Here is a 57,671-nt window from a genome sequence, read left to right as displayed (position 1 = left end):
CGGGTGCCCAGGTTGCGCATGCTCAGGGCGTCGATCCCCTCCTCGTCCAGCAGCCGGACGGCCGTGGAGACGATCTGCTCCGGGCTCAGCGCGGGCTGTTCCCGCTTGCGGCGTTGGGAGCGGGTCCACACCGACGGAATGGGCTGCTTCTTGTCGACCGGCATGCGTGCGGCCTCCTCTCTCTGCGGCTCAGGATATCTCGCGCTCCGCACGCCGTACGCACTTGCGAACGACGTTCGGCTTACCGTACGGTGTTCGGAGAAGCTGCGGACCGTTCATCGCCGTTCATCACAACGAGGGAGACGTCATGTCGAAAAGCCTGAGCCACGAGGTGTCCGAGCTCGTGAACCGGGAAGTGACACGAGCCGTAGGCCAGGCCGACCGGGCGGTCGCGAGGGCGATGCGCCGCGAACTGAGCCTGGAGGGCTCGGCGTTCACGCGGGATGGTCTGCGCAGGTTGCGCGACACCCTGGCCGGGCCGGTGGACTCCGGCGCGATTCCCGGCTTTGTCGCCCTGGTCGACCGGCGCGGGCAGACCCATGTCGAGACGATGGGGACACTGCACACGGGCGGCGCCGAGCCGATGCGCCGGGACACGATCTTCCGGATGGCCTCGTCGACCAAGCCGGTCACCGCGGCGGCCGTCATGACCCTCGTGGACGACTGCCGACTGCGCCTGGACGACCCGGTCGTCCCCTGGCTGCCCGAGCTCGCCGACCGACAGGTACTCAAGCGGATCGACAGCCCGCTGGACGATACCGTGCCGGCCCGCCGCGCGATCACTGTGCGGGATCTGCTGACCTTCACGTTCGGGTTCGGGGCGGTCGTGGCAGCACCGGACACTTACCCTATCCAGGTCGCGATGCGCGAGTCGGGGCTCTACAACGACGGCGCCTTCCCGTCCGGCGAGCCCGATGAATGGATGCGCCGCCTCGGCGCGCTTCCCCTGATGTACCAGCCCGGAGAGCGATGGCTGTACAACGCGGGGGCCGATGTGCTCGGCATACTCGCCGCCAGGGTTACAGGACAGTCGTTCGGGTCGTATCTGCAGGAGCGCATCTTCGCGCCGCTCGGGATGACGGACTCCGGATTCTGGGTACCGCAGGAGAAGATCCACCGACTGCCGACCAGTTACGCCCACGACCCGGAGACCGGCGCCCTCGCGGTGTACGACGAGGCGGCCGGCGGCCGGTTCAGCAAGCCACAAGCCTTCGAAGTCGGCGGCAGCGGCCTCGTCTCGACCGCCGACGACTACCGTGCGTTCTGTCGGATGCTCCTCAACAAGGGCATGGGGGACGGGGTGCGTGTCCTGTCCCGGCAGTCGGTTGAGCTGATGACCGCCGACCAGCTGACGCCGGAACAGAAGGTCGAGAAGGACCAGTTCCCCGAGCTTTTCGGGAACCACGGCGGTTTCGGCTTCGGAATGGGCGTACGCACTCGCCGACTGGGCTTCGCCGGTGTCGGCCAGTTCGGCTGGGACGGCGGATTGGGCGTATCGGTGCAGATGGACCCGGCCGAGGACCTCACCTTGATCCTGCTGACCCAGACGGCGATGGACACCCCGGATTCACCGCACCTGGTGAACGACTTCCAGACATTGGCTTACCAGGCGATCAACGACTGCTCGGGCCAGAGCCTTGGCGAATGAGATCGTTCCATCCTGAATGCTCAGTTCATGGGGCTGGAGTGGGTTGCGACCGGGATGCTCGTACCAGCCGGAACTGTGTCCCCTTGCTGGTGATCGTCCCTCAACGTTCAACCTCGGTGTCGGTCAGCACGAGCAGGGCGCGGAGGAGCCCGGCGGGACGAGGTTCCGCCGCGCCCCTCCGATTGGCGATCACGTAGGAGGACACTCAGAACGACGGCCCCACGCCGGGTTGAACAAATCAGCCCACCACGGTTCCGTGCGGCTGTGGTGGCGGCCTGCACGGCACGACGCGAACTTTCACCTTCCTGGTGCTGCTGGTGATGCGACGCGCCGACGAGACCGGTCGTTCGAGTGGAACGACGCCGAAGAACGGTTTCATCACGAACATGTCCGCTACGTTGAAGGCCAGGTCAGTGGCCGTGGAGCGGCACTCCCGGCCGGAAAATGCCGGGGGAGGCGTCCGCCGTGCACCGGGCGTACTGGTGACCTCAGGATGTCCGGCTGGGGGTGGCCCATGGGAGCGCCGTGCAGAGCCCACCGCGGGCCGCATGCCAGTCGTGGGTGACGTACCTGCCGGAGCGGACCCGAGTCGGCACTCGTGGCCCTCTACCGGGTCAACCTCCGGTTCACGAGGAAGGCAGCACTCCCAAGGTCACCGGCGAGTGGACCATCGAGGAAACCGCTCGGACGACCTTCCGCCGCTGGATCGGGCTGTACAGCGGCGGAACAGCCCCCATCCGCGTTGGGCGGAAGAGAAGGATGGCAGCACCGCCCTCCTGGACGCTTGGCCGGCGATCAGGTGATCAGGCGTATTTGAGAGCGGTGTGCGCCCCGACACGGTCGGGGCCTTCCGGCGTGGCCCAGAACGCGTGGGTGGTCACGATCTCGGCGAGCTCGCGGAGCCGCTCTTGCAGGCGTTGCACCTCGGCGGCTTCCTCGGGCGGCTCCTCGCCCGCAGGAGGCAGGAGGGATCGGGCGGCATCTCGGGCAGCTACGTGCTCGAGGCGGATATCGAGGACGTCTTCCGCCAGTACCTCCAGCTCTGCGACGTCCGGCCGGACGTCGCGCGCCGCCCGCCCGCGCCGTGGTCCAGCAGCTCCGGGAGCGCAACTTCATCCTCGCCCGATACGGCGGGGGTGCCTGGGGCTTCGTGCGCCGCACGTTCCTGGAGTACTGGGCCGGCTGCTGCCACGGTAACCACGCTGCTGGATCTCGCGGAACAGCCGTCCGCTGTCTGTGCGGCCTTCCTGCCAGCGCATGTTGAGGTACTCGGTCCAAGGCTGAAGTGTGTTCTGCTTCTGCTTCTGCTGTGGCGATCGCAACAGGTCCTCGACGGCGCTTGCGTGGGCGTACTTGCGACCGTTTTGCTGTCCATCTTCAGGGTCTTCGAGACGACGTGGATGGCGACACCTTGTCGTACATCTCGCGCATGGTCTTGAAGTTGCGCCACGTTTCTGCCGCCCGCTTGCCCCCGTAACCGGAGGCCCTGTGGGCAACTCCACCACCGTGTCCCAACACTACTGAGATCGTCCTTGTCGTCGGTGGGCTGGGCCCTCCGGACCCGTTGTTGCCCGTCACCGCCTGGCGTGCGATCGCGCGGTCGTCGGCGGCGTGCCCCAGCTGTCCGGGCAATCCGGCAGCGAACGCCTTCCAGTCGCCGTGCCGTGCATGAGCCGAGCCAGCGCGCGGCCGACGCCCTGGGATGCCTGGGGTGTCCCCGCCACCATGCACATCGCATCACGAGCCAGGTGATTTCCGGCCCTCTTGACCGGATCACTTCCTTGACGGCTATTTGCGCGGTTGGGCTTAATGAGGTTTTCTCAACGGGGGTTATTTCCATTGGTTGTTGAGGGTGAGGGCGGCTTGGGCGATGGCGCCGATGCGGCTGGGGCTGAGGGTAACGTGCTGTAGGGCCCGCCAGCGTTGCTTGAGTTCAGCGGCGGTGCGTTCGCCCAGTGCTCGGATGCCGCGGAGGAGTTGGTTGTAGGTGCGGTTGTTGACATGCAGAGCTTTCTCGGAGCGGCCGCAGGGCCGCTTGATGGGGGTGTGCACTCCGATGCCGGCGCCTTGGTAGCCCTTGTCGGCCAGGGTCGGCAGGCCTTCGGCGGCCGCCTTGTAGAGCGCGGGTAGCACGTGGTGTCGAGTGGCGGTGATGTCTGGAACGGAGCCGGGCTCGACGTCGGAAACCCACAGCGGGGTACCGTCGGGGGCAGAGAGGAACTGGATATTCCCACCGAAGGCCTTGTGCTTGGCTGAGTACCACCAGTCCGTCCCCGTCTCCCGCGCCCCGGCGAGCCGGTCACACTCGATCAGTGTGCCGTCCAGGACCACATGGCTCGTCCCCTCGCGCCGGCACTGCTGGAGGACTTCGTGCAGGTCAGGGGCCTGCCCCGCGAGAACGTCGATGCCTTCATGAAGGTAGCGGTAGCCGGTGGCTTGCGAGATCCCAGCATCCACCGCGGCGCAGTGCACACACCTCTTCTCCCGGAACCAGCGCAGTATCAACACCGCCTGGCGGAACGGGCCCAGTGCCCGCGATCCCTTCGGCGTGCCGATCGCACGGCGGTGCGCGGCCAACAGCCGGGACAAGTACTCCACCACCGGGCGTGGCACGTCGAGCATGGCAGAATAGCGAACCATCGTGAAGCCTCTGGGATTCAGGAACGTGATCTTGGCAGACCCGTTCCTACCAGGGGCTTCACGTCTTCACCAGCCCGGACCGCACCCCTTTCGCTGAGAACACCTCAATCATTGATCGCTTCGCTGGCCGGTGGGGGATCGGCCCAGGTCAGGAGCCTCAAGTCCATGAACCATGCCGCGCCGTCCAGTGCGGCCAAGGAGCCCTTTTTGTCCGGTGAGCAGCACTTTCTCAAGGTCTACAGCGACCGTGCCTACGTCCACACCGCCACCGTGCGCCATCAGGGCACCACGGTGGCCCTGGCCATGGACGACCAGCGGCGGATCGTCTACACGGTCCTCGATCTGACTTGGCACGACGAGGCCAAGGGCGAACTCGACGCCGCCTACTGGTCGGAGAACCCGCGCCCGCTCCGCTTCCCGTCCGAGATCACGGATGCCGGCTTCGCGGCCATCGGCTCCACAGCGCTGCCGGTCGTCAAGAACGGCGGCAGGGCCGAGGCCGCCCCGGGCGAGCGGCTGGACGAGGGTGAGGTGGACCCCTTCCTGTCCACCACCGCGCGGCTCAGCGCCCTCGCTCCGTTCCACGCGCTCTCCGACGGCACGCACATCGTGCTGCTGCGCCAGTCCGTCACCGCCGACCACGCCGATGCCGTGCATCAGCTCGCCGGCGGCGGCTCCTCCGGTGCCCCGGAGCGGACGGACTACGTCACCGACCGCGCGGGCGCCAAGGTCCCGCTGGCCGCCGACACCCTGCTCTGCGATCGATTCCTGCTGGTCGGCGGGGAGTTGAAGCCCGTACTGGAGGCGCGATACCGACGCAGCCGACACAAGGACCGCCCGGATTCGGCCAAGGACAGCCTGGGCACCACGGACATGGAGGGCAGGCCCTTCCGCGAGCCGACGCAAGCGCTGTCGTTCGTCCGGCACCTCTCCGGCGGGCGCTTCACCGCGCTGCTCATCCCCACCGCCGTGCACGGGCAGCAGCGTTGGCAGCTCTTCGCGCACAACGACGCCACGGGGCGGATCGACTCGTTCAACATCGAGCAGGGCCGCGACGGGCTGTTCAACCTCCAGGGCACCCAGATCTGGACCAGCCCCGACCCTGCGCACCGCGACTCCGTCTACGAACGATCGCCCGGTACCTGCCCGTTCACCGGCCAGCCGCTCATACCCGTGGTGAGCACGGACGGACATGCGGAGACGGCCCTGCGGTTCGAGGGCGGCGAAGCCCACGTGCACGTCGCCGACGGACCCGAGCTCGCGGGCCGCGACTTCACCGTGGAGCTCTGGGCGCGGCGCACGGCGACGGGAGGGAACCAGTTCCTCCTCGCCCACGGTTCCGAGGACGGCGCCCGTGACCAGTCCCTCCATCTCGGCTTCCGGGACAACAACTGCTTCACCTTCTCCTTCTGCTACGACGACCTCAACACCGAGCAGCAGTACTCCGACACCGACTGGCACCACTGGGCCTGCGTCTACGAGCAGGCCACCCGCCGTCAGGTGGTCTACCGCGACGGCGAGGAGGTCGGCAGCCGTACGGCGGACGGCGACTACGCCGGCGTCGGCCCGCTGTTGCTCGGCCGCGCCCTGGACTGGAGCGTCCGGGCCGAGCTGGACGAGGTACGCGTCTGGGACCGCGCCCGCACCGCCGAGGAGCTCCGGCGCGACAAGGGCGTCCGCCTGATCGGCAATGACCCGGGCCTGGTGGCCTACTACCGCTTCGACGAGGGCTCCGGCACCCGTCTGCACGACCAGACCGATCACGCCCGGCACGGCGAACTCCGGGGCGGGCCACAGTGGGTGACGTCCGAGGCCCCCATCGGCGACCACCCCGGAGTGCGCCGCGACAGCTTCGTCGTCACCGGCCGCCCCGCCGTCTCCGGGCTGTCGGCCGTCCTCTACCACCAGCAGGAGGAGGTGACCGTCGGCTACGACAAGCAGGCCAAGCCGGCCAAGCGCCAGGCCAGGGTGCTGCTGTCGTACGCCACCTCCGGGCCGGACCCGAAGACCGGTACCGAGACGGACGAGGCGTACCTGGCCACCGTCGACTTCGGCGTCGGCCGGGACGGGCGGCTGGCCCAAGTGCCCGACGAACTGGCCCTGCCTGTACTGACGGCGCCGGAGGCCAGCACGGACGTCGACGCGATCAGCGAGCTGGACACCCGCATCCGGGAAGCGGTCCGGGACATCGCCGCCAAGGAGGCCGAGGCCACCGACCTCACCCGGCGGACCGCCGACGTCCCGGAGCTGGAGCGCCTCCGCGGGATCTTCTACAACCGCTCGCGGGACATCATCGGCTGGACGTTCCGGCTGCGCTTCCAGCACCCACGGGACGGCCAACCGCAGTACCTCGCCGTGCGCGGCGACGGCGACGGGAACGACCCGCCGCTGATCCGGACCGCCGACAAGGATGCGAAGTCCGCGCTGTGGTCCATCGACATGCCCCCGGGGTCGTCGTGGAACGGCTCCATGCTCTACCACCTGCGCAATGTCCACACCGGAAAGGACATGAACGTCGCGGGGGAGAGCCGGGACGACGACGCCCCCCTCATCGTCTACCCGCGGCAGCCGGGCACCTGGAACACCCTCTTCGGCATCTACGACGAGGCCGGCACCGGCATCTACGGCCCGCCCGACGGCTGCGTCACCCTGGTCAACCGGTACAGCGAGAAGACGGTCTGCGCGCCCGACCGGCTCGGCGACCGCGTCGTGCAGTACGACTCCGCGGCGGTGGCCGCCACCGGTGAAGGGCTGATCGCCCTGGAGTACGTCGCCCTCCGCCAGGACGCGCACCCTGACATCCCCGACGCCGGCAAACGCGTCGAGGCGCTCGACGTGCAGCTTGCCGAACTCCGGCCCCAGCGCGAGCTGCTCGCCACGCGACAGCGTGAAATCACCGTACTCCAGGCGGAATTGACGGCCGCGCGCGAGGATCTGGCCCGGCTGACGGGCGGCCTCAAGGGCGCCGACGACATCGTGCTGCCCGTTCCGCAGCTCTCCCTCGACCGCACCGGGCTGAGCTGCTCCGGCGCCCTGCTGGCCTTCGCCCGCTCGGCCGACCGGCCGTATCTGCTGGACAGCGCCACCGGAAGCGTCGTGCTGTACTTCCGGGGCACCAACGGGCAGTTCTTCGGCACCTACTACGACACCCTGGTCGCCCGGGCCTCCCGCGCGCTGACCGCGGACGACGGTACGGCGGTCGCCTTCACGGCCCGCGACGCGGGCACCGACCTGGCCGAGGTGCGGATCACGGTCATGGACGTCGGCGACCCGGGACTGTGCGAGCTGACCGTCTTCCGGGGCGAGGAAGCCGTGGAGACCTGGCCTCGACTGCCCCGCCGGGCCACCGACTTCGCCGCGATCGTCAACGGAGCCGCGGGCCGTACCTACGACTACGGGCAGGTCAGCAGCTCCCGGCCCGGCGTTCCGCTCTCGGCCGGCTCCCGACTGGTCCTCGTCGACCCGGGCAAGGCAGCGGAGGTGTCCCTGGGCGAGGCGAGCGGGCTGGTGACCGGTCATGGCGGCCGCTGGCGCGCCGACAAACCGGGCCGTGCGTACTCCTTCGACGGGCAGGCCAACCATGTGTCCCTGCCCGAGGACCAGCTGGACCGGGCCGCCGTGACCCACGACCTCACCCTGGAGTCCTGGGTCAACCCCGAGCAGGTCTCGGGCCCGGCCCGGATCGTCCATGCCCACACCGGCGACGTCCCGTACTCCCTCGCGCTGTACGCGCCGCCCGCCGCGGCCACTCCCGCGCTGGCTTTCGACGGCAAGAGCGGCGTGGCCATCACCGAGAACGCCGTCAATCTCGCCGACAAGGAGGGTTATTCACGTAGGCCTCACCAGCCTCTTGTGTAGAAGGTGAGGGCGGTGACGGTCTTGACGATGTCGGGGAAGCGGGTGAGGGGGCCGCGGTAGCGGGTGGCGAGAATCTTCCAGTTCTTCAGGTGCGCGATGGCCCGTTCGACTGCGGCTCGGAGCGTGTTGACGGAGCGGTTGGCTCTCTTGTCTCCGGCGGATCGTTCCTGGCCGGGCGGCTTGCGCCTGGGGGTGAACAGTCGGGAGCCGGCGTAGCCCAGGTCGCCTATGCCCTCGCGTTCGGCGAAGGCCTCGGGGAAGTGGGACTGGCGCCAGGCGTGCATGTCGTGCCGGCTGCCGGGCACCGGCGCGGAGACCGCGAGCAGGTCGCCGGCGAGAGTGGCGGCGGTCTGCAGGTTGAAGCCGGTGTCGCGGTGCTTGCCGGAGAACATCGTGGTGCCCTCGCTGGACCAGTCCCACGTCGTGACCAAGGTGCCATCCACGAGTACGATCCGGCCGGCAGAGGCCTCGGTGGGATCGGGAACGTGCGTGGCCAGGACCTTCTCCACCATCGGCAGCAGGGCCGTCCATCGCCTGGAGACGGTGGCCTGGGAGATCCCGAACAACTCGGCGGCCACCTCCTGGACTGGGTTCTGCCGCAGCAGGAACAGCACCAACACCACCGACTTGTACAGGCCCAGCGCCCACATCCGCCCCGGCATCACCGGTGGGTCCGGATCCTGCACGAGCTCTTGGTGAACTCGTGCGACCAGCCCGTCAAGTTGCTCGGTGTCCAGTCCTGTCGTAATGTTCCAGCTCAACGGCCCTGCCACGGTGGTTAACTGACGTCGTCGCAAACGTCACGCTACCGAGCAGGGCCGTCCTCGTGATCAAGAACGATGGTTGAAACCCCCGTGAATAGGCCTCAAGGACTTCACCGTGGAGTTCTGGGCGAGGCAACCGAACGGTGACGAGTACGCGAACCGCCCGCAGTACCTCATCGGCCACGGAACCTCGCACGCCAGCGAGCGGGGCGCCCTGCACATCGGCTTCCGCCAGTCCAGCGTCCTCACCTTCGCGTTCTACGGCGACGACCTCGACACCAACTACGGCTACCGGGACTCCGACTGGCACCACTGGGCCTGTGTCTACAACACGGCGACCCGGGAGCAGGTGATCTACCGCGACGGCGTCGAGGAGGCCCGACGCGTCGCATCGGGCCACTACCGCGGCGACGGGTTCTTCAGCTTCGGCAGCTCCTTCGCGGGCTGGGTACCCGACTACGCAGACGTGGAGATGGACGAGGTCCGGCTGTGGACCACCGCCCGCACCGCGACCGAGGTCCGGGAGTACAAGAACCGGCGGATCACCGGCAACGAACCGGGCCTGGCGGGCTACTGGCCGTACGCCGAACCGGCCCCCCAGGTGGCCGGCAAGCCAGGCGTCCACGACCGCTCCGGGAACGGACGGCACGTCTACCTCAGGGGCGGCGTCACCACCACGGCCGCGCCCGCCACGCTGACGGTTGCCGAGGAGACCGGCTACCGCGTCGCCGCCCGCGTCGGCAGCAGCCTGGTCGCCACCTGCGACACCTTCCCCCCGCACGAGTGGTCCCACCTCGCCGCGACCTACGAGCAGTCGTGGGCCGTCGAGCTCACCGACGGCGCCTACCTGGAGGTCCCCGACAACGACGCGCTCGACATCGCCGACGACCTCACCGTCGAGGTCTTCTGCCGCGTCGACGCCCTCGGCACCACCCAGGGCCTGCTCTCCAAGGGCCGCACCGCCGACGGCTCCGGCGGCAGCGTCCCCTACCGGCTGCTCGTCCTCCCCGACGGGAAGCTGGAGTTCGGCTTCGAGGAACCCGACGGCAAGCTCGTCCGGTACATCTCCACCGAGGCCCTCACCGCCGGTGACTTCCACCGGATCGCCGTCGTCCGCAAGGGCGGCCGGTCGATGCAGGAGCGCAAGGGCGCCAAGGAGATCACCACGGCAGGTGCTGACGGGAAGCCCGTCACCCAGGCCGTGGAGCTGGTGGAGGCCGTCGACGTCCAGGAGTGGCAGGAGATCCGCTTCTTCGTCGACGGGCGCGAGGCCGGCACCGCCCGCTACGAGGGACCGGGCCCGAAGGGCAACGCCGGCACCCTCGACATCGGCCGGGCCCGGGACGGCCTGGCGACGCACGCGGTCACCGGCGTCGTCTCCGAGGTGCGGCCCTGGGGCACGGCACGCGACGCGGCACAGCTCGGCGTGCCGGTGTCCGCACGCGACCGCGGGCTGGCCGCGCACTGGCGGTTCGAGGAGAACACCGGCAACACCGCAGCGGACGCCACCGGTTCGCACCAGGCGCGGCTACGCGGCGCCCGCTGGACCCGCAACCCCGACCCGCGCGGCAGCGCCCTCCGCCTCTACCGCAACGGCGTGTCCGTGGCCTGCGACCCGTTCGCAGCGGCGGACGTCGCGGACTTCGGCGACACCCAACTCTCCCTCGGCGCCCGGCGTAAGGACGGCGCGGCCGGCCAGGCGTTCCACGGCGTGCTGGAGGAGGTGCGGATCTGGCGCACCGCCCGCACCCAGGAGCAGCTCCTCGACAACCTCTTCACCCGACTCAAGGGCGAGAAGGAGGACCTGATCGCCTACTGGTCGTTCGACCGAGCCTCCACCGACGACACCGCCGGGCTCGTACGGGACGAGGGGCTGCGCGGCAACGACCTGCGGCTGGGTGAGGGTTCCGCCCGTCCCACCCCCGTGCTGTCGACCGCCCCCGTCTCCAGCGACACCGCGCAGGTCCGCTCCGCGCTGGCCGCGATGCGAACCCCGTTCCACGAGTCGATCTCCGGGGCGCCGGCCGTGGCCGAGTACGCGGACATGCAGTACACCGCCAAGGGCGAGGCGTTCGGCGTCCTCAAGCGCGCCTACGGCTTCCTCCGCGACGGGCGCTGGCACCTGGTCACCGGCTACAAGGTCGGCGACCTGGTCAGCGAGTGGGTCAGCCAGGTGCAGTTCGACCCGCAGCTGACCGGCTATGTGGAGGGCGCACCGCCGCTGCCGTCGGAGAACCTCACGGCCAACACCGTCGACCCGGACCGCGCCACCTACGACGGCACCTCCTGGGTGGAACTCACCCAGGCCGAAGAGGTCGTGCACTCGCTGTCGTCGGCGAAGGAGCGCAGTGTCGACGCGGCCTTCGGCTTCGCGCTGTCGAACGAGATCGACGTCGACATGTGGATGATCACCGCGCCGCTCGGCTTCGGCGTCGCCAAGTCCATGGCGAAGGCCAAGGTCTCGGTCGGCGTCCGCGGCAGCCTGGAGTTCTCCAACAGCTGGGCCGAGGAGACCGCCGTCTCCCAGGGCGAGACCACCACCCGGGCCACCAAGGTCGAGCTCGCCGGCAGCTGGGAGGACCCGAGCAAACCCCTCAACACCTCGCTCGGCCGCCGCTACGTGCCCGCCAACATGGGCTTCGCCCTCGTCCAGTCCCAGACCGCGGACGTCTTCGCACTACGGCTGGCGCACAGCGGCGCCCTGGTCGCCTACCGCATCCAGCCCAACCCCGACATTCCCAAGGACTGGAACGTCATCCCGTTCCCCCTCAACCCCCGCTACACCAAGCAGGGCACCCTCGACGGCGCGGTCGGCTACAACGAGCGCGGCAAGGTCCTCGACCCGGACTACGCCGACGCCCGCGACCGCGGCGAGTACAGCTATTACAAGCCCCGCGAGGCATACGCCATCAAGCGGCGCATCCAACGCGAACAGCAACGGCTGCGCAGCTACTACGAGTCCGTCTCCACCGAGACCCACTCACCCGACCCCGCCGCCGAACGCGCCGGCCGCGTCCTGGGCAACGCCATCGGCACCGACACCAGCCCCCGGCCGGAACCGCGACGCGGAGGGCAACACGACCGGCGACGGCTTCTCCCGCCGCGACCTGGTCAACACCTACGTCTGGACGGCGGACGGCGGCTTCTTCGCCGAGACCACCGAGACCACCGACGCCGTCACCGAGACCACCGCCGGCTCGTACTCGCTCTCCGGCTCCGTCGGCACCTCGGTCGGAACCGCCTTCGACATCATGGGCGTCGGCATCAACGCCCAGCTCGACGCGTCCATCGGCGGCGGCATGACCGTCACCCGGCACGCGGCAAGGAGGCCACCCGCTCCTTCGGCCTCAACGTCCAGTGCGCACCCTCGGGCAACCTCCAGCCGCACGGCCCTGGCCGCCCACCTGCCACAGCTCAGCCCGCACGCGGACGCGGTGATCAGCTTCCTGGCCCAGTACTACGGAGTACAGGACTGACAGTGGAAGCCGACAGCGGACCGATACGGAACGGAGACCTGCCGAAGATCAACTGACGTACCCGACCGACACATGTGCGGTCCCGGGCCGGCCGGCGAGATCGCCCGGCCGGCCCAGGACCGGCGGTCATCGGGCCCGGGGAACCCTTGGCGACCTTTGGTCCGGTTCAATGACCTTAAGGATGCTCAAGAGGGCGAATTTCCCATCTGGGATGCTTGACCCCATGGACATCCTGGTCATCGACGACGACCCGCAGATCGGCAGTGCCCTGCGGGAGGGACTGCGCGGTGAGGGCTATGCGGTCGAGCACGTCACCGACGGCCTGACCGGCCTGCAGCTGGCCCAGCAGCACCCGTACCAGGTGATCATTCTCGATGTGATGCTGCCGGGAGTCCACGGCTACCGGATCTGCGCGGAACTGCGCAAGAGCGGCGTGGCCACGCCCGTCCTCATGCTCACCGCCAAGGACGGCGAGTACGACGAGGCCGATGGGCTCGACACCGGCGCAGACGACTACCTGACCAAACCCTTCGCCTTCGTCGTGCTGCTCGCCCGGCTGCGTGCGCTGATCCGGCGCCGCGGCGAGGCCGGTGCCGCGGAGGGGCCGATGCGCACCGGCGATCTCTGGCTGGACACTGGCACGCTGCGTTGCGGTCGCGGTGAGCAGGAGATCGCCCTGACCGCGCGCGAGCTCACGGTGCTCGCCTGCCTGGCGCGCGGCCGCGGCCAGGTGGTCGCCAAGCAGGACATCCTCGACGAGGTGTGGGACCACGCCTACGACGGCGGCACCTCGATCATCGAGGTCTACATCAGCACCCTGCGCCGCAAGATCGACGCGCCCTTCGGACGGCGCAGCATCCAGACCGTGCGCGGCGCCGGGTACCGCCTGGTCCATGACGCCCCCGCGCGTGGCTGGGCTCGCCAAGAGCGTTCTGGCCTCCGCAGTTGGTGGTTGCAAGGCACCGGCACTCTCATCCCTACGTCATGCGCGCGCCCGAGTGGAGCATCCTGGTCACGACCGGAAAATGGGAAGATCCTTCGGGGCTGCTGGTTCGAGGGTGACGGCATCGACCAGGTCACGCTTGGCATCTCCCGCTCCCACAGCCTCATCTGCACGGTGCACCCGCCGTCCCCGTACGAGGTGGCCTTTAGCCACGTTGTGGCTGGACAGGCTGGTTTCGACTGCGGCACGTGGGGTGGGAGCGATAGTGCGCTTGGCCATCGGCAGCGGCTGTGGCTCTCCGTCGACCTCTCCAAGGAAGATCCGGCGCACTACTCTCTCGGCGGCATTCCCGTCGTCCCAGGAGCAGAACCGCTTACGGAACGCGGCGCGCAAGGTACGGGACTGCTCGTCGTCCCAGCGGCCGCTGCGGAAGGCATCGATCAGCTCGTCCTCGGTGGCGGTCAGGACGCCGGGGGTGTCGCCTGGTTGCCCGGAGAGCAGGTCGAAGGTGACGCCGCGGGAGCGGACGTAGGTGTCCCAGTCGTCGATGTAGTTGATGATCGGCCGGTCGAGGTTGGCATAGTCGAACATGATTGACGAGTAGTCCGTGATCAGTGCGTCGGCAGCCAGGCACAGTTCCTCGACGGACGGGTGGCCAGAGGCATCGATCAGCGTGCCACGCCGTTGGAGTTCTTGCAGGGTCGGGTTCTGGCCGTAGAGGTAGTGGGTGCGCACCAGCAACACGTAGTCTTCGCCCAGTTCGTGGGAGATCTTTTTGAGGTCGAGTCGGGGAACGTAGTCGGTCTGGTAGTCGCGCATGGTCGGGGCGTACAGGAGGACAGTCTTGCCGGGGGCGATGCCGAGGCGCTCGCGGATGTCCAGGATGTTCTGGGCGTTTGCGTGGTAGTAGATGTCGTTGCGGGGATAGCCGGTGTCCAGGGACTGGAAGGAGCACGGGTAGACCCGCTCCCACTGCTCGGTGGAGTGCTGGTTTGCGGAGACTGAGAAGTCCCAGCGGTCGGCGCGGGCCAGTAGTTTGCGGAAGCTCATGCCTTTGGCAGCGGCGGGGTAGCGTTTCTGGTCGGTGCCCATGGTCTTGAACGGGGTGCCGTGGTGAGTCTGGAGGTGGATCTGCCCCTCGCGTTTGACCACGGAATCGGCGAAGTTGACGTTGTTGACGAAGTATTTGGCGCGAGCCATCACCTCCCAGTAGCGCGGCGAGTTCACGACGACATAGTCGATGCCCTCTGGCATTTGGCCAGCAAGGTGCGGCTTAATTACCCATACGCCATGTACCTGCGGCACCAGTTCCCTGGCCTTTTCGTAAATCGCGAGCGGGCTACAGGCGGGCAAGCGGTTCCAGTACGCGGAATAGACCGCGAGGTTCTCGTCCAGGGGTTGCCTCAGTCGGGCCTGGTAGCGCAGGTCCGTGGCCTTGCTCTTGGCTTGCTTAACGTGCTTGGTGGCGTGTTTGCGCAGCCTGCGGTGCGCCTTGCCTGCGACCTTGAGGCCAACCAGTGCCGGGTAGGCGTCTTTGGCAAGTATCGCGTACTTGTAGCCAACCATGCCGGTGGGGTGGGTGAAGCCGGCTGGGGCGTATCTTTGGTAGTCGCGAGCGGCGCGGTGGAAGAACTCGGCTTGGGCGTTGCGTGGGAGTCGGCCGGGTTTGTCCAGGATCGTCAGATAGTGATCGATCATCTTGCGGAACATGCGCATGCGCCAACGTGACAACTCTGGGTGCGCGTCGAGGTAGGTGAAGACCCGAGCGTACTGATCGAAGATGTCGAAGTGCTGGCGGGTGGTGGTGCACAGGATGTTGCCGCCCTGGCGGCGCTGGCGGTAGTGCAGGCAGACCTGATCTAGCACAGCGAGAGACTCCGCGGTCATCAGCACGCTGAGGGTCCAGGGGACGTCCTCGTAGTAGCCCACGGAAAACGTGAAGCTGTGCTTCTCGATGAAGTCGCGACGGTATGCCTTGTTCCAGACGATCTGCAGCAGGTCAAGGAGGGCCGGGTGCTCGGCGAGGGTGAAGGTGGCCGGCCCGGTTTCGGCGAGGAGCGCGGCGAGGGAGTTGCGGCGAACGGAGCCGTACCAGTAGGTCCGTGCGTAATCGAAGATCAGGACCTCGGGGTCCGCGGTGGTAGCAAGGCGCCCTGCAAGAGCGCGTAATGCACCGGGCACGAGGGTGTCGTCGCTGTCCAAGAACAGGATGTAGTCGCCTCGGGCCTTCTCCAGGCCGGCGTTGCGGGCCCGGCCCAGGCCGACGTTCTCCGGAAGGTGCAACACCTCAACACGCTCGTCGCGCGCGGCGTACTCGTCCAGGATGGCACCGGAGCAGTCGGGCGAGCAGTCATCGACTGCTATGACCTCGAAGTGCCGGAAGTCCTGCGCCAGCACCGAGTCCAGGCACTCGCGCAGGAAGCCTTGCACTTTGAACACGGGCACGATGATGCTGAACCGGGGTATGGCGTCAAGGGCTGTCTCGTACATGCCGTACCTCTCCTAATACTCCACTCATAGTTACGGGGCGTGGCCTAGGGTCTTTGTAACGACTTCGGCGAGCTCGGATCTGATTGCGTCGTCTCAGATACTGCCGAGACAGAAGATACGCCTACATCTATGTGATACGGGAAGAGAGCCAGTGCGGCTCGGCGGATCCATTCAAGTTCACTAGGAGCGAGATCGTGACCTTCCGAATATAAAGCCGCTCCACCTTACGGAATTTACGAGCCTCGCAGCATTCCGAAATAAATCGATAGATTCGTTCAGCCACACCCGTCACCGGTTCATGCATAATTTCAGCGCGTGGGCAGATCTGGCATGTGCTACCTTTCCTTTCGGAATCCGGCCAGCAACGCCAAAGCCACAAAGACCACCAGGCACCGCTTGGTGCGCATTTCAGCATAAGACAGTGACGAATTTTCGGATAGGCGAACTACACGCTCTGATCGCAGCGTGGCACCCAGCGCAAGAACCTGTCAAGCGTAACGTAATCCATCTGGCGACTACCTTGCGGACCCTGGCCGCCGAGGTTTCACCCCAATGGGGGGTGCGCTCCCCCCCGAGAGGGCGTAAAGGCGCGGAAGCAGAACTGAAGATCCTCCAAACCTTAGAGCCAGTCCCCCAAATACGGCGGGTGCCGAATCTCGTTCCAGTTGCCATGCGAGAGAGGGCATGCACCATGGGTCTCGACTAGTCTGCACAGTCCCTCAGCCTCAAGAGTGCCCTCTGGTAGCTACGCCCTGCCTCGTAATTCCAATTGGTTCGAACCGCTTCCGGAAATTTAAGAGATGCGCACTTTGCCCAGACCGCCAGCAGCCCCTGAACCTCCAGGCCATTCGACACCATTCGACGGTGGCGACACCTCGAGCAAGATCACGTAATAAAGCGATAATCCCTCACCCGAAAGAAGCGTTCTTCGGAGAGAAGATCCCATCGGTGACTTCACCACACTGCAATCACCCGGCAAATGTTCACAGATAAGCCACCGCTACACCACTCAAGACTTCCTATGCGTCGACGATGGAAGGTAGTAGGATATGCCACCAGCGGCCGTTTTCCTGTTTGTATTTCTCGCGGAGCGTTGACATGAAACGTGCGTCGAAAACGATACAGCTGCCCCGGCTTCGGCACAGAGGTTTTACGTTCTTGACCTTAATGGCGATCACTACCGTGGGGGCGTCGCCGATCACCGCCGCCATTGGCGACGGTGCCGCGCCAAGTCCCCACTGGCTAGGCAGCGCGGGGGAGATGCCGCTGCCTTCCGCACCACACCACCAGCGTGTCCCTGAGGACGCGATGAAACCCTCGGCTCCTGTCCTGCCGCGAAAAAGGTGGACTGCCTACGCAAGTGGGGAGAGCGCCGTGGTCCTCGTCAAGCGCGCTCGGCTCATCCGGAAGAGCGAGCGCAACACTGCCTGGCCCGACAAGCGGCCAACCACATTCACCCAGCGGTCACACAGCATCACCATTGACATGCACAACGTGGCCGTTGTCTCGGGCTTGACCTACCGGCCGCTCCGCTCCGGTGGTCGGATGAGCGATTACGCCATTCATCTCAGCCAAGATGGCAAGGGTTGGGGGCGAGCAGTGGCCACAGGGACCTTGGCGAACGACCCGACAGTTAAGACACTGAGCTTCGCTCCGACAGGCACCCGCTTCGTTCGGGTAACCGCCACGGCCGGGGCAGGCATATCCGCTGAGGAGCTCAACCTGCTTGGGGACCCTGGCACGGAACCGGCATCCGTCGTCGATCTGCCACGAGTTGGCTGGACTGTCACTACGAGCGGCCAGAGCACCGATACCGATACCCACCTTTCCCAACACGTACTACGCAACGAGAGATCCCAAAGTGACAGGTGGCCAGGCCACCTCGCTCAGCAACGCCGCAGCATCACCATCGACATGCACCACACCACTGTCGTATCAGGCATCTCCTACCAGCCACATCTCAGCAGTGCCAACGGCCAAGTCAGCCAGTACGTAGTCTCCACGAGCACAGATGGCACTGCCTTCGGTCATCCTGTAGCTGTTGGAAGTTGGGAAGCTGGCAGCTCTGTTAAGGGCGCCACGTTTACCCGTCCGGTGCTCGCCCGCTACGTTCGCCTCACCGCCACCAACGCGTCCAACCACCGCACCCCTTTTCCGATGGCCGCCGACATCAGGCTGAGCGGCCCCGCGAATCCGGCTATGCATGGCGCCTGGGGCCCTTTAAAGGGGTTTCCGCTGGTTCCGGTAGCAACAGCTACCCTGCCCAACAACAAGCTTCTTGCTTGGTCCTCTTACGCCCCTGACCGTTACACACGTGGTCATGGATACACCCAGACCGCAGTAATGGACTTGGCCACCGGAAAGATCAGCCACCGACGCGTCGACAACACCCAACACGACATGTTCTGTCCCGGCATCGCGATGCTCGCCGACGGCCGAGTCTTGGTCACTGGCGGGGAGACTCCCGAACGTGCAAGCATCTACGACCCCACCACCGACCGCTGGATGTCCACCTCAAACATGAACATCGCGCGCGGTTACCAAGCCATGACGCTGCTCTCAGGTGGTGACGCCTTCGTTCTTGGTGGCTCATGGAGCGGCAACCAAACCACTCAGAAGAACGGCGAGGTCTGGTCTGCTGCTTCCGGTACCTGGCGCAGGTTAACTGGCGTACCGGTATCTGGCATGATGACCGCCGATCCAAAAGGCCCTTATAGGGCCGATAACCACCTATGGCTGCACGCCACTTCCCAAGGGAAAATCCTCCAGCTAGGACCCAGTAAACAGATCAACTGGATATCCACAACAGGAAAGGGTTTCGTTTCTCCGGCTGGAACCCGCGCAGACAGCAACGACGCAATGAATGGAAACGCCGTCGCCTACGACATCGGCAAGCTGCTCACTGTAGGAGGTGCTACTGCGTACGAGCATGCACCCGCCACTCGCCGTGCCTACACCGTCGACCTCAACCACGGTGGACAACCCCGCAGTGCGCGAACTGGTGACATGACCCACGCTCGGGCCTTCTGCAACAGTGTTGTTATGCCAGACGGGAAAGTCGCGGTCTTCGGCGGGCAGTCCACTCCCATGCCCTTCAGCGATGCCGGCTCGGTGATGACCCCAGAGGTATGGGACCCCGCAACAGGCCGGTTCACCCCAATGGCTTCAATGGCTGTTCCCCGAAACTACCACAGCGTCGCCAATCTGCTCCCCGACGGCCGTATCTTCACCGGTGGCGGTGGCCTGTGCGGCGACTGTGCAACCAACCATCCCAACGGAGCGATCTTCACGCCGCCCTATCTCCTCAATCCTGACGGCACAGCAAAACGTCGGCCTCGCATCACCCGCACACTCCCAGCAAAAGCCCAAAACGGGACAAAACTGCAAATATCTGCCGACGGTTCCATCATCTCGTTCGCTCTGATCCGGGCCGGAGCCGCCACCCATTCCGGCAACAATGATCAGCGGCGCATACCCCTGAGCTACCGTCAAAAGGGCACCAACTCCTACGAACTCAAAATTCCCTCCGACCCAGGAGTCGCACTACCGGGCTCCTACATGCTCTTCGCTCTTGACAAGCACGGTGTCCCCAGCAAAGCGGCAATGATCAATATCGGCTCCGCAGGAGCCCAACCACGCCAAGCTAGACACTGAACCTCTTTCATCCTGTTCCGTGGGGGTGAAGTGGCCTGGTCAGCGGGGTGGTGGGTGACATGGCAGAGCCCCTTGTCGTTGGGGTGTTGATCTCACTCGACACCGGCGCCAAGGGGCTCTGTTGGTTCCGTATCCTGCCATGCTCGATGTCCCGTACGAGCTCGTTGAGCACGTCTCGTGGCTGATCCACGCCCGTCGGCGCGAGCTGAAGTCGCCCTGGCGGAGGCTGGGGTGCTTCAAGCAGGCCCTGCTGGTGCTGGTGCATCTCCGGAAGAACGAGACGTTCGCCCAGGTCGGAGCAGGTTTTGGAGTCTCGGAGTCCACGGCCTGGCGATACGTCGACGAAACCCTCGAGATCCTCGCTGCCTGGGCCCCAGGCCTGCGCGAGGCCCTGGTCGGGCTGGGTGAGGGCGACTTCGTCATCGTTGACGGCACGCTCATCCCCACCGACCGCATCAAGGCGGACGAGCCATACTACTCCCAGAAACACAAGCGGCACGGCATGAATGTCCAGGTCGTCGCGGCACCGGACGGGACCCCGCTGTGGTTTTCCCGCGCGCTGCCGGGGCGGGCGCACGATCTGACCGCTGCCCGGGCCCACGGCATCGTCCAGGCCTGCCTGACCAGGGAAGTCCTGGTCCTGGCCGACCGGGCCTACCAGGGGGCCGGCGCCACCGTGCGCACTCCGTACTACAGACACCGCGAACTCCCCGAGCACTACCAGCAGTTCAACCGCGTCCACACGCGACTCCGAGCGCCGGGCGAACGGGCCTTCGCCCGGCTGAAGTCCTGGCGGATCCTCCGCCGGGCCCGATGCTCCACCAACCGCATCAGCCGCACCGTACAGGCCATCCACACCCTTCTCACCTGCAGCTATTCAGGATGAAAGAGGTTCACTGAGGTTTTCTCAGCGTTCATGATCGTCGGGAGGGTCTGTCAAACGAGCGGTGTAACCAGAGTGGTTGGGGTTACTGAACCTCTTTCATCCTGCCTCTGCGAGGGTGAAATGCCTGGTCAGAGGGGAGTTGGTGACAAGACAGGGCCCCTGGTCGTTGCTGTGGTGACATCACTCATCACGCAGCGTCCGAGGAGCCCTGTTGGTTCCGTATTCTTCCATGCTCGACGTCCCGCACGAACTCGTTGAGCACGTTTCCTGGCTGATCCATGCCCGCCGGCAGGAGCTGAACTCGCCCTGGCGACGGCTCGGTTGCTTCAAGCAGGCCCTACTGGTGTTGGCGCACCTTCGGAAGAACGAGACGTTCGCGCAGGTCGGAGCCGGTTTCGGGGTATCGGAGGCGACGGCTTGGCGGTACGTGGACGAGACCTTGATGATCCTCGCCTCGTGGGCACCCGGCCTGCGCGAGGCCCTGGTGGGCCTGGGTGAGGGCGACTTCGTCGTCGTTGACGGGACACTGATCCCCACCGACCGCATCGCCGCAGACGAGCCGTACTACAGCCAAAAACACAAGCGGCACGGAATGAACGTGCAGGTCATCGCGTCCCCAGACGGCACTCCACTGTGGTTCTCCCGCGCGTTGCCCGGACGCACCCACGACCTGACCGCGGCACGGGCTCACGGCATCGTCCAGGCCTGCCTCACCAGGCAGATCCTCGTCCTGGCCGACCGCGCCTACCAAGGCGCCGGCGCAACCGTCCGCACCCCCTACAAAAACCACCGCGAACAACCCGACCACTACCAACTGTTCAACCGCGACCACGCCCGCCTCCGAGCACCAGGCGAACGCGCCTTCGCCCAACTCAAGCAATGGCGGACCCTCCGCCAGGCACGATGCTCAACCAACCGCATCAGCCGCATCGTCCAGGCCGTTCACACGCTCCTGACCTGCGACTACTCAGGATGAAAGAGGTTCACTGACGGGATGTGGAGAGTCGGCCGTCGAAGGTGATGTCGAAGGCATTCAGAGCAGTCTTCCAACGCATGGTCTGAGGAGCCCCGAAGTTCTCGGACAGCGGTCCCCATAGGATCGAAGTCCAGAGCGACGGAGAGAGCACGTGGCACAGAAGCGTAGGAAGTTCAGTCCCGAATTTCGGGACGAGGCGGTCAAGATGGTGGTTGTGGAGTCCCGCCTGATCGCTGAGGTCGCCCGAGAGATACAGGTGAACGAGGGAACGCTGGGCACCTGGGTCAGCCGGTACCGGCAAGAGCACGCCGGTGAGGAGCCCCCGTTGAACATCAGCGAACGTGCCCGCCTTCGCGAATTGGAACGTGAGAACCGGGAACTCCGTATGAAGACCGAGTTCCTGGGAAAAGCTGCGGCCTTCTTCGCCCAGGAATACCGGTGACGGAGAAGTACGAGTTCATCGACGGCGAGTCTGACAACTTTCCCGTGCAGCAGATGTGCGCCTGGGCGGGAGTGTCCACGTCGGGCTTTTACCATTGGAGATCGAGGCCATTGTCGGCCACGGCGAAGCGCCGTGCAGAACTGAAGACCGTCATCCTCCAGGTCTTCTCTGACTCGCAGGAGACCTACGGCTACCGGCGTGTCCACGCCGCGCTCCAGCGAATGAACGTGCAGGCCGGAGCGGAACTGGTCCGCGCGCTGATGCGCGAGCTCGGTCTGGTGCCGTGCCAGCCGCGGCCCTGGCGGGCGACCACGATCGCCGATGATGCGGCGCCGGCCACGCCAGACCTTCTGGCCCGTGACTTCACCGCTGACGCTCCCGGGCGCAAACTGGTCAGCGATATCACCTACGTTCACACCTGGGCCGGGTTCCTTTATCTCGCAACCGTCATCGACTGCCACACCAAAGCTGTGGTCGGCTGGGCGATGGCCGACCACATGAAGACCTCTCTCATATCGGATGCACTCGATATGGCGGCCCGGAACATCGACCTCGCCGAAGGCTGCATATTTCATTCCGATCGCGGCAGTCAATACACGTCTCGGGAACTTCGTCGTAAGCTCGGCTCGTTGGGCCTGCGAGCTTCGGTCGGCCGCACCGGTGTCTGTTGGGACAATGCGATGGCTGAATCCTTCTTCGGCGCCCTCAAAAACGAACTCGTGCACCGAACTACGTTCCCAACACTCGCACATGCCCACCGAGCGATCGTTCGCTACATCGAGATGTTCTACAATCGAAAACGCCTCCACTCCGGACTCGGCTACAAGACCCCCGCAGAAGTCCACGCCGAGTACGAGGAGTTGCAGGCAGTGACATAAGGAAAACCTTCAATACCGCTATCCGAGAAGCGCAGGGCCCCTCAGTCCAGCGGGCCTGGCCCTTGCCGGTGGGGTCCAGGCTCATGATGGCCATGTAGACGCACTTCAAGGCGGCGGTCTCGTTCGGGAAGTGCCCACGGGTCTTGACCGCCCGACGGATCCTGGCGTTCACGGACTCGATCGCGTTCGTGGTGCAGACGATGCGGCGGATCTCGGTGTCGAAGCGGAGGAACGGGGTGAACTCCTCCCACGCGTTCTCCCAGAGCCGGACGATCGCCGGGTACTTCTTGCCCCCGGAGGTCTATTCACGGTGTTTCATCAGCCTTTCTTGTAGAAAGTGAGGGCGGTGACGGTCTTGGTGACGAGAGTGAAGCGTGGGGGGGGGGGGGCGGTAGCGGGTGGCGAGAATCTTCCAGTTCTTCAAGTGTGCGATGGCCCGTTCGACTGCGGCTCGGAGCGTGTTGACGGAGCGGTTGGCTCTCTTGTCTCCGGCGGATTGTTCCTGGCCGGGTGGCTTGCGTCTGGGTGTGAGGAGTCCGGAGCCGGCGTAGCCCAGGTCGCCGATGCCCTCGCGTTCGGCGAATGCCTCGGGGAAGTGGGACTGGCGCCAGGCGTGGATGTCGTGCCGGCTGCCGGGCACGGGGGCGCAGACTGCGAGGAGGTCGCCGGCGAGGGGTGGCGGCGACTGCAGGTTGAATCCGGTGTCGCGGTGTTTGCCGCAGAACATCGTGGTGCCCTGGCTTGTCCAGTCCCACGTCGTGACCAGGGTGCCATCGACCAGGGCGATCCGCCCGGCAGACGCCTTGGCCGGATCGGGAACGTGGCGGGCCAGGACCTTCTCCACCACCGGCAGCAGGGCCGTCCATCGTCTGGAGACAGTGGCCTGGGAGATCCCGAACAGTTCTGCGGCCGCCTCCTGGACCGGGTTCTGCCGCAGCAGGAACAGCACCAGCACCACCGACTTGTACAGGCCCAGCGCCCACATCCGCCCCGGTGACACCGGCGGATCCGGGTCCTCCACGAGCTCTTGGTGGACCCGTGTGACCAGCCCATCAAGTTGATCGGCATCCAGCCCTGTCGTAACGTTCCAGCCCAACGGCCCTGCCCCGGTAGAAAACTGACGTCGTCGCAAACGTCACGCTACCCAGCAGGGCCGCCCTCGTGATCAAGAACAGCAGGCCGAAAACCCCCGTGAATAGACCTCACGTTCACCGACTCAAGCCGCATAGACGAAGACTCCACGCCCCCAGGGGGATTGCCATTCTAAGGGGGCGTCCAGTTTTCGGAGCATTGCTGATGCGGGGGCACCACCCTCTATCACCTAACCCGACAACGTGAAAACCTTTCCCCTGCATAGGCAGGGGAAAGGCGAATGACACGTACTATCTGATTCGAAAATCGGCCACACCTTGGACGCTGCACGCCCTTCTTTTCGGTATTCTTAGTCTATCGCGAAGAGGAGTCAGTTACATGCTCTTTATAACCTTGCCTGCCCTGCAGAATAATGGACCGCTTCAGTGCATTGAGCTCAGCTCGCATGCTTCGGTTCGCTCTGCCCAGCCATCGGAGTTCCCTCCATCGACCAGCATTCGATTCGGCTCGAGTAGTCATTCCCTCACTGCGGAGCCGGATCTCCACATCACGCCCCTTACCTATCTCGGCCGTCCAGTAATCTCTGGGGACACATCCCCGCGACGGATACGGGGAGGTGGCATCGAGCTTCGCCCCGAGAGGGATTCGGGCATGCACTCTCTTCTCTTTCAGCTTAGCCCCAGAAGTATTCAGGAGGGCTTTAGCAATCGGGTCACCCACTGGCACACTGAATGACAGTCTCGGGCTGAATCCGAAGAGTCCATCCCCCGCTTCCAAGGGGTCGTTTTCGTAGCTCCTCACGCCCAACCTGCTGTTCAGCTCACTAGCGGCCCTCGAGTATAGCGAAATATAGTTACCTCCGGCACAGAAAACAAATTTAATATCAGAATCCCCTCTCTTCTTGTGGAGGCAAAGGGACCCTGCGTCAAATCTCCCAAGATTCATCGATTTGCCGTCAATGTCAATCTTGACATTCCTCGACCTAATGTTGAGATGAGGGTTGGACAATTTTACCTTTGCGGCACCGGAGTTGATTTCAACGCTACCGCCAAGCTGAATCTCCCCGCCGACCAGCCTGCTGCCCTCAGTGATTAGCTTCCCGCCACCCACCTTCCATGAACCCGAGCTTTGCCAGTCGAAGAATTCTTCGCCAAGGACAGGTGACGCCTTAGCCCCTGCAGCGATCGCGAAGTTGCTTTTCGCTTTGCTCGGAGGAGTCACGAAGGAATGCCTGGAACTAGCTACGGCCATCGGACTCGCCGGCGTCATGGCGACCGCGAATGAGACGACCAGGACACCGGCATGAGTCAAACGGCCGGAGAAGCAAGAAGTCTTTATAGACTTGGTACGCACGGGGCCTCGCTCTCTACTCTTCCCAGAAGGACTGAACTGGCGCCAGGTAACCTCAAAAGGGATTTCGTAGACAAGAGCCTTTACTTCTTTTAGTTGCATTTTTCACTCGTATGGCGTCAGGGTCTGGCCATCCAAGTGGGGGTTTGGTGGCACTTTTAGTAGAGGGTGAGGACCAGGAGGCCTATTCACGGGGGTTTCAACCATCGTTCTTGATCACGAGGACGGCCCTGCTCGGTAGCGTGACGTTTGAGAGAGCGTCAGTTAACCACCGTGGCAGGGCCGTTGAGCTGGAACATTACGACAGGACTGGACACCGAGCAACTTGACGGGCTGGTCGCACGAGTTCACCAAGAGCTCGTGCAGGATCCGGACCCACCGGTGATGCCGGGGCGGATGTGGGCGCTGGGCCTGTACAAGTCGGTGGTGTTGGTGCTGTTCCTGCTGCGGCAGAACCCAGTCCAGGAGGTGGCCGCCGAGTTGTTCGGGATCTCCCAGGCCACCGTCTCCAGGAGGTGGACGGCCCTGCTGCCGATGGTGGAGAAGGTCCTGGCCACGCACGTTCCCGATCCCACCGAGGCCTCTGCCGGCCGGATCGTACTCGTGGATGGCACCTTGGTCACGACGTGGGACTGGTCCAGCGAGGGCACCACGATGTTCTCCGGCAAGCACCGCGACACCGGCTTCAACCTGCAGACCGCCGCCACTCTCGCCGGCGACCTGCTCGCGGTCTCCGCGCCGGTGCCCGGCAGCCGGCACGACATGCACGCCTGGCGCCAGTCCCACTTCCCCGAGGCATTCACCGAACGCGAGGGCATAGGCGACCTGGGCTACGCCGGCTCCTGACTGTTCACCCCCAGGCGCAAGCCGCCCGGCCAGGAACGATCCGCCGGAGACAAGAGAGCCAACCGCTCCGTCAACACGCTCCGAGCCGCAGTCGAACGGGCCATCGCGCACCTGAAGAACTGGAAGATTCTCGCCACCCGCTACCGCGGCCCCCTCACCCGCTTCCCCGACATCGTCAAGACCGTCACCGCCCTCACCTTCTACACAAGAGGCTGGTGAGGCCTACGTGAATAACCCTCCAGGGCCTCGGCAAAGTATTGAGGCGGAACTGTTGAGTTGCCTGTGGTCGTTGATGGGGGTGTGGCTGAGTCTGGGGATCTGCGGCGGGTGGTGCGGGCGGGGTGGGAAGTGGTGCGGTTGCGTGTGGTGGCCGCGCTGGAGTCGGGGCAGGTGAAGGGGTATCGGCAGGCGGCTGAGGTGTTCCAGGTGGCGGAGTGGTCGGTCGGCTCCTGGTGGCGTGCCTACCAGGCGGGTGGTCGGGAGGCTTTGGTGGTGAGACGGACGAGCCGGCCGGGCCCGCACGAGAAGATCGGCCCGGAGGACCGTGCGGTCCTGTTTCAGGCGATGGCCGACTACACGCCCGAGGAGCTGCTGATCGTGAGGAGCTGCTGATCGGCGGGCCCTTGTGGACGAGGCTCCTGGTCGCCGAGCTGGTGCGGATGGTCACCGGGGTGGTGATGACGGAGCGCGGTGTGGGCAAGTGGCTGCGGCGGTACGGTTTCTCCCCGCAGCGGCCCGACCGCCGCTCCTACCGCCAGGACCAGGCGACAGTGGATGCCTGGCTGAGGGACGAGAACCCGGCGATCGGGGAGTGTTCGATGATTGGCGGATCCGATGATCAAGGAGACGTCAGATGAGCGACATGACCATCGAGCAGATCCGGGTGGCGAGCCGGCAGCGGAGGCTGTGGCGGCGAGTGACGAGCAGTGGGTTGCGATGCTCGTGGACCGGGCCCGGTCGTCGGAGGGCCTGCAGTTGACCGGGGAGGGCGGGCTGCTGCAGCAGTTGACGAAGCGGGTGCTGGAGCCCGCCCTGGAGGGCGAGATCGCCGATCACCTCGGATACGAGAAGCACGATGCCGAGGGCCGTGGCAGCGGCAGCGGCAACGGCAACGGCCGCAACGGGACCCGGGCGAAGACGGTGCTCACCGATGTCGGCCCGGTCGAGGTCAAGGTCCCCCGGGACGTGGCGGGTTCGTTCGAGCCGCAGATCGTCAAGAAGCGCCAGCGGCGCCTGTCCGGGGTGGATGAGAGGGTGTTGTCGCTGTCGGCGAAGGGTCTGACGCACGGGGAAATCTCCGCGCATCTGGCCGAGGTCTACGGCGCGAGCGTGTCCAAGGCGACCATCTCCACGATCACCGACAAAGTGATGGACGGGATGGCGGAATGGTCCAACCGTCCCCTGGACCGCGTTTACCCGGTGCTGTTCGTGGACGCGATCAACGTGAAGATCCGGAACGGCCAGGTGGCGAACCGCCCGGTCTACGTCGTCATGGCCGTGACCACCGAGGGCCACCGGGACATCCTGGGGATCTGGGCCGGCGACGGCGGCGAGGCGCGAAGTACTGGCTGAGCGTGTTCACGGGCCTGAAGAACAGGGGCGTCGACGATGCCCTGATGCTGGTCTGCGACGGACGGAAGGGCCTGCCGGAAGCGGTGGAGACCGTCTGACCTCGCACCATTGTCCAGACCTGCGTCGTTCACCTGCTCAGGAACAGCTTCCGGCACGCGGCCCGCCAGGACTGGCACAAGATCACCAAGGCGCTCAAGCCCGACTACACGGCGCCGAACGAGGCCGCCGCAACCGAGCGGTTCAGCGAGTTCCAAGAAGCCTGGGGAAAAAGTACCCGTCGGTCATCCGGCTCTGGGAGAACGCCTGGGCCGAGTTCGTACCCTTCCTCTCCTTCCACGTCGAGATCCGCAAGGTCATCTGCCCGACGAACGCGATCGAGTTCTGTCAACGCCCGCATCCGCAAGGCCATCCGCGCCCGCGGCCACCTCCCCAACGAGACCGCGGCCATGAAGTGCAGCTACATGGCCCTGATGAGCCTGGACCCGACCGGCAAGGGCCGCAAGCGATGGACCATGCGCTGGAAGGCACCCCTGAACGCCTTCCAGATCGCCTTCGAAGGCCGACTCACCCCGACCGCCAACCGACCCCTACAAAAACTGGATCAGCCGTCTACCGGAAGACGGGACTGTAAGAGCGTGCGCGGATAGGCGGTGTTCATGGGCGTTTTCTGGGGCGTGTGTCCCAGCGGTAGAGGGTCCAGGCCCGGCGGATGAGGCGACGCAGGGTGATGATGGCGTGGGCTATCGACAGGTAGGCGTCGGCGACTTCGGCTCGTCGTTCGGTGCAGCGGGCGATCTTGAAGAACTGATTGCCTCAGGCGTTCGTGCGCTCGACGGGCCACCTTTTCGTGTTCTGGACCGGGGCGGCCAAGGGGCCTTGACCCTGAATCCTGGACACGGGTTATGCGGCTGGTGTCAGCGTAGTTGATGTTGTTTCGGAGGCTGTCTCGTAGGCGATCGGGCTGCGTTGTCCGAGGCGGGAGTGACGGCGTCGGGTGTTGTAGCGGTTGAGCCAGCGGAACGCGTCGAGGCGAGCCTCGCGTTCACTGGACCAGGTCCTGCGGCCCTGGAGTGTTTCGCGTTTGAACGTTGCGTTGAAGGACTCGGCGAGCGCGTTGTCCGCGCTGGAGCCGATGGCGCTCATGGACTGACGGACGCCGGCTTGGCGGCAGGCGTCGGCGAAGGCTCGGCTGGTGTACTGGGCGCCGTGGTCGGTGTGCATGACCGCTCCGGCGAGGCTGCCGCGGGTATGTTCGGCGGCGGCCAGGGCGTCGGTGACGAGGTCGGTGCGCATGCGGTCCGCGATCGCCCAGCCGACCAGGCGGCGTAAGGCGAGGTCGATGACAGTGGCCAAATACAGGAACTTCCCACCGTCCAGCGGGAGATAGGTAATGTCGCCGACGTACTTCGTGTTCGGCTCGCTTGCCGTGAAGTCGCGGCCGATGAGGTCCGGGGCCTTCGCCGCGGCCGGGTCCGCGACAGTGGTGCGATGCCTGCGACGCAGCCGCACGCCTGCCAGGCCGATGCTGCGCATCACCCGCGCGATCCGCTTGTGGTTGACGCGCTCACCCGCCTCGCGGAGCTCGGCGGTGATCCTGGGGACGCCATAGGTGCCGTCCGACTCACGGTGCACGGCCCGTATCCGGACGGCGAGGTGAGCGTCGGCCGCCGCCCGGGCGGCCCGATCCGCGGCCGTCCGACGCCAGTAGTAGAAACTGGAACGGGCGATGCCGAGGATGGTGCACAGCCGCTTCACGCCGTAGCGGCGCTGGTGGTCGGCAACGAACTGGAAGCGGTTCACCAGCGCGTCTCCCCGGCGAAATACTTCGCCGCCTTGCGCAGGATCTCGCGTTCCTCCTCCAGCTCGCGGACCTTCTTCCGCAGAGCGGCGTTCTCCGCCTCCAACGGTGTCGGCGGCTCGGTCGGCACCTCCGCTCGGCGTCCCCGCGGCCGGCTCGCGCCAGCTGCCTGGACCCAGTTCCGCAAGGTCTCGGGATTGATCCCCAGATCGGCAGCGACCTGCCGGATCGTCGCCCCGGGCCGCGACTGGTACAACGCGACCGCGTCCACCTTGAACTGCGGCGGATAGTTCTTCATGACCACGAGATGCCCGTTCTCAGATCCTCAGGATCCAGTGTCTCGCGTGTCCAGGATCAAGGGTCAAGGCCCGGGCCCTGTTGGTTGCTTATCCTGCCATGCTCGATGTCCCTCACGAGGTCGTTGAGCACGTTTCCTGGCTCATCTACGCCCGCAGGCAGGAGATCAACTCGCCGTGGCGGAGGCTGGGTTGCTTCAAACAGGCCCTTCTCGTCCTCGCACACCTGCGGAAGAATGAGACGTTCGCGCAGGTCGCAGCGGGTTTCGGTGTCTCCGTCACGACGGCCTGGCGGTACGTAGACGAGACCCTGGACCTCCTCGCTTTCTGGGCCCCGGGCCTTCACGAGGCCCTGGCCGGTCTGGGCGAAGGCGACTTCGTGATCGTTGACGGGACGCTGATCCCGACCGACCGGATCGCCGCGGATGCGCCGTACTACAGCCAAAAGCACAAGCGGCATGGGATGAACGTGCAGGTCATCGCCGCCCCGGACAGCACACCCTTGTGGTTCTCCCGCGCCCTGCCGGGACGTACCCATGGCCTGACCGCAGCCCGGGCCCACGGCATCGTCCAGGCCTGCCTGACCCGGCACATCCTCGTCCTAGCCGACCGCGCCTACCAAGGCGCCGGCTCAACCGTCCGCACCCCCTACAAGAACCACCAACAACAACCCGAGCACTACCAACAGTTCAACCGCGACCACGCACGACTATGAGCACCCGGCGAACGCGCCTTCGCCCAACTGAAGTCGTGGCACATCCTTCGCCGAGCACGCTGCTCAACCAACCGCATCACACGCATCACCACAGCCATCCACACGCTCCTGACCTGCAGAAACAGTCGATGAAAAACGCTCAGTTCCGCCTCTATATGCGGTATCCAGATGGGGGCGGGCTGACCGCCGAGCAACGCAAGCGCCGGGAAGAGGTGCGGATGCGCGCCGTCGAGCTTTTCGAGCAGGACGTGAAAGTCTCTTGGATTGCTGGCGAGTTACGGGTGAGCGAAAAGTCGGTCTACCAGTGGCGGCGCGCCTGGAAGGCGGGTGGCTGCGATGCACTGCGCTCCAAGGACTCCTGCGGGTATGGCTGTCGGCTCGGCCCGCACCTGCGCGCGAAGCTTGCGGCCTGGCTCGAGGAGGACCCTGCGGCGCATGGATGGGACGAGGACCAGGTGTGGACTGCCGCGCGGGTGCGCACGCTGATCGGGCGGAAGTTCCGTATCTCTTAGAGGTCCTAACAAAGGCGTCGGACATGTCTGTAGGTGATGAGACATGTGGCGAGCCCGAGGAAGGCTTCATGGATGTCGTCCCGTCGCTCCCACCGGATGCGCAGGCGACGGAAGCCGTGCAGCCAGGCGATCGTTCGTTCGACGACATACCGGAAGATGCCCAGGCCGGAGCCGTGTGGCTCGCCTCGTCTCGCGATCACGGGACGGATTCCGCGCTGCCACAGCAGGCGCCGGTACTTGTCGTGGTCGTAGCCGCGGTCGGCGAACAGCGCGTCGGGCCGGTGCCGGGGCCGGCCGACAACCCCGGCGACGGCGGGGATCTTGTCGAGCAGGGGCAGGAGCTGGGTGACGTCGTTGCGGTTGCCGCCAGTCAGCGACACCGCGAGCGGGATGCCCTGGGCATCGGTGACGACGTGGTGCTTACTGCCCGGCCGTGCGCGATCGACCGGGCTGGGACCGCTTTTGGGCCCCTGCGGGCCGCCCGCACATGGGAGGAGTCGATCACCGCCCGCGACCAGTCCAGCTTCTTCGCCGACCGCAGCTTCTTCAACAGCAGCACATGCAGCTGATCCCACACCCCGGCCTCGTTCCACGCGGCCAGCCGCCGCCAGCAGGTCATACCCGAACCGAAGCCCAGCTCCTGTGGCAGGTACTCCCACTGGATGCCGGTGTGCAGCACGAAAAGGATCCCGCACAACGCCTGCCGGTCCGGCACCCTCGGCCGCCCCTCGACCAGCTTCGGCCCCGGCTTGGGCAGCAACGGCTCGATCAGGGCCCACAGTTCATCCGACACGATCCACGGCCGCGACTGACGTTTCCCCACGACCAGACCAACGACCGGATAGACCAACAGTCACATGATCAACCACTTCTGTTAGGACCTCTTACAGCGTCTCCGGCGTCACCAGGCTGCTGCACCGCATGGGCTACAGCGTGCAGATACCTGCCCGGCCTGCTGCCGAGCGAGACGAGGACGCGATCACCGCATGGCGGGAGGTGACCTGGCAGGAGATAAAACCACCAGGGCGGCGACCAGTGCATGGATCTGCTTCGAAGACGAAGCGGGCGTGACCGGTCGGCCGCCAAGGGGTCGCACGTGGGGACGGCGCGGTGTCACCCCGACGGTCAAGGTGTCCGGTCGCAGCCGCGGCCGCCTCTCGGTGGCCGGACTGCTGTGCTACCGGCCTGGAATTCCGGCCCGCCTGTGCTATCGGCTACGCCGGCACACGGGACGCCGGGGCGAGCGCCGCTCGCTGAGCGAAACCGACTACATCCGTCTGCTGGACGGAGCCCACCAGCTGCTCAAGGCCCCCTTGATCGTGGTGTGGGACCGGCTCAACACCCACGTCTCCACGACCATGAAGGCGCTCGTCGCGGAGCGCGCGTGGCTGACGGTGGTGCTGCTTCCCGGGTACGCGCCCGAGCTGAATCCGGTGGAGGGCCTGTGGTCGCACATCAAGCGGAGCCTGGCCAACCTCGCCGCCTGCACTCTCCGAGAGCTGGAGACGCTCCTCCGCAGACGGCTCAAGGCGCTGCAGTACCGGCACGGCGTCCTCAGCGGCTTCCTCACCGAGACCCGCCTTGCCCTCGACAGATCTGACTGACCCCGAAGCGCCGAAGTCAGTATCACTCGGGATGAGCATCTGGGGCGATGAGAATGCCCTGTCGGTGGGTTCCGGCAGGGCATTTGATGTTCACGGTGTCACTGGGGTGCTCAGGGTGCCGTTGGCAACGGCGGTCATTCCTCGGTGACTTCGGCGATAGCGGCGCGGGCGGATGCTTCGTCGACGATGGATTTGCTGTCGGCGTAGGCGGACAGCAGTGCCTGGACGGCGAGGTTGTTGACCGCGCGTGGGTAGCTGCGGGAGCTGTCGTGGATCAGGGTGATTGCGTCGTCGGAGTAGAGGGTGTCGGAGCGTCCGGCGAGGGCGAGGTGGTGGGCGAGGTAGCTGTTGGTTTCCTCGCTGGTCATGGGCGGCATGTTGTAGCGGATCGCGATGCGCTGGCCAAGGGCGGCGAGCATGCCGAGTTTGATGTTGCGGCGGAGGGTGGGCTGTCCGACCAGGAGGCAGGCCGGCGGGCTGGTGGAGTCCATGTCGTGGTTCGTGAGCATCCTCACGGCTTCCAGTGGCTTGTGATCAAGTAGGTGGGCCTCGTCGATGACCAGGACGGGAACCCGCCCGCGCTCGGCGTGTTCGGTGGCCAGCGCGTCCGCGGCCTGAGGGATTAGCGTCGAGCGGTGGGGTTTGGGGACCCCGCCGAGGCGGGTGACGATGGCCTGGTGGATGCCGGTGACGCCGATGGCGGGGTTGGGGAGGTAGATGATGGTGTGTCTGGGGTGGTCGAGGGCGTCGCGGGCCGCTCGGACGGCGATGGTCTTCCCGGCGCCGACCTCGCCGGTGATCACTTCGAGGCAGCGTTCGCCGATACACCAGGTGATGCGGGCCGCGGCCTGGGCATGGGAGGAGTGCCGGTGCAGCATCCCCGGGGCCAGGTCCTTGCCGAAGGGCATGACCGAAAACCGTAGTAGCCCTGGATCTTGTCTATCAACACACGTCTCTTTCCAGGTAGTTGATGAAGGACGCGAGGTCGGCTGCGGCGGCGTCTGCCCGTCGGTGGAAGCAGACGGCCAGGCGGAGGGTCGGGGTGATCGCGGTGTGGGCATCGCGGTCCAGCTGGCGTCGGCCAGGTGGAGGGCCCGTTCCAGCAGCTCACGTGCCCGGTCCTCGGCGGCTTCGAGGTGGTCGATGCGGTCCTGGACCGGGTTGGAGCCCCTCACGAGTCCTGGGCCGGCTGGTCAGGCATCAGGGCGGTGTAGTTGATCTTCTGTCCGAGTTCGGCGGTTCGCCCGGCCTTGGCCCACTCCCGCAGCCTGCGCCGGCAAGTGCCCCCGATGTAGCCGATCCGCTCCGTCGGGACATTGGCCCAGGAGACGCCCTTGCCCAACACGTACACGATGCCGGACAGCCCATACCTTTGTGAGCTCGCCTGACCCGCGATGTCACGTGAATGGTCTACTGAGGGGCCCTGCGCCAGGGCTGATGCGTTCTCAGTTCTCAAGATTGAGTAGTTGGAGTGCGTGGTCGGTGCGTGACCGGTAGTGGTCGGTGGCGGCTGCGATGTTGGTCCAGCCGGCCTGGCGGATGAGGCCGATGGCGAGGTTGCGGAGGGTTGCCATCGCGCGGGGTGCGGTGCCGGTGTGGACGCGGGAGGCGTCCTCGGCGAAGGTCACGTCTCTGATGTGGTGCAGGGCCTCAACTTGCCAGTGTCCACGAACGAGTTCCGCGATCCGGGCCGCTGTGGCCTGTTCGGGAGCGAGGCTGGTGACCGCGTAGATCGTCTTGATGGTCGTTTTGCCGGTCTTGCGGCTGGTTCGGCGGCGCTTGATCTCGATGGCCTGCACGGCGTGCGGGAAGAGCAGCCCGGGCTGGACGGTGCAGACCTTGAGACGGCGGATCTCGCGTCGGCCGTGGCCCTGTTCTCGCGTGCGGTGCTGGAGCGGGACTTCGCGCCAGGGCAGGCGCCGCAGCTGTCGGCGGAGGTTCTTCTGGTTGCCCTTGACGACCAGGATGTAGTGCCCGCCGCGGGCGATGAGGTGTTCGGCGTGTGCGGTCTGGGTGTGCAGCGCGTCGGCGGTGATGACGTATCTGCGCAGGTCGAGCGGGACCAGCAGGGGAACGAAGGCGGGGATCTCGTTGCTCTTCGCGGTGATCTGCCGCTGGGAGACCACCGTCTGGCTCTCGTGCAGGACGGCGGCCAGCAGATGGATGGCCGCCTGTTCGCCGTGGCGACTGCCGCGTACGGCCTTGCCATCGATGGCCACGCCCACCAGCGAGGAGTCGTCGTCTGCCGGGTCCCTCGCGTGCAGCGTGAGCCATGCGCCCACGGCGTCATCAAGGACATCGCCGTCCAGCCGGGACAGCAGTCGCCCCAGGGTGGTCGCGCGGGGCAGACCGCGTAGCCCGATCCTCTGCCGCACCTCCGCAGGGGCATCGGCGGCGAAGCGGGCGATGCCGGCCAGTGTGGTGGCGCCGCTGAGGACCGCGAGCAGGCACAGGGCGAGCAAGGAACCCAGCCGGTAGCGGCGGCCTCGCACCCGCCGTGGATCGGGCAGGCGGTCCAAGACCTCGGAGAGCGAGGTGAGTTTGGGCAGGTCAACGTCCCCGCGGTGGCGCTGCAGGACATCGATCAGGGAGGATGGCACGCGAACGCGACCCCTGTTCTTGATCAACGGCTTCGAGAACCTTGATCATCAGAGGTCGCGTTCGTCACGTCCAGACTCGGGCAAGCGGGCCATCAGGGCATGTCCACGGGCGAGTCACTCATCTCGCCGCATGAGAACGCACGCGCCTTGGGCCCTGCGCTTCTCGGATAGCGGTATTGAAGGTTTTCCTTATGTCACTGCCTGCAACTCCTCGTACTCGGCGTGGACTTCTGCGGGGGTCTTGTAGCCGAGTCCGGAGTGGAGGCGTTTTCGATTGTAGAACATCTCGATGTAGCGAACGATCGCTCGGTGGGCATGTGCGAGTGTTGGGAACGTAGTTCGGTGCACGGAGCCTTTTCCAACCTGATGTGGTTGGTGGGGGTGTGGTTCGGGCGGGGTGGACGGAACGACGAAGCTCCTGGTAGACGGGTTGTCGACCAAGATCAACTGTGTCCCACCAGGAGCTTCGTGTGCTTGTCTACCCGTCGGCGATCGATCTGTCCAGCGCGTCCCTGCAGTTCCTCGCCGGCCGCCTGACAGTCCATCGTCGGCAGATCGGGACGCGGTGGCGTCGGCTGACTGCAGGCCGACAGGCCCTTCTGGTCCTGGCGCACCTGCGCTGCGGGGACACCTATGCCCGCCTCGCAGCGGGCTTCGCGATCGGTATCGCCACCGTGTGCCGCTACGTCCACGAGGGCATCGGCGTCCTGGCCGCTCTTGCCCCGACGTTGCAGCAGGCGATGAAGACCGCGGCAGGCAAGGCTTTCGTGATCCTCGACGGGACACTACTCCCCATCGACCGCGTCGCCGCCGACCGCCCGTACTACTCCGGGAAACACAAGCGGCACGGCATGAACGTGCAAGTCCTCGCCGACCCCTTCGGCCGGATCCTATGGGCCTCACCCGCACTGCCAGGAGCCGTCCACGACATCAAAGCCGCCCGAACCCACAGCATCATCGAGGCTCTCGCCTCATGTGGCGTCACATGCTGGGCGGACAAGGGATACCAAGGCGCCGGCGGCACCGTCCGTGTCCCGTATCGCGGCCGTTGGAAGCACCTCTCCCACGGTCAGCAAGCCGTCAACCGTGCCCACGCAAAAATCCGCGCCCTCGGCGAACGCGCCATGGCCACCCTCAAGAACTGGCGTCTCCTCAGGAAGCTCCGCTGCAGCACCACCCGCATCACCCACACCGCCCAAGCCATCCTCACCCTGACCCTCAACACCACAACCTGAGGTTGGAAAAGGCTCACGAGTTCGTTTTTGAGGGCGCCGAAGAAGGATTCAGCCATCGCATTGTCCCAACAGACACCGGTGCGGCCGACCGAAGCTCGCAGGCCCAACGAGCCGAGCTTACGACGAAGTTCCCGAGACGTGTATTGACTGCCGCGATCGGAATGAAATATGCAGCCTTCGGCGAGGTCGATGTTCCGGGCCGCCATATCGAGTGCATCCGATATGAGAGAGGTCTTCATGTGGTCGGCCATCGCCCAGCCGACCACAGCTATGGTGTGGCAGTCGATGACGGTTGCGAGATAAAGGAACCCGGCCCAGGTGTGAACGTAGGTGATATCGCTGACCAGTTTGCGCCCGGGAGCGTCAGCGGTGAAGTCACGGGCCAGAAGGTCTGGCGTGGCCGGCGCCGCATCATCGGCGATCGTGGTCGCCCGCCAGGGCCGCGGCTGGCACGGCACCAGACCGAGCTCGCGCATCAGCGCGCGGACCAGTTCTGCTCCGGCCTGCACGTTCATTCGCTGGAGCGCGGCGTGGACACGCCGGTAGCCGTAGGTCTCCTGCGAGTCAGAGAAGACCTGGAGGATGACGGTCTTCAGTTCTGCACGGCGCTTCGCCGTGGCCGACAATGGCCTCGATCTCCAATGGTAAAAGCCCGACGTGGACACTCCCGCCCAGGCGCACATCTGCTGCACGGGAAAGTTGTCAGACTCGCCGTCGATGAACTCGTACTTCTCCGTCACCGGTATTCCTGGGCGAAGAAGGCCGCAGCTTTTCCCAGGAACTCGGTCTTCATACGGAGTTCCCGGTTCTCACGTTCCAATTCGCGAAGGCGGGCACGTTCGCTGATGTTCAACGGGGGCTCCTCACCGGCGTGCTCTTGCCGGTACCGGCTGACCCAGGTGCCCAGCGTTCCCTCGTTCACCTGTATCTCTCGGGCGACCTCAGCGATCAGGCGGGACTCCACAACCACCATCTTGACCGCCTCGTCCCGAAATTCGGGACTGAACCCCGCCGAGCATTGGATCCACCTGCGCACGACGAACCCGATTGAGTCAACCTTTGCCACTGTCCGGCTGCGGACCAAGGTCACCCGAGGTGCCGGCAGCGCGGCCGCCGCGCTGGCCATGGTCTTCAAGCTCGTCGAGTCCGCCCAACAGCGGTGGCGGGCCGTGAACGCACCCCACCTCGTCGGCCTCATCCGTGCCGGGGCCCGCTTCGAACGCGGACACCTCATCGAACGTCCCGAGACCAACGCAGCCTGAACTGCTTCAAGATCCACAGGTCTTGACTATTACTCGAAGACGACCGGATAGACGCGGTCGAGGCGTCGGTTCTGCCAGTCGGACATGCCCTCCATCACTGCGTCGGTGATCGTGGAGATGGTGGTCTTGGAGACCTCGGCGCCGTACACCACGGCCAGGTGAGCCGAGATCTCGCCATGGGTGAGCCCCTTCGCGGACAGGGACAGGACCATCTCGTCGACGCCGGTCAGCCGCCGCTGCCGCTTCTTGACGATCTGCGGCTCGAACGAGCCCTCCCGGTCCCTGGGGACCTCGGTCTCGACCGGCCCGACGTCCGTCAGGACGGTCTTGGCCCGCTTGCCGTTACGCGAGTTGCCGCCGTTCTTGCCGGCCGGATCGTGCTTGTCATAGCCGAGGGGGTCACTCAGCTCGCCTTCGAGCGCGGACTCCAGCAGGCGCTTCGTCAGCTGCTGCAGCAGTCCGCCCTCACCGGTCAGCTGCAGCCCGTCGGCCTGGGCCCGGGCGACAAGTTCCTCGATGAACCGCTCGTCCGCTGCAGGCGACGGTGTCTCCACTGCCACGGGCCCGGACGTTTCCCCGGCTATGTTCTCGCTGGTCACAGGTGCAATCCTCCAAGATCGGAGTTACACCGTTCTTTTTACAGGCCCGGCCCGACCCCCCTTCCGCACTTCGGGGAGTGAGGGAGCTCACTCGGTCCTGTTTGGGTGAGGCTTGAGGGGTATGTGGTGGGAGGGGAGGAGGGCTTGTTGTCGAGCCGCGTTGATGGCTCCGAGTCGTCGTCGGACGCCCAGTTTGCGGTAGATGCTCTTCAGCTGTGTGTTGACGGTGTTGGTGGAGACGTGGCGCATGGCCGCGATTTCGCCGACGGTGAGTTCGCTTGGCAGTAGCTGGAGTACTTCCAGTTCGGCAGGTGTTAGGGCGGTGCTGTTCTGTGGCGTCTCAGCGTTGGTGCGCTGGTGGTCGGTGAAGAGGGACAGTGGAGCGGTCGGATGGCTGGTGCAGGGCGTTCCGGGGTCGGGCATAGCGTTTTCCCCTCGGAGCTGCAGAGAAGGGGCTGAGTGTGGTGCTGGCAGGCAGTTCGATCTTGTAAGAGACAAGTACATTGCCGGCGCCAGGGCTGTGTTGCTGCCGGTGACGTCCAATGGGCGGGTGTTAAAGGGTTGGAAGACTCGCCACAGTGTCGAGAGTGATGTACAAGGCAGTCGCAAAGGCTATGACGCGGGCGGCTATGACAATGGTGACGTAGTCCAGCAAGAGTAGAGAGACATCGGCGTATTGGGTGCCCTGTGGGTGGGTGTCGGCGGCCTTGCCGCCGATGGTGATCCTTACCAGGAGGTCTATTCACGGGGGTTTTCGGCCTGCTGTTCTTGATCACGAGGGCGGCCCTGCTGGGTAGCGTGACGTTTGCGACGACGTCAGTTTTCTGCCGGGGCAGGGCCGTTGGGCTGGAACGTTACGACAGGGCTGGATGCCGATCAACTTGATGGGCTGGTCACACGGGTCCACCAAGAGCTCGTGGAGGACCCGGATCCGCCGGTGTCACCGGGGCGGATGTGGGCGCTGGGCCTGTACAAGTCGGTGGTGCTGGTGCTGTTCCTGCTGCGGCAGAACCCGGTGCAGGAGGCGGCCGTAGAACTGTTCGGGATCTCCCAGGCCACTGTCTCCAGACGATGGACGGCCCTGCTGCCGGTGGTGGAGAAGGTCCTGGCCCGCCACGTTCCCGATCCGGCCAAGGCGTCTGCCGGGCGGATCGTCCTGGTCGATGGCACCTGGTCACGACGTGGGACTGGACAAGCCAGGGCACGATGTTCTGCGGCAAGCACCGCGACACCGGGTTCAACCTGCAGGTCGCCGCCACCCTCGCCGGCGACCTCCTCGGTTTGGCCAGGCTGCTGATCTCGATCAGCAGCCTGGCCAGGTAGGTGTAGACGGTCAAGGCCGCTTGTCTGCACGATGATGGCGGCATCCAGTACCAGCATTGAGCCTTTTTCATCCTGGGGTTGCGAGGGTGACGGACGACAGTGTTTCCGCAGGTCAGATGTGGTTGGTGCTGCACATCGAGCCGAGGATGAAACAGGCTCATTGACTTCCTAAAAACGTATCGGGCCTGGCGCGGCGTGGGTGATGGTGGCGAGATAGAGAGCGTCGGACCCCACGCGTTCCTGAGCCTGTTGGTCTTCGAGGATCAGATCAATCGCCCTCTAGCGCTGAGTTCCGCTTTCTGTGGGCACAACACCTTGTAGCAAGGTGGATTCGGCTGTTCGGGGTGGGTGTTGGCCGGTGGTGTTGCGGGCACGGCAGAGCCGCGATCAGGGTGAGGACGCGGGGGTGCGTCGGCTGGAGCGGGCATGGAAGGCGCCGCGAGATACATTGTTGCGGTCACAGACAACCTCTCCTTGCACCACAGTCTGGCTGGAAGACCATCCGAGGATCCGGCAGGTCTTTATCCCCATCGGAGCCCGCTGGGCCGCCCAGATGGTGAACGGCGAGACGGGTTCAGAGCAGATCTGTGGCGACAAGAGCGTCGAACCCGCCGAGCGGACCAGCTTGATTGGAAGCCGTTCCGGACAGGCGCTGTTGGGACGCTCGTGTACGGGGACCTCACAGCAGGTGGGGAACAGTTGACAGCGACGATCTGGGCCTGAGGGAAGTATTGGGCGAGAAGACAGACGGCCGATTCGCTGCCCACGTTCATGGTGTCGAGGATGCGACGGTCAGAAGTGGGGCGTGGAACCCAGGTGTGGAATGGGTCCCGCAGCCGGTTTGCCGCTGGCCACAGGGAGCGCGTGTGCAAGTCGACTCCACGGTCCTCTTGACAGTGCCTGGTGAATTCCCATCGATGTAGGCGATGTGATGTGTATTCATCCAACTGTTCCTACTCCTGCTCAGGGAAGGGGCGGGCGAGGGGCAGGAATGCTTGTATACCCGTTGAGGCACTCCGCGAGTGTCTGTTCCATGGCGGTCTTGGGAGCTGCACCAAGCCAAGAACAACGCTGGCTGCCACCGGTGTAGACAGTGAAGGAGGGAAGAGCAGCGACACCGTGCTGGGCCGCCAGCGCGGGTTCCTCGTCGACGTTGACCTTGACTACTTCGAGCACTCCAGCGTGCTCGACGGCCAGTTGCTCCAAGATCGGAGCGGATTGGCGGCAGGCGACGCACCACGGGGCCCAGAACGCGACCAGAACGGTCCGCTTTGCTTGCAGGACGTTCATTGAGAATGATTGTTCGGTGACATGGTTTACGGGCACGATAGCTCTCCTTTTTGGCTGTTGTCTCCGGTATCCGGCGGTCAAGGCTGGATACGACGGGGACGATCAGGGAGGGAGGACTGAGTTGGCGAGAGCAGTCTTGGCTGCCCGCCACCTCACTCGGCACTTGGCCGGTGGATCACGTCTCGGCGACAGAGCAACTGGTTGAGGTAACCGAGCCAGGTTCGATTCATGAGCTTCTCCGTTTCAGGTGGGATGGCAGTGTCGCTGTCTCAGAAGTTCCGGGGGCAGGGGCGTGCGGTGTCTTCGCCAGGTATCGGGCAGCCGGGAGCGACGGTCATGGATGCGTATGGTGTGTGGCCGTTTCAGACTGCTGATCGTGGCTGGGGAGGAGGCTGAACCAGAGCCACTTGCCGTCGGATGCTCTCGCAAATCCCCAGGCATCGCTGAGGCCGTTGATCAAGGTGAGACCCCGCCCGGACTCTGCGATCTTGATTGCCTCGCCGGCAGGCGCGAGCGTGTCCTGGGAGGCAACCGAGAGGTGGGGGACGTGAGTGCAGGTGTCAAAGACACCGCACAACAGAGAGCCGGAGCAATCATCAACGCTGAGGAATACCCGTACCGAATCGCTGTCGGTATGCGCGATAACGTTGGTTACTGCTTCGGAGATCAGCAGTTGGCCGCGGTCGGCCAGTTCCCGGTCGTCGCGCACCATGGCCACGACGATGCGACGTGCAGAGGCTGCAGAACAAGGCGTAGGAGCCAGGACGACATCTGCACCGGAAGCTGACAGTACGCGTCTGGGGAAGGTCTGCTCGGTGGCACGGTTCGCGGGCATGACGAGGTCTCTTTTGCAGCTGCGGGGCCCGGCGCCCGGTGATTGAACGCTGGTGTGGCCGGGACGGTCAGAAGGCGTGGCCTCGGTTAGCGAGAACAGCCTGGATGGCTTGCCATTTGCCCCACTCCAGTGCGGTGGGGTAGTGCTGGCCTGCCGACCGGTACGCTTCGACGGCCCGGTCGGCGTCCTCGTCCAGCAGGCTGACGTTGATAGCGATGGCAGCAGCAGAACCCATACCGGCCGCGGTGATCACCTGGGCACGGGGGTCGGTGACGTTGCCAGCCGCCCACACTCCGAAGACGCTGGTACGGCCTGTGGGATCGGTGCTCACCCAGCCGTTCTCACTCCTGGCACAGCCGAGGGAGGTCAGCAGGGCATCGTGGGGCACGAAACGAGGTCCGACGAACACCGCTGACCGGGGTGCCACGCGGCCTCCGCCCAGCTGGACCCCGCGCAGCCGATCGCTGTCTGTCACCAGGCGTTCCACCTCACCCTCGTTGATCCGCACGCCTAGGGCGGTGATCTTCTCCCGTTCCTGCTCGACAAGCTCGAGGGTGTGCGGGAAGAAGACCACGTCATCCGACCACTGCGTCAGCAGCAGCGTCTGGTGGACGGAGAAGCCAGGGGAGCCATGCGGGTTGCCGATAACACCGATCGGCTGGTCACGGACCTCATACCCATGGCAATACGGGCAGTGCAGCACATCCCGCCCCCACCGTTCCCGAACCCCGGGGATAGCGGGTACTTCGTCATGCAGCCCAGTGGCCACCAGTACCCGGCGCGCCTTGAGCGTCGCACCACCGGCCAGACGCACGAAGAAGCCATGGGTAATGTCCTCGACCCAGCCCTTGATCATGCTCACGCCATACCGGGCCACCTCGGCCCGGCCCGCCGTGAGCAGATCCCCCGGGGGCATCCCGTCCCGGGACAGGAAACCCTGCATGTGTGCAGCCGGGGCATTGCGCGGCTCTCCGGCGTCCACCACTGCCACTCGGCGGCGAGCCCGCCCCAGCACCAGGGCGGCATTCAGGCCGGCCGCCCCGGCCCCCCCCACCACCACGTCGTATACAGAATCGTTCATCGCGATCACCTCCGCCCTCAGGCTGCGATGGCCACGAGACAATCACAATATTTGTTGCTGTTTCTGGGACAAACAGGAAGATGGGAAGCGTGCCGTACAAGGGCAGTACATCTGCTGTTCCCCAGGCATTTACTGCTCCACTGGGTAACCCAGGCGGCGAGAGCGGGCTCATACAGCCTCCGGGCGCCGACTGCAGGGCTAGTGGCTCGTCACACAGCCTTGGTCGGGTAATCGATGTGCTGGTCGTCGGCGAGCAGACTGTCTCCAAGTCCTGGTCTTGGAGGTGGTTGTGGGACGTCGACCGAGTGTGTTCGTCCGGCCGGTCGCAGTGGACGAGGGCCGGAAGCTGCAGCGGATCAGCCGGAGCGCGAGGGACCCGGTGAAACTCCGCCGGGCGATCGTGGTCCTCATGTCCGCCCAGGGCCAGACGGTCAAGGACATCACGACATTGATGCAGGTCGGAGAGGGCTACGTTCGCGAGGTCATCCACGCCTTCAACGAGCGGGGGTTTGACGCGCTGGACCCAAAATGGAGCGGGGGACGCCCCAAGACGATCAGCGATGAGGTGCGTGAGCACATCTGCCTGATCGCCCGGACGTCCCCCACCGACTGGAAGATCACCGCGTTCTCCACCTGGAGCCTTGCCAAGCTCGCCGAGCATCTGGTCAGGCAGAACGTCACCACGTCCATCAGCCGAGAGACCCTGCGTCGGATCCTGCGCGAGGGCAAGGTCTCCTGGAAGACCACCACGACCTGGAAGGCGTCCACCGACCCGGAGTTCATCGCCAAGATGCACCGCGTCCTGGCGTTGTACGACACCCGCCCACCGACGGGCGGGTGATATGCGTCGACGAGTTCGGGCCGCTGAACCTGATGCCCCGCAAGGGCAAGGCATGGGGGCCGGCCAGACGCCCGCGTCGGCTGCGGGCCACCTACCGCCGCACAAGCGGAGTGCGGCACATGCTGGCCGCCCTCGATCTGGCCACCGGCAAGCTGTACTACCGCATCCGCCCGCGCAAGCGGTGGCGAGAGTTCCTCGGCCTCCTCAAGGCCCTGCGCGCCCGCTGGCCCGGTCAGAAGTTCTACGTGGTGCTGGACAACTTCTCCCCGCACAAACACACCGAGGTCCGCACCTGGGCGGCCGACAACGGCATCGAGCTGGTCTTCCTGCCGACCTACGGCTCCTGGCTGAACTGGATCGAGGCCGAGTTCGCAGCCCTGCGCTACTTCGCGCTCAACGGCACCGACCACCGCAGCCACGACGAGCAGAACGCCGCCATCGGAGCCTACGTCCGCTGGCGCAACACTCACACGAAACCGAAGACACACTTCGCCCCAGACTCAACGATCCGAACATGGACTCATTACCCCGCCAAGACAGCGTGACGAGCCACTAGTAAACCCGCAGGTCACAGCATCATGACGGTCCATCACAATCCCCGCTCCACACGCAACGAAGCTCCGACGATCAAGGGGACCTCCAAGTCGCCCGAACCGCCGGAGCTTTGATGTGCCGCCAGTCTGCCATGCCCTGCCTGACCAAGTCGCCCGTCCCGGAGCAGCGTTCGCTGCCCGATCTGGCCGCACGGCTGACGGCCCTTCCCGACCCTCGCGACCGCCGCGGCAGGCGCCACCACTTGGTCAGCATCCTGCTCACCGCCTGCGCGGCTGTCCTGACAGGCTCGAAGTCCTACGCCGTGATCGGCCAGTGGGCCCGGTCCGCTCCGCAGCACACTCTGGCCCGCCTCGGCGCCCGCACCACCACCCATCCGGCGGCACTGGGAAAGATCGCCTGGTCCCAGTGGGGCATCGAGGCCGTCCATCACGTCTGGGACGTAACGTTCAGCGAGGACGCCTCGAAAATCCGCACCGGGCCCGGGCCGGCGAACATGGCCACCTTCCGCAACCTGGCGATCAACATCCTGCGGACGGAGGGTTACACAAGCATCGCCGCCGGGCTCCGGGAGATCTCCTACGAGCCGTTCACCCGGCCGCTCGACCTGCTGAAACTCCCGTGACCTGCGAAGACACCCGGACCACCGGACTATGAATCAGCCCTGGCCCTGGAAGCAGATTTCACTGCACTGACGCACCCTCGACTCCAGGCACGGCCAGGTCCAGATCCGCCGACTTGGAGCGTGCGCGGATAGGCGGTGTGTGAGGGGTCGGACGCGGGTGCAGGCACGGGGCTGCGCGATCATGTGAGTTCCTACACTCTGTGATCGTGGGGGGCTCCGTGCCTGCGCTGGCATCATGGCTTATCGAACCGCTGTGTGAGCTTCCCCCGCTGTGCGAGAAGTGCTGATCAGCTGGTCAGGAGGGGGTGACGGGGTTTCAGGTTCGTTCGGTCGTTGCCTGTTCGACGTAGTGCTTCTCCTCGAACTCGATCGGGCTGAGGTAGCCGAGTCGTTTCTGGATGCGCCGGGGGTTGTAGAAGCCGTCGATGTACTTGAAGAGCGCGAGGTTCGCCTCGGCACGTGTGGCGAAGACGTGGCCGCGGATGCACTCCGTCTTGATGATCATCCACAAGTTCTCCGCGAGGGCGTTGTCGTACGAGTGCCGACCGAGCCCATGGATGCCTCAACGCCTGCCCTGACCAGCCGGGTTGCCAGCTTCACGGATGTGTACTGACAGCCGTGGTCGGCGTGGTGAATGAGCTGTCCGGGCTCGGCCTCGCGGGAGGCGAGGGCGTACTCGAGCGTGGTCAGCACCAGGTCCGCATCGGCACGGGCGGAGGTCTCCCATGCCACCACCCGCCGCGAGAACGCATCCCGGATCGCCGAGAGCCACACTGGGCCCTCGAGGGTGGGGATCATCGTGAGGTCGCTGACCCACAGCCGGTTCGGCGCCGGCGCGGTGAAGTCCCGGTTGACCAGGTCCGGGGCCAGGGCGGCCTTCGGGTCCCGGCGCGTGAAACCGCTCTTGCGCCGCGGTCTCACGCCCGCCAGGCCGTCCTCGCGCATCAGGCGCTCCACCCGCTTGCGGCCCACCGCCACGCCCTCGCGTTTCAGGACGGCGTGCACCCGCGGCGAGCCGTAGATCCCGCCCGAGTCGGCGTGGATGGTGCAGATCTGCTCCGTCAGCTCCGTGTCGCGGCGCCGCCGCTCGCACGGCTCGCGCTCGGCACGGCGCCACCGGTAGTAGGTGGAGGAAGGGATGTGCAGTTCCCGAAGTACGCACTCGACCCCCAGGCGGGGATGCTCGTCAACGAGCGCCGTCACCTGGACCGGGTCGGGTCGAGCTGCGCCGCGAAAAACGCCGAGGCCGTCCGCAGGACGTCGTTGGCCCGCTTGAGCTGGGTGTTCTCCTTGCGCAGGGCCACCAGCTCGGCCCGCTCCTCAGTGGTGAGCCAGTCGTCGCGCTCGCCGGCATCGGCCTCGGCCTGCCGGATCCAGCCCCGCAGAGCCTCGGGATACACCCCGAGATCTACCGCCAGCCGCTTGATCTGCGGCCTCGGCTCCGTGGTGCGATACATCCGCACCGCACGCTCCCGCAACTCCAACGGATACTTCCTGGGTGCAGCCACGGTCACAGGTCCTCCCATGAGTCCCATCTGCCCCCCTGTCAACTCCATCCGCATCTCGGGGGAACCTCAGAAGCCGGCCGCCCGGATCCGTGCTTCGCCGCCGTGGGATTCTCGGGCGGCCACCTCCCGCTGGAGGCAGGCGACGAGGTATTCGGCATGGCCCGTTCTTCCAGACGTTCCGCGGCGTCCAGCAGGGCAGCTGCTTTCATCGCGTGGGCCAAGAACGCCAGGTCAGAGGAGGTCTGTCGGCTGGTTCGGTGGCCGGCGGCCTGGGCGGTGTCCGCGTCGATGCTGTTCGCGGTGTCGAGGACCTCGGCAGTGCGGGGCATCAGCCGGCCTCCTTGTCGGCGCCGCCGTCGATGACGGTGAACAGCCGGTCGTAACTGCCCAGCTCTCGCTGTTCGACCTCCACCATCGAGCCTGGGCCGACGGCATGGATCTGACCCGTGTGACGATGGTGGTGGTGGTGAGTCTGGTGACGCATCCGCTCGCCGGCTTCGGCATGCTCAGGATCGGTCAGGGTCTGGTGGCGAGCCCAGCAGCGGGAGTGTTCGGCGACGATCTCCCCGTCGGCAGTCAGGACGATCACACGGTCATTATCGGTCAGGACGGTCACCTGGCGGCCGATGGCGGTGGGGGCGACGGAGTAGTCGCAGGTGTCGCAGACATAGTGGTCTCGGCCCAGCCTGGTGGAAAGGCGCCACCAGGCTGGCGGGTCCACCGGCGGCAAGGTGAGCATCCCGGCGCGGCCGGCCTCCCACAGGTCTGTCGGACGAGTCCCCAAAGTGCGGTGGACACGCCGATTGGCGACAGCCAGGCCGTCAGCTGGGCGTTGAAGTCGTCTGGACCGCTGAAGTGTCGACTGGGCAGGAAGGAGGTCTCCAGATAGCCGTTGGCCCGCTTCACCAGCCCTTTCGCTTACGGATCCCGCGGGCGACACAGATAGATCTTGGTGTAGGCCGGCGAACGCGGCGAACTTCGAGGTCGGCCGGCCCTGGCCGACGCCGGCTTCGTTGTCCCAAACCAGCATCTTGGGAACACGACCCCACGCGGTCAGCAGCCGCCAGTGTCCGTCGATCAGATCACCGGTCTTCCGCGACGCCAGCATCCTGGCGGTGGTCACCCGCGAATAGCCCGACACCATGACCAGCACCGGCGGCCGCCTGGTTTGACCATAGCTCAGGGGGATGCCGACGGCGGGTATCACAGTGCGCAAGGACGATACGTCGTCCGCGACACCGGATCGACCGGCGCATAAGCAGGCCGAAGCTCACGGAAATCCTCCTTGAGGATCGTTATCCCTCTCCCAGCCGATCCGCTTGGCGCTCACCGTCGCCGGCATCGTTGGCGTCTGACGCAGCAGTTCCCGGATCTGCACCTCGACCGCTATCGCCCCCGGCCCTTCGCCGGACGCGTCGTCAGAGGGTCACCCGCCACCGACACATGATCTGTCCGCGACCATCGTGTTCCCTCCCCGCTGATGTGATGGCCTGGCCTTCTGCGACACCGTCGTGGAGCTCCAGCGTGATGGGACGTACTGGCAGGTCTCCACGAAGCAAGCGAAGTCGGCGACACTGCGCATCCTGAGAGGGGCGGAACGGTGATCGGTGATTCCCACTGGCTGGGCTTTCAACCGGAGCTGTGCCGGTTCATACGCAGCGAGAGTTGAGGCAACGGCCGTCGCGCTGTCACGGCTGGCCTCGCTCGAACACGGATCCCTGGAGCATCGCACCGTCCGTAGCGGGGGTGTCCAGTAGACGGCTGATCCAGTTTTGGGCCTTGCCCCCTGGTCTTGGACACGCGAGACACTGGATCCTGAGGATCTGAGAACGGGCATCTCGTGGTCATGAAGAACTATCCGCCGCAGTTCAAGGTGGACGCGGTCGCGTTGTACCAGTCGCGGCCCGGGGCGACGATCCGGCAGGTCGCTGCCGATCTGGGGATCAATCCCGAGACCTTGCGGAACTGGGTCCGGGCAGCTGGCGCGAGCCGGCCGAGGGGGCGGCGGGCGGAGGTGCCGACCGAGCCGCCGACGCCGTTGGAGGCGGAGAACGCCGCTCTGCGGAAGAAGGTCCGCGAGCTGGAGGAGGAACGCGAGATCCTGCGCAAGGCGGCGAAGTATTTCGCCGGGGAGACGCGCTGGTGAACCGCTTCCAGTTCGTTGCCGACCACCAGCGCCGCTACGGCGTGAAGCGGCTGTGCACCATCCTCGGCATCGCCCGTTCCAGTTTCTACTACTGGCGTCGGACGGCCGCGGATCGGGCCGCCCGGGCGGCGGCCGACGCTCGCCTCGCCGTCCGGATACGGGCCGTGCACCGTGAGTCGGACGGCACCTATGGCGTCCCCAGGATCACCGCCGAGCTCCGCGAGGCGGGTGAGCGCGTCAACCACAAGCGGATCGCGCGGGTGATGCGCAGCATCGGCCTGGCAGGCGTGCGGCTGCGTCGCAGGCATCGCACCACTGTCGCGGACCCGGCCGCGGCGAAGGCCCCGGACCTCATCGGCCGCGACTTCACGGCAAGCGAGCCGAACACGAAGTACGTCGGCGACATTACCTATCTCCCGCTGGACGGCGGGAAGTTCCTGTATTTGGCCACTGTCATCGACCTCGCCTCACGCCGCCTGGTCGGCTGGGCGATCGCGGACCGCATGCGTACCGACCTCGTGACCGACGCCCTGGCCGCCGCCGAACATACCCGCGGCAGCCTCGCCGGGGCGGTCATGCGCACCGACCACGGGGCCCAGTACACCAGCCGAGCCTTCGCCGACGCCTGCCGCCAAGCCGGCGTCCGCCAGTCCATGAGCGCCATCGGCTCCAGCGCGGACAACGCGCTCGCCGAGTCCTTCAACGCAACGTTCAAACGCGAGACACTCCAGGGCCGCAGGACCTGGTCCAGTGAACGCGAGGCTCGCCTCGACGCGTTCCGCTGGCTCAACCGCTACAACACCCGACGCCGTCACTCCCGCCTCGGACAACGCAGCCCGATCGCCTACGAGACAGCCTCCGAAACAACATCAACTACGCCGACACCAGCCGCATAACCCGTGTCCAGGATTCAGGGTCAAGGCCCCCGTTCCGGGTTCGGTAGAGACTCGATCCTTTGAGAGGATCGAGTCTCTACCGAACCCGGAACGGTTCAGATGACGCTTGCGTCGCCTGCCTGTAGCCACACTTTCCAACCGCCTGTGAGTTCCGTGCGGGTGAAAAGTACACCCGCACGGAGTAGAGGCTCTTGGTCTCCGAAGAGTCTTTGCGGTGACCTGTTCGTCATCCAGTTCTTCGCGAAGAGAGTGAGGCGTTCCGCAGGGCCGGCATGAGCTTGCCCTGGTCGGCCCACGATACGCAACGCAGGCTCGCCCGTGCCAAGTGGATCACGCAGTTTGAACAGTCATGCAGGGCCAGACTGAATTGCGCTGGGAGTAGCGGGAGTCGGCGCAGGGTGTCAAATGCCTATCGCGGTCTCATAACGACCGCCTGCAGAATTCCCACTCATTCATTTGGAGGGACTCGCTTGTGCCAGGAGAGACAGAAGTTCATACTGTATGGGCGAGGAAACGATTCCCTTACAGGGGGTACTTTTCCCCTCAACGCCGCCGTTCACAATCGACGATACATGTCAGGTCAACCTGACGAACAGAGCGCCATGCACAGTTCGGTGGAACTTTCCCTTCCTCCGCGTTCCACGAACCCACGGCGACTCTGACCTGTAGTGGGATCGACCACACTCGCACGCTCAACTCAGGATTAAAAAGGGTTCAGTCGACGTCAAATGTCACCTCAGGTTGACGGTGGAAGGGTGGGGTTTATGGTGGAGAGAGCCTTAGGTAGTCCCCCTTAACCCCATATGAGGAAGCAGTAATTCTCCGCCAGTCGAGACCGATCTAACAGGTCGGAGGATTCCCTTCCACCTCGACAGGTCATCGACACGCAAACAGGTAAGACAAAAGGAGTCCAGTAAGCGGTTCGGGGTAAACTTCACCGAAAGGCCTCAGGGTATGTCACGAGCGAGAGTTTCAGATCGTTTAACTCTGCCTCTTTTCGCACTTTGCGCTACAATATTGGGGGCCTTCCCGGCGCAAGCAGTAAGCAGGGTTAATGTCGGCCTCACCAGTTTGGACGAAATCTCGCGCAGCGTTATCGTAAAAGTTGGCTACATCTGCGAAAATTCCACACGTGGCACGCTTGTCGATATTAAGGTTTCTCAGCCTTCCGGCGACAGCAGACGCCGACCCCATGGGTTCGTTAAAGCCGGGGCGATGCGCGACGGAATATTTCATGTGTTCTCTTACCCCGTTTCATGCGCCTCCGGCGCTTCGTTTCATCACGGCTTGGTGCGCATAAACGTATCCCTCCTTAATCGAGGAATTAAGTCCGCCTCCCTTACTGGAACTTCCGACGTGTAACATTCGGCACACGCACGCTTGACGATTCACCGAAAGGCCGCAGCATTCGATCTTCGCTGCTTCTGACTGAACCTCTTTCATCCTCAGTACGGCACGCTGTATGAACCACGACCGACCTCTGGAAACGCTGACATCCATCTCCCTCGGAGGGCCAGGATGAAAGAGGTTCAGCGTGACTCTACAGGAGTGTCTCGGCTGTGTCAGATACAGAGCAGGGCGGCGTTGCGAAATTCAAGAAGTCGTGACGGGATGGGCGCTAGGCCAGCTCTCCTTTTGCCAGCACCCCTCTTTAAGAGGCTTTTCATGGATCCCTTTAGCGGCATTGCGGGTGGCGCGCTCCCGATTGAAATTCCACACGCGCATGGAAGGATGGCAGTATCGCAGGCGCTCCCCGCGCAAGCGTTCAAGCTTGACGCTTTTCCCAGCATCCACATTTGCGCGATACAGGGTTACCTCACCAACTGTGAAAGGGGAAGTCAATGTCATTAGGGACGCAAACTGCGTCAGCGACGAATGACCAGGAACAGGTGCAAGAGCAACTTAGCCTGAGCACCGCGGCAGCGCGGAACCTTGCGACCACCACCAAGTCTGAACCCCAGATGCAAGGAATCAGCTCACGATGGCTGCTGCGCATGCTGCCATGGGTAAACACTCCCGGTGGCACCTACCGAGTGAACCGGCGCCTGTCGTTCACAGTCGGGGATGGAAAGGTAGCCTTCGAAAAGAACGGGCCTACGGTTCGCGTCGTTCCCATTGAGCTGGCTGAACTTCCGTTGCTTCGCGGTTTCGACGACGTCGCGGCATTGGGAGCACTGGCCGCCAAATTTATCCAGAGGGAGTACGACCCCGGCCAGGTCATCGTACACCAGGGCAAAAAAGCCGATCACGTATTTCTGATCGCGCACGGAAAGGTGGAGCAAGTAAGACCTGCAAAGTACGATGGTGATGCCATTGTGGGCCGTTTGTCCGACGGAGACAGTTTCGGCGGAAACGTGCTTGCGGGACCAGGTGGGAAGTGGGGTTTCACAGCCCGTGCGGTGACTGCGACAACGGTCTTAGCACTGCCGCACAGTGCATACAAGGAAGTTGCCAACCAATACGAAGCACTGCGGTCGCACGTCCGGGGACGTAGCGCCGATGCGGAGAGGCCAACCAACAAGGCAGGTGAGTCAGCGATTGATTTCCTGTCCAGCCACACGGGTGAGCCAACTCTTCCTACCGCCTTCGTGGACTACGAACTCAACCCACGTGAGTACGAGTTGAGCGTGGCGCAGACGGTATTGAAGGTGCACAGCCGGGTTGCGGACCTGTACAGCCAGCCGATGAATCAGACGCGGCAGCAGTTGCGTCTCACCATCGAGGCACTGCGTGAGCGTCAGGAGATGGAACTAGTCAACAACCCTGACTTTGGGCTGCTCCATAACGCTGACTTCGACCAGCGCATTCCGACCCACTCCGGTCCGCCTACGCCGGACGACCTCGACGATTTGCTGAGCATGCGCAGTGGAACCAAGTACCTCTTCGCTCATCCGCGGGCCATTGCCACTTTCGGCAAGGCGTGCAACAAGCAGGGGATCTACTTCGGCAGCATCGATGTCGACGGCCATCACATTCCCGCTTGGCGGGGTGTACCGATTCTACCGTGCGGAAAGATCCCAATCTCGGAACACCATACATCGTCGATCATCGCTATGCGGACCGGAGAGAAGGACCAAGGTGTCATCGGCCTCTATCAGACCGGTCTGCCCGATGAGGTCGAGCCTGGTCTCAACGTGCGATTCATGGGAATCGACGAGAAGGCCATCATTTCTTACCTTGTCAGCACCTACTACTCCGCCGCTGTACTAGTCCCGGATGCGCTTGGCATCCTCGAAAATGTCGAGGTACACGCGTGATTGAGCACCGGATCCGCAAGTGAGAGAGGTCCAAGACGGTGTCGTTGTTATCCCGAGTTTTCGCCGTTCCAGCTACCCATGAAGTGGCACGCTTAGCGGACGACTTACTGTCGAACCCGGCGCGTCCCGCGAGGCGGGATCTGTTCGCTGCGCCGTCCGCACTGCAGGAACAGTGGGTGCCAATCTGTCTTCCCAGCGGCCCTACTGGTTTGGGCACATCAGCGGCCAGGGACCTCCCACTACCGTCCACGGACCACGGCCGGTCTACAACAGCCCCCTCATCCCATGTAGGGCCCCTCGCCGACGGCCACGGGTATAGGACCCTAAGTACGCTTGGCCAACGAGCCGCAGTCCTGCCTTCGGTGCCCAGCAGCCCAACTGGGGGCTCCTACACCACTCACATTACCCATGTACAGCGCCCCTTTGGTGAGAGGCAGGGGGACGCAGGCTGCGAACAGACCACCTCGGTCCGTCAACGGCAGCACACCTTGTACTGTCCGCCCGCCATCCGGGACGACCCCGTCCTGGGTGAGGAGGTCAACGAGCGGCTGGTCGCGTGGGCTGAGGAGGTGGGGATCTACCCAGGTCACCTCGACATGGTCCGCTCGGCCAACTTTGGACGGCTGATGATGCTTGCCCATCCCGAGACGGACGACCCGGATCGCCTACTGGCCGCGGCAAAGTGCGGGCTGTCGGAGTGGGCGGTCGACGATCACATCGTCGACGGCGAGGTCGAGACTCCCCGCCACGGACTGATTGGCCAGCGCCTTGCCCTCTGCCACTCAGTCATCGACCAGGCCCAGCTCCCAGTGCGCTACGCGCCAAGCTTGGAGAAGGCCGTCCGGCATGACCCGGTCGCCAGGGCACTGCGCTCCGCCCTGACCAACCTCCACAACCATGCCACCACGACCCAGGTGCGACGCCTCCGCCACGAGCTGGCGATCATGTTCGTCGCGTTCAACCAGGAAGGTGTCTGGCACACACAGCAGCAGGTCCCGCCGGTCTGGGAGTACCTGATGCATAGGCACGAGATCAGTTTCATTCCATGCATGGTGCTGATCGACGCCATCGCGGGCTACGAGATCCCAATGGCCGAGTTTTCCCACCCCCAAGTGCGCCGAGCATTCAACCTGGCGGGCACCGCGACCGTGCTTGTGAACGATCTGTACTCGATGGGCAAAGAAGATGCCACGGACTACAGCCTTCCCATGCTGATCGCCCGCGAGGAGAACTGCTCGCTGGAGGAAGCGGTCGATCGCAGCGTCGAGATCCACGACGAGCTCATGCACACCTTCGAGGCAGAGGCCGCTGTTCTGGCCGCCACCGGTTCCCCGGAACTGCGTCGTTTCCTGGCCGGCACTTGGGCCTGGGCGGGCGGCAACCGGGAGTGGCACGCCAGCAGCGCCAGATACCACACCCCCTCCAGCACCACCTGACAGAACGCAACCTCCACAGCCGGCGGTTGCACCCAATACAAGGAGCCTCAATGACCACCACCATGGCCACATCTTCCCCTGTGCTACGGACCGCCTACCAGAAATCGGTCGCCGCATATTGGAACGCCGAGAAGGCCCCAGTAAACCTGCTACTCGGCGATGTCGATGGTCTCTACCACCACCACTACGGCATCGGCGACTACGACCCCTCTGTACTCAAAGGCTCCGCTGACGCCCGAGACGACCAAGTGATCAAGGAAATGCACCGCATGGAGACGGCACAGGCCGATTTCCTCCTCAACCACCTCGGCAACATCCACGCCAACGACCGCCTCCTCGACGCCGGATCCGGCCGCGGCGGCACCAGCCTCATGGCCCACCACCGGTTCGGCTGCCCCATCGACGGTGTGTCCATCTCCGAGTCCCAAGTCGAGTTCGCCACCACCCAGGCCGAGAGGCATGGAGTAGCCGACGACGTGCGTTTCCACTTCCTCAACATGCTCGACACCGGTTTCCCAGCCAGTTCGTATCGCGGCATCTGGACCGACGAATCCACCATGTATGTGGACCTCTTCGAACTCTTCGCCGAGTTCTCACGCCTGCTGATGCACGGAGGCCGGTACGTGTGCATCACCGGCTGCTCCAACGATGTCACCGGTGGCCGTTCCAAGGCGGTCAGCCGCATCGACGAGCACTACACCTGCAACATCCACCCCAGAAGCGAGTACTTCAACGCCATGGCCGCCAACGGTCTCGTCCCCATCAACGTCGTCGACCTGACGGCCCAGACAATCCCCTACTGGGAACTGCGGGCGAAGTCCGCAGTAGCCACGGGGATCGAGGAGTCTTTCCTCACCGCATACAAGGAAGGAAGCTTCCACTACCTGCTGATCGCTGCCGACCGAATCTGAGCTCGTAGACCGCTTGGGGATGTACGCCCTGGCATCCAGGCATACACTCCCAAGCGCGTCCGAAAGATCGTGTAACAGCGTGCGCGGATAGGCGGTGTGTGAGGGGTCGGACGCGGGTGCAGGCACGGGGCTGCGCGATCATGTGAGTTCCTACACTCTGTGATCGTGGGGGGGGGCTCCGTGCCTGCGCTGCCATCATGGCTTATCGAACCGCTGTGGGACCAATTCCGGGAACTGCTGCCTGTGCACGGTGTGTTCGACCCGGCTCATCCTCTGGGGTGTCATCGCCGTCGCATCAGCGACCGTGCCGTCTTCGACAGGCTCGTGCAGGTCCTGGTGTTCGGCTGCGGCTACCGCAAGGTCGCCGACGACTCGTGCTCGGCGACGACCATCCGTGCCCGCCGTGACGAATGGATCACAGCCGGGGTGTTCGAACACCTGGAGCTGATCGTGCTGGAGGCCTACGACCGCTTCGTCGGCCTGGAGCTGTCGGACCTGCCCGTCGACGGCTGCCATACAAAAGCGCCCTGCGGCGGCGACATTGCGGGTCCCTCGCCGGTGGACCGACGCAAGGGCGGCATGAAACGCTCCACCGCCACCGACGCCGCCGGCATCCCGCTCGGCGCGGTGACCGCCCCCAGCAACCGCCACGACTCCCCGCTCCTCGCCCCGACACTGCACAAGCTCGAACGCCTCGGACCGTTCCCGGACGACGCCACCGTCCACCTCGATGCCGCCTACGGCACGGAAAAGGAACGAAAACAGGAGGTCTATTCACGGGGGTTTTCGGCCTGCTGTTCTTGATCACGAGGGCGGTCCTGCTGGGTAGCGTGACGTTTGCGACGACGTCAGTTTTCTACCGGGGCAGGGCCGTTGGGCTGGAACGTTACGACAGGACTGGACGCGGATCAACTTGATGGACTGGTGGCGGAGGTTCACCAGGAGGGTTATTCACGTAGGCCTCACCAGCCTCTTGTGTAGAAGGTGAGGGCGGTGACGGTCTTGACGATGTCGGGGAAGCGGGTGAGGGGGCCGCGGTAGCGGGTGGCGAGAATCTTCCAGTTCTTCAGGTGCGCGATGGCCCGTTCGACTGCGGCTCGGAGCGTGTTGACGGAGCGGTTGGCTCTCTTGTCTCCGGCGGATCGTTCCTGGCCGGGCGGCTTGCGCCTGGGGGTGAACAGTCGGGAGCCGGCGTAGCCCAGGTCGCCTATGCCCTCGCGTTCGGTGAATGCCTCGGGGAAGTGGGACTGGCGCCAGGCGTGCATGTCGTGCCGGCTGCCGGGCACCGGCGCGGAGACCGCGAGCAGGTCGCCGGCGAGAGTGGCGGCGGTCTGCAGGTTGAAGCCGGTGTCGCGGTGCTTGCCGGAGAACATCGTGGTGCCCTCGCTGGACCAGTCCCACGTCGTGACCAAGGTGCCATCCACGAGTACGATCCGGCCGGCAGAGGCCTCGGTGGGATCGGGAACGTGCGTGGCCAGGACCTTCTCCACCATCGGCAGCAGGGCCGTCCATCGCCTGGAGACGGTGGCCTGGGAGATCCCGAACAACTCGGCGGCCACCTCCTGGACTGGGTTCTGCCGCAGCAGGAACAGCACCAACACCACCGACTTGTACAGGCCCAGCGCCCACATCCGCCCCGGCATCACCGGTGGGTCCGGATCCTGCACGAGCTCTTGGTGAACTCGTGCGACCAGCCCGTCAAGTTGCTCGGTGTCCAGTCCTGTCGTAATGTTCCAGCTCAACGGCCCTGCCACGGTAGAAAACTGACGTCGTCGCAAACGTCACGCTACCGAGCAGGGCCGTCCTCGTGATCAAGAACGATGGTTGAAACCCCCGTGAATAGGCCTCCAGGTACTCGTAGAGGATCCGAGCCCCGCTGTGAGGCCGTCACTGATGTGGGCGTTGGGCCTGTACAAGTCGGTGGTCCTCGTGTTGTTCCTGCTGCGCCAGAACCCCGTCCAGGAGGCGGCAGCCGAGCTGTTTGGGATCTCCCAAGCACTGTCTCACGGCGCTGGACGGGCCTGCTCCCCGTGGTGGAGAAGGTCCTGAACAGTTACGGCGTGGTGCGCGACAGCGATCGTAGTTTGGGGCCGTGACGTGAAGAGGGCCGTACGGGTTAGGGAGGTTGTGACGCAATCCTTGTCCCGTACGGCCTTTTCGCATCCTATCTGTACCGGCATCTCGCGGAGGCAACTCGGCAAGATCATCACCGAGTTGGTGGGACCGTGGCTGGCGCGGGAGGAGTCTCGGCTGTGTGAACGTCGAGGTCACGAGCGTGTGCGGGCCGAGGGCGGAGGCCCGGACCATCAGCTGGTTTTCACCGATCGGGTGATCACCACCCTGGTCATCTTGCGCTTCCAGCTCCCGCACGCAGCCCTTGCCGTCTTCTACGGTGTCGATCGCTCCACCGTCACCCGTGCCGTCCATGAGATCCGGCCGCTGCTCGCCGCCCGCGGATTCGCTGTGCCCGGCATGCCTGGGTTGCGGCTGCGGACCCTGGCCGATGTCTTCGCCTACGCGGCGGCGGCAGGTGTCGAGTTGCGGATCGACGGGACCGAAGTGCAGGTTCGCCGTCCCCGGGCCGGCCGGCCCGGACGCCGGGCCTTCGTCTCCGGCAAGCGTAAGCAGAACACGAAGAAGACCACTGTGATCAGCGACGGGGCGGGCCGCACCCTGTGGACTGGAGCAGTTCGCCCAGGCCGCATGCATGACCAAACTGCGCTCAAAACCGAAGGATCGGCGACCTGTTCCCCCGGTATCCGCAAGTCAAAGCCCAGGTCGACGCCGGGTACCGGGGTCTGGCCAAGGACTTTCCCGACCAGGTGACCGCACCA

At 65.1% G+C, this 57,671-nt stretch carries 40 protein-coding genes and 12 pseudogenes (2 of these 52 running past the window's edge); 26 read left to right on the top strand and 26 right to left on the bottom strand.

Annotated features, from left to right (window positions below):
* Window positions 1-164, bottom strand: the beginning of a protein-coding gene (locus SNOUR_RS01235; protein WP_067343123.1) for a TetR/AcrR family transcriptional regulator. 580 nt of this gene lie to the left of the window's left edge; 164 of the gene's 744 nt are visible here — the first part of the coding sequence; its start codon is at window positions 162-164; its stop codon lies off the left edge, out of view.
* Window positions 165-223: 59 nt separating this feature from the next.
* On the opposite strand from SNOUR_RS01235, the gene SNOUR_RS01230 reads away from it, so the two are divergent.
* Window positions 224-1,648, top strand: coding sequence for a serine hydrolase domain-containing protein (locus SNOUR_RS01230; RefSeq protein ID WP_312631577.1), 1,425 nt, complete (start codon window positions 224-226; stop codon window positions 1,646-1,648).
* Between the two features lie 803 nt (window positions 1,649-2,451).
* On the opposite strand, the gene SNOUR_RS49665 is transcribed toward SNOUR_RS01230, so the two are convergent.
* Complete coding sequence (locus SNOUR_RS49665) at window positions 2,452-2,658, bottom strand: DUF8825 domain-containing protein (protein WP_512700987.1); 207 nt, start codon at window positions 2,656-2,658, stop codon at window positions 2,452-2,454.
* 820 nt (window positions 2,659-3,478) lie between these two features.
* Entirely contained in the window at window positions 3,479-4,288 is an 810-nt protein-coding gene (locus SNOUR_RS01225) for a transposase family protein (RefSeq protein WP_067343008.1), read from the bottom strand.
* Window positions 4,289-4,453: 165 nt separating this feature from the next.
* Between SNOUR_RS01225 and SNOUR_RS01220 the strand changes: the two genes are divergently transcribed.
* Entirely contained in the window at window positions 4,454-8,146 is a 3,693-nt protein-coding gene (locus SNOUR_RS01220) for a LamG-like jellyroll fold domain-containing protein (RefSeq protein ID WP_079142002.1), read from the top strand.
* Here the strand turns inward: SNOUR_RS01220 and SNOUR_RS01215 are convergent.
* Window positions 8,128-8,919, bottom strand: a complete 792-nt coding sequence (locus SNOUR_RS01215) for a transposase family protein (RefSeq protein WP_159425752.1) — start codon at window positions 8,917-8,919, stop codon at window positions 8,128-8,130. The genes SNOUR_RS01220 and SNOUR_RS01215 overlap by 19 nt on opposite strands.
* Before the next feature lie 106 nt (window positions 8,920-9,025).
* On the opposite strand from SNOUR_RS01215, the gene SNOUR_RS01210 reads away from it, so the two are divergent.
* Window positions 9,026-12,442, top strand: coding sequence for a LamG domain-containing protein (locus SNOUR_RS01210; protein ID WP_067343112.1), 3,417 nt, complete (start codon window positions 9,026-9,028; stop codon window positions 12,440-12,442).
* A gap of 167 nt (window positions 12,443-12,609) precedes the next feature.
* Window positions 12,610-13,284: pseudogene (locus SNOUR_RS42170) on the top strand (response regulator transcription factor); the annotation flags it as partial.
* Window positions 13,285-13,398: 114 nt separating this feature from the next.
* Here the strand turns inward: SNOUR_RS42170 and SNOUR_RS01200 are convergent.
* Window positions 13,399-15,819 (bottom strand): bifunctional glycosyltransferase/CDP-glycerol:glycerophosphate glycerophosphotransferase, encoded by a 2,421-nt coding sequence (locus SNOUR_RS01200; protein ID WP_099055630.1) that lies wholly within the window; start codon window positions 15,817-15,819, stop codon window positions 13,399-13,401.
* 1,374 nt (window positions 15,820-17,193) lie between these two features.
* Here SNOUR_RS01200 and SNOUR_RS42165 point away from each other — a divergent pair.
* The 4 genes and pseudogenes from SNOUR_RS42165 to SNOUR_RS01180 all read left to right on the top strand — a co-directional run bounded on the left by SNOUR_RS42165 (window position 17,194) and on the right by SNOUR_RS01180 (window position 22,655).
* Window positions 17,194-19,473: a galactose oxidase family protein gene (locus tag SNOUR_RS42165; protein ID WP_312631568.1), complete on the top strand. Its 2,280-nt coding sequence runs from the start codon at window positions 17,194-17,196 to the stop codon at window positions 19,471-19,473.
* Window positions 19,474-19,612: 139 nt separating this feature from the next.
* On the top strand, window positions 19,613-20,359 hold the full coding sequence (locus SNOUR_RS01195) for a transposase family protein (RefSeq protein ID WP_067342830.1): 747 nt from the start codon (window positions 19,613-19,615) through the stop codon (window positions 20,357-20,359).
* 171 nt (window positions 20,360-20,530) lie between these two features.
* Window positions 20,531-21,335 (top strand): annotated as a pseudogene (locus tag SNOUR_RS01190) (transposase family protein).
* A 151-nt stretch (window positions 21,336-21,486) separates the two neighbouring features.
* Window positions 21,487-22,655, top strand: a protein-coding gene (locus tag SNOUR_RS01180; RefSeq protein ID WP_099055629.1) for an IS3 family transposase whose coding sequence is annotated in 2 segments (ribosomal slippage) — window positions 21,487-21,739 and window positions 21,739-22,655 — 1,170 coding nt in all. Because the reading frame shifts where the segments join, the coding sequence is not laid out codon by codon here.
* A gap of 46 nt (window positions 22,656-22,701) precedes the next feature.
* On the opposite strand, the pseudogene SNOUR_RS42160 reads toward SNOUR_RS01180, so the two are convergent.
* The 3 genes and pseudogenes from SNOUR_RS42160 to SNOUR_RS45890 form a co-directional block, all read right to left on the bottom strand.
* Window positions 22,702-22,947, bottom strand: a pseudogene (locus SNOUR_RS42160) (transposase); the annotation flags it as partial.
* A gap of 9 nt (window positions 22,948-22,956) precedes the next feature.
* A complete protein-coding gene (locus SNOUR_RS01175; RefSeq protein ID WP_159425751.1) occupies window positions 22,957-23,676 on the bottom strand; it encodes a transposase family protein in 720 nt (239 codons plus the stop codon).
* A 425-nt stretch (window positions 23,677-24,101) separates the two neighbouring features.
* Entirely contained in the window at window positions 24,102-25,199 is a 1,098-nt protein-coding gene (locus tag SNOUR_RS45890; protein WP_159425750.1) for a hypothetical protein, read from the bottom strand.
* 282 nt (window positions 25,200-25,481) lie between these two features.
* On the opposite strand from SNOUR_RS45890, the pseudogene SNOUR_RS47740 reads away from it, so the two are divergent.
* The 4 genes and pseudogenes from SNOUR_RS47740 to SNOUR_RS01155 form a co-directional block, all read left to right on the top strand.
* Window positions 25,482-26,162, top strand: a pseudogene (locus SNOUR_RS47740) (transposase).
* A gap of 81 nt (window positions 26,163-26,243) precedes the next feature.
* Window positions 26,244-26,555 (top strand): helix-turn-helix domain-containing protein, encoded by a 312-nt coding sequence (locus SNOUR_RS01165; RefSeq protein WP_067343104.1) that lies wholly within the window; start codon window positions 26,244-26,246, stop codon window positions 26,553-26,555.
* Window positions 26,556-26,566: 11 nt separating this feature from the next.
* Window positions 26,567-26,800, top strand: a complete 234-nt coding sequence (locus tag SNOUR_RS01160; protein ID WP_067343103.1) for a helix-turn-helix domain-containing protein — start codon at window positions 26,567-26,569, stop codon at window positions 26,798-26,800.
* Window positions 26,778-28,078 (top strand): annotated as a pseudogene (locus tag SNOUR_RS01155) (IS256 family transposase); the annotation flags it as partial. The gene SNOUR_RS01160 and the pseudogene SNOUR_RS01155, both read left to right, overlap by 23 nt.
* Before the next feature lie 337 nt (window positions 28,079-28,415).
* Here SNOUR_RS01155 and SNOUR_RS01150 read toward each other — a convergent pair.
* A protein-coding gene (locus SNOUR_RS01150; RefSeq protein ID WP_376738488.1) for an IS3 family transposase occupies window positions 28,416-29,617 on the bottom strand; the annotation gives its coding sequence in 2 pieces (ribosomal slippage) (window positions 28,416-29,332 and window positions 29,332-29,617; 1,203 coding nt in all).
* Window positions 29,618-29,709: 92 nt separating this feature from the next.
* On the opposite strand from SNOUR_RS01150, the pseudogene SNOUR_RS01140 reads away from it, so the two are divergent.
* Together SNOUR_RS01140 and SNOUR_RS01135 are read left to right on the top strand one after the other, a co-directional pair.
* A pseudogene (locus SNOUR_RS01140) lies at window positions 29,710-30,456 on the top strand (transposase family protein).
* Between the two features lie 23 nt (window positions 30,457-30,479).
* Window positions 30,480-30,833, top strand: a pseudogene (locus SNOUR_RS01135) (helix-turn-helix domain-containing protein); the annotation flags it as partial.
* An 8-nt stretch (window positions 30,834-30,841) separates the two neighbouring features.
* Here the strand turns inward: SNOUR_RS01135 and SNOUR_RS42150 are convergent.
* Window positions 30,842-31,659 (bottom strand): IS5 family transposase gene (locus tag SNOUR_RS42150; protein WP_162494993.1). Its coding sequence is split into 2 segments (ribosomal slippage): window positions 30,842-31,308 and window positions 31,308-31,659, totalling 819 coding nucleotides; the frame shifts between segments, so codons are not numbered across the junction.
* A gap of 59 nt (window positions 31,660-31,718) precedes the next feature.
* On the opposite strand from SNOUR_RS42150, the pseudogene SNOUR_RS01120 reads away from it, so the two are divergent.
* Window positions 31,719-32,440: pseudogene (locus tag SNOUR_RS01120) on the top strand (IS630 family transposase); the annotation flags it as partial.
* Window positions 32,441-32,574: 134 nt separating this feature from the next.
* On the opposite strand, the gene SNOUR_RS01115 reads toward SNOUR_RS01120, so the two are convergent.
* The 4 genes from SNOUR_RS01115 to SNOUR_RS49550 all read right to left on the bottom strand — a co-directional run bounded on the left by SNOUR_RS01115 (window position 32,575) and on the right by SNOUR_RS49550 (window position 35,388).
* Window positions 32,575-33,348 (bottom strand): ExeA family protein, encoded by a 774-nt coding sequence (locus SNOUR_RS01115; RefSeq protein WP_067343092.1) that lies wholly within the window; start codon window positions 33,346-33,348, stop codon window positions 32,575-32,577.
* Window positions 33,349-33,611: 263 nt separating this feature from the next.
* Window positions 33,612-33,782 carry a hypothetical protein gene (locus SNOUR_RS45885; RefSeq protein ID WP_159425748.1) on the bottom strand — a complete coding sequence of 57 codons (171 nt, stop codon included), beginning with the start codon at window positions 33,780-33,782 and terminating at the stop codon, window positions 33,612-33,614.
* Between the two features lie 103 nt (window positions 33,783-33,885).
* On the bottom strand, window positions 33,886-35,040 hold the full coding sequence (locus tag SNOUR_RS01105; protein ID WP_067343086.1) for an ISAs1 family transposase: 1,155 nt from the start codon (window positions 35,038-35,040) through the stop codon (window positions 33,886-33,888).
* 189 nt (window positions 35,041-35,229) lie between these two features.
* Window positions 35,230-35,388, bottom strand: coding sequence for an IS3 family transposase (locus SNOUR_RS49550; RefSeq protein WP_159425747.1), 159 nt, complete (start codon window positions 35,386-35,388; stop codon window positions 35,230-35,232).
* Between the two features lie 122 nt (window positions 35,389-35,510).
* On the opposite strand from SNOUR_RS49550, the gene SNOUR_RS01100 reads away from it, so the two are divergent.
* Window positions 35,511-36,275: a transposase family protein gene (locus tag SNOUR_RS01100; protein WP_067343085.1), complete on the top strand. Its 765-nt coding sequence runs from the start codon at window positions 35,511-35,513 to the stop codon at window positions 36,273-36,275.
* Window positions 36,276-36,343: 68 nt separating this feature from the next.
* Here SNOUR_RS01100 and SNOUR_RS47735 read toward each other — a convergent pair.
* Window positions 36,344-37,015: pseudogene (locus SNOUR_RS47735) on the bottom strand (IS3 family transposase); the annotation flags it as partial.
* Window positions 37,012-37,248: a transposase gene (locus SNOUR_RS45875; protein ID WP_067357503.1), complete on the bottom strand. Its 237-nt coding sequence runs from the start codon at window positions 37,246-37,248 to the stop codon at window positions 37,012-37,014. The pseudogene SNOUR_RS47735 and the gene SNOUR_RS45875, both read right to left, overlap by 4 nt.
* A 1-nt stretch (window position 37,249) precedes the next feature.
* Between SNOUR_RS45875 and SNOUR_RS45870 the strand changes: the two genes are divergently transcribed.
* A complete protein-coding gene (locus SNOUR_RS45870) occupies window positions 37,250-37,537 on the top strand; it encodes a hypothetical protein (protein WP_159425746.1) in 288 nt (95 codons plus the stop codon).
* Window positions 37,538-37,572: 35 nt separating this feature from the next.
* Here SNOUR_RS45870 and SNOUR_RS01090 read toward each other — a convergent pair.
* From SNOUR_RS01090 to SNOUR_RS01075, 5 genes and pseudogenes are all read right to left on the bottom strand, one after another.
* Window positions 37,573-38,097 (bottom strand): annotated as a pseudogene (locus SNOUR_RS01090) (transposase); the annotation flags it as partial.
* Window positions 38,098-38,223: 126 nt separating this feature from the next.
* Window positions 38,224-38,559, bottom strand: coding sequence for a response regulator transcription factor (locus SNOUR_RS42125; protein ID WP_312631553.1), 336 nt, complete (start codon window positions 38,557-38,559; stop codon window positions 38,224-38,226).
* A 1,863-nt stretch (window positions 38,560-40,422) separates the two neighbouring features.
* Window positions 40,423-40,785, bottom strand: coding sequence for a thioredoxin family protein (locus SNOUR_RS42120; protein WP_079141980.1), 363 nt, complete (start codon window positions 40,783-40,785; stop codon window positions 40,423-40,425).
* A gap of 298 nt (window positions 40,786-41,083) precedes the next feature.
* Entirely contained in the window at window positions 41,084-41,584 is a 501-nt protein-coding gene (locus tag SNOUR_RS01080) for an ATP-binding protein (protein WP_079141978.1), read from the bottom strand.
* Window positions 41,585-41,651: 67 nt separating this feature from the next.
* The gene (locus SNOUR_RS01075; protein WP_067357500.1) at window positions 41,652-42,665 is read right to left on the bottom strand and encodes an NAD(P)/FAD-dependent oxidoreductase; all 1,014 of its coding nucleotides are present in this window, start codon (window positions 42,663-42,665) and stop codon (window positions 41,652-41,654) included.
* A 289-nt stretch (window positions 42,666-42,954) separates the two neighbouring features.
* Between SNOUR_RS01075 and SNOUR_RS47730 the strand changes: the two genes are divergently transcribed.
* The 3 genes from SNOUR_RS47730 (at window position 42,955) to SNOUR_RS01065 (ending at window position 44,683) form a co-directional block, all read left to right on the top strand.
* The gene (locus SNOUR_RS47730; protein ID WP_099055627.1) at window positions 42,955-43,506 is read left to right on the top strand and encodes a helix-turn-helix domain-containing protein; all 552 of its coding nucleotides are present in this window, start codon (window positions 42,955-42,957) and stop codon (window positions 43,504-43,506) included.
* Window positions 43,503-44,051, top strand: a complete 549-nt coding sequence (locus tag SNOUR_RS47725) for an IS630 family transposase (protein ID WP_099055626.1) — start codon at window positions 43,503-43,505, stop codon at window positions 44,049-44,051. Before SNOUR_RS47730 ends, SNOUR_RS47725 begins: the two co-directional genes overlap by 4 nt.
* A gap of 122 nt (window positions 44,052-44,173) precedes the next feature.
* Window positions 44,174-44,683 (top strand): transposase family protein, encoded by a 510-nt coding sequence (locus tag SNOUR_RS01065; protein ID WP_099055625.1) that lies wholly within the window; start codon window positions 44,174-44,176, stop codon window positions 44,681-44,683.
* Window positions 44,684-44,999: 316 nt separating this feature from the next.
* Here the strand turns inward: SNOUR_RS01065 and SNOUR_RS44385 are convergent, their stop codons facing one another.
* The 4 genes from SNOUR_RS44385 to SNOUR_RS42110 all read right to left on the bottom strand — a co-directional run bounded on the left by SNOUR_RS44385 (window position 45,000) and on the right by SNOUR_RS42110 (window position 47,335).
* Complete coding sequence (locus SNOUR_RS44385) at window positions 45,000-45,188, bottom strand: IS3 family transposase (protein ID WP_099055624.1); 189 nt, start codon at window positions 45,186-45,188, stop codon at window positions 45,000-45,002.
* Entirely contained in the window at window positions 45,185-45,886 is a 702-nt protein-coding gene (locus tag SNOUR_RS01060) for an IS3 family transposase (protein ID WP_099055623.1), read from the bottom strand. Before SNOUR_RS01060 ends, SNOUR_RS44385 begins: the two co-directional genes overlap by 4 nt.
* Window positions 45,883-46,191 (bottom strand): transposase, encoded by a 309-nt coding sequence (locus SNOUR_RS01055; protein WP_067357498.1) that lies wholly within the window; start codon window positions 46,189-46,191, stop codon window positions 45,883-45,885. The genes SNOUR_RS01060 and SNOUR_RS01055 overlap by 4 nt, the downstream gene beginning before the upstream one ends.
* A gap of 328 nt (window positions 46,192-46,519) precedes the next feature.
* The gene (locus SNOUR_RS42110; RefSeq protein WP_376738576.1) at window positions 46,520-47,335 is read right to left on the bottom strand and encodes a Mu transposase domain-containing protein; all 816 of its coding nucleotides are present in this window, start codon (window positions 47,333-47,335) and stop codon (window positions 46,520-46,522) included.
* Between the two features lie 696 nt (window positions 47,336-48,031).
* Here SNOUR_RS42110 and SNOUR_RS01040 point away from each other — a divergent pair.
* The 5 genes and pseudogenes from SNOUR_RS01040 to SNOUR_RS01020 form a co-directional block, all read left to right on the top strand.
* Window positions 48,032-49,233 (top strand): IS3 family transposase gene (locus SNOUR_RS01040; protein ID WP_376738486.1). Its coding sequence is split into 2 segments (ribosomal slippage): window positions 48,032-48,317 and window positions 48,317-49,233, totalling 1,203 coding nucleotides; the frame shifts between segments, so codons are not numbered across the junction.
* 1,841 nt (window positions 49,234-51,074) lie between these two features.
* Window positions 51,075-52,490 carry a family 2B encapsulin nanocompartment shell protein gene (locus SNOUR_RS01035; RefSeq protein ID WP_067343074.1) on the top strand — a complete coding sequence of 472 codons (1,416 nt, stop codon included), beginning with the start codon at window positions 51,075-51,077 and terminating at the stop codon, window positions 52,488-52,490.
* A 38-nt stretch (window positions 52,491-52,528) separates the two neighbouring features.
* Window positions 52,529-53,926 carry a family 2 encapsulin nanocompartment cargo protein terpene cyclase gene (locus SNOUR_RS01030; protein ID WP_067343072.1) on the top strand — a complete coding sequence of 466 codons (1,398 nt, stop codon included), beginning with the start codon at window positions 52,529-52,531 and terminating at the stop codon, window positions 53,924-53,926.
* A 50-nt stretch (window positions 53,927-53,976) separates the two neighbouring features.
* The gene (locus SNOUR_RS01025; protein WP_067343070.1) at window positions 53,977-54,837 is read left to right on the top strand and encodes a geranyl diphosphate 2-C-methyltransferase; all 861 of its coding nucleotides are present in this window, start codon (window positions 53,977-53,979) and stop codon (window positions 54,835-54,837) included.
* A gap of 180 nt (window positions 54,838-55,017) precedes the next feature.
* A pseudogene (locus SNOUR_RS01020) lies at window positions 55,018-55,596 on the top strand (transposase); the annotation flags it as partial.
* 203 nt (window positions 55,597-55,799) lie between these two features.
* Here the strand turns inward: SNOUR_RS01020 and SNOUR_RS01015 are convergent.
* A complete protein-coding gene (locus SNOUR_RS01015; RefSeq protein ID WP_159425743.1) occupies window positions 55,800-56,591 on the bottom strand; it encodes a transposase family protein in 792 nt (263 codons plus the stop codon).
* Window positions 56,592-56,964: 373 nt separating this feature from the next.
* On the opposite strand from SNOUR_RS01015, the pseudogene SNOUR_RS01010 reads away from it, so the two are divergent.
* Window positions 56,965-57,671 (top strand): annotated as a pseudogene (locus SNOUR_RS01010) (transposase); it runs 216 nt beyond the window's last position.

The organism is Streptomyces noursei ATCC 11455 (genome assembly GCF_001704275.1).
In the GTDB taxonomy this organism is placed as follows: Bacteria; Actinomycetota; Actinomycetes; order Streptomycetales; family Streptomycetaceae; genus Streptomyces; species Streptomyces noursei.
This window is presented reverse-complemented; position numbering and strand designations above follow the sequence as displayed.

Bases quoted from the DNA above. Each gene is read 5' to 3' on its own strand.
- SNOUR_RS01075 (WP_067357500.1), bottom strand. From the start codon at position 42,665: ATGAACGATTCTGTATACGACGTGGTGGTGGGGGGGGCCGGGGCGGCC.
- SNOUR_RS01225 (WP_067343008.1), bottom strand. From the start codon at position 4,288: ATGGTTCGCTATTCTGCCATGCTCGACGTGCCACGCCCGGTGGTGGAG.
- SNOUR_RS42125 (WP_312631553.1), bottom strand. From the start codon at position 38,559: ATGCCCGACCCCGGAACGCCCTGCACCAGCCATCCGACCGCTCCACTG.
- SNOUR_RS01035 (WP_067343074.1), top strand. From the start codon at position 51,075: ATGTCATTAGGGACGCAAACTGCGTCAGCGACGAATGACCAGGAACAG.
- SNOUR_RS42110 (WP_376738576.1), bottom strand. From the start codon at position 47,335: ATGGTGTCGGGCTATTCGCGGGTGACCACCGCCAGGATGCTGGCGTCG.
- SNOUR_RS45890 (WP_159425750.1), bottom strand. From the start codon at position 25,199: ATGCAACTAAAAGAAGTAAAGGCTCTTGTCTACGAAATCCCTTTTGAG.
- SNOUR_RS01195 (WP_067342830.1), top strand. From the start codon at position 19,613: ATGCTCGATGTCCCGTACGAGCTCGTTGAGCACGTCTCGTGGCTGATC.
- SNOUR_RS01025 (WP_067343070.1), top strand. From the start codon at position 53,977: ATGACCACCACCATGGCCACATCTTCCCCTGTGCTACGGACCGCCTAC.
- SNOUR_RS01220 (WP_079142002.1), top strand. From the start codon at position 4,454: ATGAACCATGCCGCGCCGTCCAGTGCGGCCAAGGAGCCCTTTTTGTCC.
- SNOUR_RS01080 (WP_079141978.1), bottom strand. From the start codon at position 41,584: ATGCCCGCGAACCGTGCCACCGAGCAGACCTTCCCCAGACGCGTACTG.
- SNOUR_RS44385 (WP_099055624.1), bottom strand. From the start codon at position 45,188: ATGATCATCAAGACGGAGTGCATCCGCGGCCACGTCTTCGCCACACGT.
- SNOUR_RS01115 (WP_067343092.1), bottom strand. From the start codon at position 33,348: ATGCCCTTCGGCAAGGACCTGGCCCCGGGGATGCTGCACCGGCACTCC.
- SNOUR_RS45875 (WP_067357503.1), bottom strand. From the start codon at position 37,248: ATGGTGGTTGTGGAGTCCCGCCTGATCGCTGAGGTCGCCCGAGAGATA.
- SNOUR_RS01200 (WP_099055630.1), bottom strand. From the start codon at position 15,819: ATGTACGAGACAGCCCTTGACGCCATACCCCGGTTCAGCATCATCGTG.
- SNOUR_RS01065 (WP_099055625.1), top strand. From the start codon at position 44,174: ATGTGCCGCCAGTCTGCCATGCCCTGCCTGACCAAGTCGCCCGTCCCG.